Here is a 55,596-nt window from a genome sequence, read left to right on the forward strand (position 1 = left end):
CAAGACGACGCGCAGCAGGCGGCAGACCGGCCGCTCCGTGCTGGCGGCGTGGAAGGAGCGGAGCGGGTGGCTCCGGCGCCCCGGCGGTCCGGCGGGGATCAGCTGTGGGCGACCAGGAAGCTGACCGAGACGCGGTCGGCGCCGCCCTCGTCCTGGTTGCCGACGGCGAGCGAGCGGCTGTCGGTGGTGCCGGCGAACGAGGTCATGTCGGTGATGTTCGCCTGGCCGTCGAGGTCGGCGGTCGGGCAGCCCGAGCCCTCGGTGCCTTCGAAGAGCTGCAGGCCCAGACCGCCCGGGGCGTCCTGGAGCACCCCCTGTTCGGCGAGGCGGCCACCCGGGGCATGGCCACCGGGGACCGCCGGGCGCTGTTGTCGCGGCTCGCCGGCGCCCTCGGCGACACCGGCCTGCGCCGGCACGACGACATCGTGCGGGTCGCGGCCTGGCGCCTCGACGCCGCGGACCTCGGCGACCCCGCCCTGCTGCTCGGCGCGGCCCGGCGCAGCCTCGCACTGCACGACCTGCGCTCGGCGATCCGGTTCGCCTCGGCCGCGGCGGCGGTCGGCGGCGGCCCGACGGCCGAGTTCCTGCTGGGCTACGCCCAGTCCCGCATCGGGCGGCCGGTCGAGGCGGAGACGCATCTCGCCGCGGCGATGACCGGCACCGACCGGCCGGAGCTGCTCGCCCTGATCGCGATCGCCCGCAGCGACAACCTCTTCCACGGCCTGACCGACTGGGACGCCGCGGCCGGCGTCATCGCCGAGGCCGACCGGCGGCTGCCGGCCAGTGCCCACCGGGACCCCGCCGACGCCGACCGGCAGCTGCCGGCCAGTGCCCACCCGGTCGCACCCCGCGGCGCAGCAGGCGGCGAAGCGGCTGGCGACCCTGGCCGACGGGCCGATCCGCAACACCGACGCGATGGAGGAGGTGTTCCTCGCCGAGCTCGCCGCGGCCGAGGGGTACGCCGCGGAGCAGACGCTGGTCGCCGTCGCCGAGCGGGAGAGCGCCTCGGGCCGGCGGACCATCGCCGTGTACGCGACCCACGCGCTCGCCCGCATCGGCCGGCCGAGCGCGGGGGCGCCGTTCGCGGATCGCCTGCGGTCCCAGGTGCAGGGCCCGCTGCTGACCGCGAAGCTCGACTTCACGGCGGCCGCGGCCGCCTCCGACGCCGACGCCCTGTCGGCCGCCGCCGAGGCGTTCGCCGGGTGCGGGGCATGGTTGTACGCGGCCGAGGCGTGGAGCGAGGCCGCGCGTCGCCTGGCCCAGCAGGGCCGTCAGCGGCCGGCAGCCCGGGCCGCCCACGAGGCGCACGCGTGCCGGGAACGCTGCGAGGAGGCGCGGACCCCGCTGCTGGCCACCGCCGACCCGCAGCGGCAGATCCTGACCGCCCGGGAACGTGAGATCGCGGCGCTCGCGGCCGCCGGGATGAGCAGCCGGGACATCAGCGAGCGGATGGTCATGTCCGTGCGTACCGTCGACAACCACCTGCAGCGCGCGTACCGCAAACTGGGCATCACCGGCCGCGACCAGCTCGCCGGCCTGCTGTAGCGCTCAGCGGATCCGCTCCGCCGCCAGCCGCGCGACGTGCGGCGCCGCCCCGGCCGACCGCGACGTACCGCTCGTCGTGTCCGGCGCCGGCATCCGTCGAGCATCCACTGTGGACACCGCGGTCCGCACGGCGCAGATCGCGCCGACCGTCCTGCGGCTGCTGGGCCTGGAGCCCGGCGAGCTGCAGGCGGTCCGGGCCGAGCACACCGCGGTGCTGCCCGGCATCGACTGACGTCCCGCGACCCGGCCGGGGCTCCCCCGCGGCCCCGGCCGGGCCTCGACGGCCGGCAGCATACTCGGTATGTTACTCGACATGATACTGGGCGAGGTGGCGTTGTGAGCATCAAGCACGCCCTGCTGGCGCTGCTCAGCGAGGGCCCGAAGTACGGGCTGCAGCTGCGCGAGGAGTTCGAGGCGCGCACCGGCGAGGTGTGGCCGCTCAACATCGGGCAGGTCTACACGACCCTGCAACGGCTCGAGCGCGACGGCCTCATCGAGTCCGACGGCGACGACGACGCCGAACCCGGGCCGCAGAAGGGCTTCCGGATCACCGGCCCCGGCGCCGATGAGCTCACCGGCTGGCTGCGCACACCACCCGACCTCGCCGCGCCGCCGCGGGACGAGCTCGTCATCAAGATTCTCATCGCGGTACGGCTGCCCGAGGTCGACGTCCACGAGGTCATCCAGGCGCATCGGCGGTACCTCGTGGAGCTCATGCAGCAGTGGACGCGCCTCAAGGAGGAGGAGGCCGGCTTCGACCTCGGGCTCGCCCTGGTCGTGGACGCCGAGCTGTACCGCCTGGACGCCGTGGTGCAGTGGCTCGACAGCACCGACGGCCGGCTCAAGCGGGCCGCGCTCGACCCGCCGGCCCCGCCCCGCGGTGCCGTACCGCTGATCCGGCGCCGCGCGGCGGTGCGCCGATGAGCGGGGTACGGCAATGAGCTTCGCCCGGCCGGACCGGCCCCTCGACCTCGGCGGCGGCAACGGCGGCCTGCCGGCCCGCCGCGCCGTGGTCCGCTGGGCCTGGCGCCTGTTCCGCCGCGAGTGGCGCCAGCAGGTGATCGTGCTCGCCCTGCTGCTGCTCGCCGTCGCCGGCACCACCATCGGGCTCGCCGTGGCCGCCAACACCCCGTCCGAGGCGTCGGTGTTCGGCACGGCCGACCACATCGTCACCATCAACGGCACCGGCCCCCGGCTCGACGCCGACCTCGCCCAGCTGCGCGGCAACTACGGCACCGTCGAGGTCATCGAGCACGCCAAGAAGGTCCCGGTGCCGGGCAGCGCCAACGGCGTCGACCTGCGCGCCCAGGACCCCGCCGGGCCGTACGGCCGCTCGATGCTCCGCCTCGACGAGGGCCGCTGGCCGCAGGGCGCGGACGAGATCGCGGTCACCGACGGGGTGCGGGGGCGCGCCGGGCTGCACCTGGGCGGCGCCTGGACCGCCGCCGGCCGGTCGTGGACCGTCGTCGGCGTCGTGGAGAACCCGCTCAACCTCGCCGAGCCGTTCGCGCTCGTCGCGCCCGGCCGGCTCGGGGCCGCGGCCGACCACGTCGACGCGCTGCTGAAGGTGTCGCAGTCGCAGTACACCTCCAAACCCCGCCCCGACGGCGTCTCCACCCGGCTCCGCAACCAGGAGAGCGACCCCGCCACCACCCTCGTGCTCATCCTCGCCACGATCGGGCTGGTCTTCGTCGGCCTGCTCTCCGTCGCCGGGTTCCACGTCATGGCCCAGCGCCGGCTGCGCGCGCTCGGCATGCTCGGCGCGATCGGCGCCGGCCACCGGCACATCCGCCTGGTGCTGCTGGCCAACGGCCTGGTCATCGGCGGGACCGGCGCGCTGGCCGGGGCGGTCGCCGGCGTGGCCGGCTGGGCCGTGCTGAGCCCCGTCTTCGAGCCGCTCCTGGGCCGCCGCATCGACCGGTTCGACCTGCCCTGGACGCCGCTGCTGCTCGCCGTGGTGCTGGCCGCCGTGACCGCGGTCCTCGCCGCCTGGTGGCCGGCGCGGGCGGCCGCCCGCGTCCCCGTGGTCGCCGCCCTCTCCGCGCGGCCGGCCCGGCCCCGGCCCGCGCACCGGTTCGCGCTGGCCGGGGTCGTGCTCCTCGCCGCCGGGCTGACCGGGCTGTACCTGTCGCAGCAGTCGAAGGGGCCGTACATCCTCGGCGGCGTGCTGCTCACCGCGCTCGGGCTGCTGCTGCTCGCCCCGCTCGGGGTGGCCACCATCGGCGTCCTGGCCCGCCACGCGCCCCTCGCGCCGCGGCTGGCCATGCGCGACCTGGCCCGCTACCGCGCCCGCTCCGGCGCCGCACTCGCCGCCATCGCCCTCGCGATCGGCATCGCCGCCGTGGTCGCTCTGGGCTCCGCGGTGACCGTGGCCAAGACCGCGGTACCGACCGGTGGCACCATCCCGGCCGACCAGATGATCGTCTGGCTCTCCGAGTACCGGATGACCGGGCCGGTGCCCGTCCTCACCGCCGCGGAGCTGGAGGGCCTGCGCAAGCAGGCCGACGCGATCGCCGCCGAGCTGCACGCCACGGCGCTGCCGCTGATCGGCGGCGTCAACCCGAACGGGCCGCTCGACCGCGACAGCGGTGGGCGGCCGCCGGCCGTGCTGGGCATCCGCCGCGCCGCCGGCCTGGGCGAGCCCGGCGGGGTGACGTACCGCGACGTCGACATGGTCCCGATCTACGCCGCGACCCCGGAGCTGCTGACCCACTACGGCATCGACCCGGCGAGCGTCGGCGCCGACGCCGACGTGCTCACGCCGCGTGCGAACCTCGACGGGTACGACATCGTCCCCGGCGGCGTCCCGCGCTGGCACCCGGTCTTGCAGCACGTGGCCCTGCCCGACTACCAGTCGCTGCCGAACGTGCTGCTCACCCCGCACGGCATGGCCCAGCTCGCCCTGACCGAGGTCCCGTTGGGCTGGCTCGTCGACGCGCCCGGCAAGCTCACCGCGGCCCAGATCGACCGGGCCCAGCAGCTGGCGGCGGCCGCCGGCCTCTACGTCGAGTCCCGCCCGACCGGCGCGGACGAGACCCGCCTGGCCGCCTGGTTCACCGCCGGCGGCATCGCCGTCGCGCTCGGCGTGCTCGCCATGACGGTCGGGCTCATCCGCAGCGAGACGGCCCGCGACCTGCGTACCCTCACGGCGGCCGGCGCGCGCCGGCGCACCCGCCGGGCCCTGACCGCCGCGACCGCGGGCTCGCTCGCGCTGACCGGCGCGATCATCGGCACCGGCTGCACGTACCTGGCGGTGCTGGTCTGGTTCCACCGGGAGCTGCACTGGCTGGCCCACCCGCCGCTGGTCAACCTGGCGGCCATCCTGGTCGGCCTGCCGATCGTCGCCTACGTCGGCGGGTGGGTGCTGACCGGACGGGAGGCCCGGGCGATCGCCCGCCAGCCCCTCGAGTGAGGCGGACGCCCGGCCCCTACTCGGACCGCAGCGCCGTGGCGGTGCTGCTCCGGGCCGTCCAGCCGGCCGGGACCAGCGCGCCGGCCAGGGCGATCAGCACCCCGCCGAGCAGGAGGGGCACGACCACGGGCAGGTGGTACACCCCGATGTCGGCGGCCGGGATCGCCGTGGCGGCCGCCTCGCCCATCGCCGGTACCACGAGATGGTGCAGCGCGATGCCGATCGGCACGCCGAACCCGCCGGCGGCCAGCCCGTTGACGACGACCGCGGTGAGGACCATCGCGACGGTCTGCCGCGGCGACATGCCGAGCGACTTGAGGATGCCGATGTCCCGGACGCGCTCGCGGGTGTCGAGGACGACCACGTTCAGCACGCCGAGGCCGGCCACCGCGACCAGCAGCAGGGTCAGCGTGGCGGCCAGCGCGTCCATGGCCACGAGCAGGCTGCTGACCCGGGCGTGGTTGGGCTGGCTGACGATGCCGTACGGGCGCAGGGTGTCGTCGAGCGCCGCCATGTACGACCCCCGGTCGGCCCCGGGCGCCAGGTCGATGTCGAACTCGACCGACTGCGGCAGCACGTACGCCTCCAGCCCGTCCAGCGACGAGGCGTCGGTCAGGATCGCCGGCTGCATCGAGAAGGCCTCGCCGACCAGCCGGACGTCCGCCGAGCGGTCGCCGTTGGTCAGGGTGACGACGTCCCCGACGCGGGTCCCGGTGGCGCGCAGGAAGCTCGACGGGACGACCGCCTCGCCGGGGCGCTGGAACCAACGGCCGGACAGCATCCGGTAAGAGCCCCAGGACGATTCGCCGCGGTACTCGGTCACGCTCGTCGGCCCCGCCAGTCCGGCCACGCTGAGCTGCGTCTGCCCGGTACTGAAGAACCGGCCGGTGCCCGGCTGCGCCGCGATCGCCGCCGCGACCTGCTCGACGGTGGCGGGACGCGGCGCCGGCCCTTCCGCGCCGGGCACCGGCGGCGCCGGCGGGCCGAAGGCCTGCACCACGACCGCGCCCGGTGAGCGGCGGTCGACGTCGCGCTGGATCGCGCCGAGGGAGACGGCCAGGCCCACCCCGAGGGTGGCCCCGACGGTACCGAGCACGACGGCGGCCGCGATCGTCGCCGCCCGCCCGGGCCGGCCGAACGGGATGCCGAGGCCGAGCGTCACCGCGCGCGGCAGCGGCAGGCGGCCGAGCACCCGCCGGAACCGCCGGCCGCGGCCGTTCGGCGGGGTGCGCCCGGCGACGATCGCCTCGACGGTGCGCAGCCGGCCGGCGCGCCGCGCGGGCACCAGTGCGGTACCGGCGACCAGGGCCAGGGCGAGGCCGGGGACCACCACGTCGACCCACGGCGCCACGAGCGCGGGTCCGGCCCCGAGCGCGGTCCGCGCGTCGTGCAGCACCGGCAACGCCAGGAGGTTGCCGAGCACGACGCCGGCCGCGGTGCCGGCCGTCGCGGGGACGAGGGCCTGCCCGACGTACGCCCGCACGATCTGTCCCGGCGTGAACCCGATCGCCTTGAGCACGCCGATGCGCCGGGTCGCCGCGCCGACCGAACCGCTCACCACGACGGCGATGACGAGCACGGACAGGCCGAGCGAGAGCAGCCCGAACGCCGCGACGAACGGCGCGAACGTCGCCGACGTCCGGTCCGCCTGCAGCTTCACCTTCAGGTACGACGCCACGCCGGTCATCGCCCCCGCCGGCACCGCGGCCGCGATCGCCGACCGGTCGGCGGCCACCTGGCGGTCGGTCCCGGCCTCGGCGAAGCGGTACAGCATCTGGTAGTCCGGCCGCGTCCCCGGCGCCGTGAGCGCACGCAGCCCGTCCGGCGAAACCCACGCGTCCGAGCTCCGCCCCACCGAACGGGCCATCCCGACCACGGTCAGCGTCAGCGCGCCCGGCAGGCCCGGGAACCGCAGCCGCCCGCCGACCCCGAACGGCGCGTTGTCGGCGGCGAGCACCACCTCGCCGGCGCCGCTCGCCCAGCGCCCCGCGGTGACCTGCAGACGGTCGACCGGCCCGCCGGGGTCGGCCCGCCCGACGATCGTCATCGGCGGAAGATCCTCGCCTTCCGGGATGCCCTCGCCGTTGGTACCGGCGCGCGGCCGCAGCGACAGCAGCCGGTACGGCCCGGCCGCCTCGACGACGCCCGCCACCTTCGCCGTTGCCCGCACCCGCTCCTCGCCGACGCGGCCCGCGTCGAACCGCGCGACGAGGTGCGCGCCGCGGCCGGCCTGGAAGGCGCGGTCGAACGGCGCCCGCGCGGCCACGAGCAGCCCGGCGCCGAGCACGGACGCGGTCACGGCCAGCATGGTCGTCAGGCTCATCACCACGGCCGGCCCGCGCCGCCGCCGGACCCCGGCTCGTACGACCTGACTCAACGCCATTCCCGAACGCTAGGCGGCGCCCGGGGCCCCGCGCGCCCGCCGCAACGATGACTTCCCGTACCTCGCGCTGATGATTCCGCGCCGCTCGGATCAGACCCCGTCGAACGTGTTCAGCGTCTTCATGAGGCCGGCGACGGCGGACGCGCAGCCGGTCCGGGACGGGTGCGACGCGCGCAGGGCGGTGAGCACGGCGTCGATCTGGTCGTCGAGCTGATGCCACTTCGCCGAGTCGCGCGGCTTGAGACCCGCCTCGGCGTCGTCCCAGGCCACCTCGTGGCCGCGCGGCGCGGCCCCCTTCTCGGCGACACCGTGGCGGCTGACGAGCACCTGCTCGCGGGCGACAAGCACGACGATGGCCGCCAGGAACAGCGCGCTGGTGACGCTCGCGCCCAGCGCCAGGCCGCCGAGGTCCTTGTCCTGGGTGAGCAGGTCCCCGAGCGAGGCGCCGAGCGGCCGGGTCAGCACGTAGGCGATCCAGAACGTCAGCACCTGGCCGGCGCCGAGGCGCAACGCGATCCAGGTGGCCAGGATCAGACCGCCGAAGATGAACGTCCCGTTGCGGAAGCCGAGGTTGAGCGCCTCGGTGGCCAGGTCGCCGGCGGCGGTACCGAGCGCGAACGTGGTCAGGATCGCCGCCCAGTAGAAGCCCTCGCGGCGGGGCGTGTTGATGGAGGCGATCGCGAGCGTGCCCTCCTGCCGGTACCAGACCGCGAACACTACCGCGAGCGTCACCGAGAAAACGGCGGTGCTGAGGTAGAGCGACACGCCCAGCGTGTCGGTGAAGAAGTCGGTGAGCTGGGTACCGAGAATGCTCACCAGCACCACGCAGAGCCAATAGATCCAGGGCGTGGCGGTGATCGCGGGTACCTTCGTCGCCCACCTGGGCTCCTCAGAATGCGACGCCAAGGTAGGCGAAGGGTCCTGAAATTTGGCTGAAGAAACACGGGTGCACGCGGACGGAAAACGTAAAAGATTCACGGCCCGGCGGCTTCCCGGCCGGCGCCGGTGATTACGGGTGATCACGTAGGCGGTCCAGAACGCGACCACGGTGTTGAGCGTGCCGGTCCGGAACGCCGGCGCCGGCAGGGCGATCAGGACCGCGAAGGGCCCGGCGTGGCATCCGTGGTTAAGGCGACCTATCCGGTTGGCGACAGCCCGGCGCAAGTCAGCCTTTGTTCGATTCCAAGTCGGCGCGGGCCTAATGGTGCTCGCCGGGCCGCACGGTCCGGCCTCACCCGACAAAAGGAGTCATACCGATGTTGAAGAAGGCCACCACGCGCATCAAGCTCGACCGGATCGCCGCCTCCGGCGTGGAGCTCCGCGAGGACGACCTGCGGCAGATCAGCGGCGGGGTGAAGAGCGAGGTCTGCACGAAGGGCAGCGGCGGCTGGTCCTGCTCCGGCGACGGCATGGGCGACTGACCCGGCCATGACTGACCAGATCCTCGTCCTCACGGACGCCGAAGACGTGACCGCCGGGCGGGTGGCGGCTCTGCTCGCCTCCCGCGGCGCCGAGGTGCTGCTGCTCGATCCGGGGGTCGTACCGCACGATGCCCAGGTCGAGATGACCGCCGGCGGCACCGGCCGCGTTCGCCGGTGGCTGCGGATCGGCGGCCGGGACGTCGATCTGGACGGTCTGACGTGTGTGTGGCACCGGCGCCCGACGGCGCCGGTGCCACCCTCCACCGTCGCGGACCCCGAGGTGCGGGCCCACCTGGCCGGCGAGGTGAAGACCTACCTCGACGGCGTGTGGCGGGCGCTGAACTGCCGGCAGGTGCCCGCGCCCCGCGACGTGATCGACCGCGCCGACCGCAAGCCGTACCACCTCGCGGCCGCCGTCGAGCTCGGGTTCGCGGTGCCGCCGACGCTGATCACCGCCGACCCCGACCGGCTGCTCGAGTTCTACGACGAGCACGACGGGCAGATCATCACCAAGCCGCTGCAGCGCTCGCCGCGCGGGACGGCCGAGGCGCCCATGGGCCGCTACACGGAGCCCGTGAGCAACCGCGACCTCGGGTACGTCGCGGCGCTGCGGCAGTCGCCGATGATCGTCCAGGCGTACGTGCCGAAGGACGTCGAGCTGCGCGTGACAGTCGTCGGCGCGGCCGTCTTCGCCGTCGAGATCCATTCGCAGGCGACCCGGCACACACGGTACGACTGGCGCCGCTATGACCATCAGAACACCCCGATGGAGATCCATGCGCTGCCCGGCGACGTGGCCGGGCGCTGCCGGGCCCTGGTGGACCGGCTCGGGCTGAGCTTCGGCGCCATCGACCTGATCCTGACCCCGGAGGGGGACTACGTGTTTCTGGAGATCAACCCCAACGGGCAGTACGACTGGCTCGAGCTGGCCACCGGGCTGCCGATCACCGCGGCGGTCGCCGACCTGCTCCTGACCGGCCCGGCCCCCGCCGGGCGGACTAAGGGGCCGGCATGACGCTGCTGACGGAGGCGGTCGAGCTGCTGCGCGCGGCTTCCGCCGAGAAGGCCGGGCGGGCCGAGGTCCGGACCCGGGTCGACGGGCTGCGCGCCCGGCACCCCGGGGCGGGGCTGCGCCTGCTGTGGCAGCGCGAGGAGTACGACGGGTCGCTGCACTACGACCTGCTCGTCCGGTCACCGGCCGCGGACGCGGGCGTGGTGTCGCTGTCGTGGTGCCCGGACGACGCCCTGCCGTGGCCGCTGCGCGGTGTGCAGCGCAGCGCCGAGATGCTGCTGGTGCGGGTCGACGGGTTCGAGCTGGGCGTGGCCGACGCGATCGGCTTCCTCGACCTGCTGTGGCGGGAGGCGCCGCTGCGCGACCGGCTCGTCGACACCTGCCTGGTGCGGCTGGCCCTGGACGCCGACGGTGCGGAGCTCGACGACACGGCGCTGCAGGAGGCCGCGGATGCGTTCCGGCGCGCACGCGGCCTGCTGACCCTCGAGGACACCCGCGCCTGGATGGCCCGGGAGCGGCTCAGCGACGTGCAGTTCGAGGACCTCGTCGCGCACCAGGCGCTGGTGGCGCGGCTCCGCGAGCAGATCGCCGCGGGACGGGTCGACGCCGAGCTCGCCGCCGACCCGGGGCGGTACGAGCAGCTGCGGCTGGTGCGGGTGGAGGCCGCCGACGAGGCCGCCGCGGCCCGGCTGGCCGCGGCCCCGGACCTGCTCGCCGCGGCGGTGGCCGACTTCGCCGCCGGGGTCGGGCCGGCGCCGGTGCTCATGACGGTCACCCGGGCGGACCTGGAGTCGGTGGCCGCCGGCCGCTGTGTCGTCACCGCCGTGCTGGGGGTCCGGCCCGCCACCCGCGAGGCGGTGTCGCGCCGGCTGTTCAGCGAGTGGCTGGCCGAGCGGCGCGCCGCGGCGCGGATCGAGTGGAACTGGGGTCCGGCGTGAGCGGTCCGGAGCGGAGCGGAGGGGCCGCGAACAATAGGCGCAGTTCTGGCTCAGGCCGGCGCCGGAGCGAAGCGGAGGTGTCGGCATGAGCGACGGAATGTTCCTGGAGGCCGCGCTGCGCCGCCGCGCGGAGGCCGGCCGCGTCCCGCCGGAGCGGCTGCGACTCCTGCCCGGGCGGCTCTTCGCGGCGCTGTGGCTGGCGGCCGTGCTGCTGCTGGCCGGGCTCGGCGCGGCGCTGCTCGCCACGGCCGACGGGGCGGTGCCGCGGTGAGCCGCCGGCGCCCGCCCGAGCTGCGGCAGGTCAAGGCGGCCGACTGCGGGGCCGCGTGCCTCGCGATGGTGCTGACGTACCACGGGCGGCCCACGACGGTGCGCCGGATGACCGCCGACCTCGGCGTGTCCCGCGACGGGCTGAGCGCACTGGCCCTCGTCGAGGAGGCCGGCCGGCACGGCCTGCACGCGCGGGCGTTCTCGCTGCAACCGGAGGAGCTGGCGGCGGTACCGACACCAGCCGTTCTGTATTGGAACTTCAACCACTTCGTGCTGCTGGAGCGCTGGGGCCGGCGGCGGGTGCACCTGCTCGACCCCGTGTCGGGGCGGCGCCGGCTCACCCGCGAGGAGTTCGACCTCGGCTTCACCGGCGTCGTCATCGGCTTCGAGCCGGGCCCGGACTTCCGCCCCGCCGACGCCGAGCCGGACCGCCCGGCCTGGCGGGGGCAATGGCTCAGAACAACGCTGCGGCGGTACCGCGGGCTGCTGGGACAGATCCTGCTGGCCTCGGTACTGCTGCAGGTCCTCGGCCTGGCGGTGCCGGCCCTGTCCGCGGTCCTCGTCGACCGGCTGCTGCCCAGCGGCGCCGCCGGCCTGCTCGCCCCGATCGGCCTGGCCGTCGCGGTCGCCGTCGCGGCCCACGTCGTGCTCGGCTTCCTGCGTACCGCGCTGCTGCTGAGCCTGCGCTCCCGCGCCGACGACGACCTCACCGGCGGGGTGGTCCGGCACCTGTTCGCCCTGCCGTACCGCTTCTTCGCCGAGCGCGGCAGCGGCGACCTCGTGATGCGCACGCAGAGCGTCGCCGCGCTGCGGGACATCCTCTCCGGCCACGTGTTGTCGACGCTGCTCGACGCCCCGCTGGCGGTGGGGTACCTCGGCCTCGTGCTGTGGCGCGACCCGGCCTTCGGGGGCGTCCTCGCCGGGCTCGCCGGCGTCCAGCTGGCGCTGCTGCTGGCCACCCGCCGCCGCGTCGCCGAGCTCGCCGAGCGGGAGCTGCACGCCTCCGGCAAGGCGCAGGCGCAGCTCATCGAGGCGCTGAGCGGCATCGAGACGCTCAAGGCGGCAAGCGCCGAGGAGCGGGCCGTGCAGCGCTGGTCGTACCTGCTCGCGGGGCAGCTCAACGCCGGCACCCGGCACGGCCTGCTGCGCGGCGGCCTGGAGACCGCGCTCGGGGCGCTGCAGTACCTCGCGCCGGCCCTGCTGCTGCTCATCGGCGCCCGGCGCGTCCTCGACGGCGAGCTGAGCCTCGGCACGATGCTCGCCCTCGGCGCGCTGGCCACCGCGGCGCTGGCCCCGCTTTCGTCCATTGTGGACAACCTGCACCAGCTGCAGCAGACCGGCGCCCACCTGGCCCGCCTCGACGACATCCTGGACGAGGCGCCGGAGGAGGGCGGCCGCGTGGCGCCCGCCCACGACGGGCGCGTGTCGGTACGCGACCTGAGCTTCCGGTTCGACCCGCGCGCGCCGTGGGTGCTGCGCCGGCTGACGTTCACGATCGAGCCGGGCCAGAAGGTCGCGTTCGTCGGCCGCTCCGGCTCGGGCAAGAGCACCCTCGCCCGGGTACTGCTGGGCCTCTACCGGCCGACCGAGGGCCACGTGTACCACGGCGGGCTCGACGCGGCGACGCTCGACGTGCGCACCCTGCGCCGGCAGTTCGGCGTGGTGACCCAGGACCCGACGCTGTTCACCGGCAGCGTGCGGGAGAACATCAGCCTGACCGACCCGGAGGCGCCGCTGTCCCGCGTCGCCGCCGCGGCGGCCGCGGCCGGCATCCACGACGACATCATGGCGATGCCGATGGGGTACGACACCCCGCTCGTCGACGGCGGCGGCCTGTCCGGCGGCCAGCGGCAGCGGGTCGCCCTGGCGCGGGCCCTGCTGCCGCAGCCGCGGGTGCTGCTGCTGGACGAGGCGACGAGCAACCTCGACCCGACCACCGAGGCGTACATCGAGCGCGAGCTGGCCGAGCTGCCGCAGACCCGCATCGTCATCGCGCACCGCCTGAGCACGGTCCGCGACGCCGACGTCATCTACGTCCTGGACGGCGGCCGCATCGCGGAGCGGGGCCGCCACGACGAGCTGCTGGCCCTCGGCGGCCGGTACGCGGAGCTCGTCGCCCTCCAGTCGGTGGCCGGGTAGAACAAGATCTCAGACGCCGTACCCCTGCGTCACGATGCGCTCGGCCATGGGCAGGTAGTCCTCCTGGCGCTGGGGTGCGAACGTCCCGAGCCCGTCGACGTACCGGTTGAACATGCAGAACGCGGCCGCGATGAGCACGGTGTCGTGGATCTCCACGTCGGTCGCCCCCTCCGAGCGGGCGGCCTCGACCAGCTCCACGGTCACCTCCCGGCCGCTGCGCTGCACGGCCCCGGCGATGTGCAGCAGCGCCCGCAGCTTCGGCGAGACCGGCGCCGACTCGAGGTCGGCGCGCACCTTCTCGACGAGCCCCATGCCGGCATCGAGCTGAACGGCGGCGAAGGCCGAGTGCGACGAGCAGCAGAACGTACAGTCGTTGAGCCCGGAAACGTAGGCCGCGATGAGCTCCCGCTCCCCTGCCGGCAACGTGTGGGGCGCGCGCAGGAGCACTTCGGCGAGCGCGTTGAGCGGCTGCGCGGTCTCGGGCCGGTAGCGCATCGGCCCGGTGATCCCGGGGAACTCGTGCTCGTCCACGCCAAGCTCGATGTAGGCCATGCCGAACGGTGGCACACCGCCGCCGGCCGGTCTTCTTCCTACGTGCGCAGTTCGGACGGGTCGAGGCCGCGCGCGGCCAGCAGGGCCGTCACCGCGTCGTCCGGGTCGGCCAGCACCGCGGCCACGAGCGGGGCGGCGCCCAGGCGGCCCGGCTCCGGGGCGAGCGGCCCGCGCACCGCCCGGTCGATCGCGGCCATCGCCGCCGCGGTGAACGCCGGACCGTCCCGGCGGATCGGCGGCTGTTCGGCGGCGGGCGGCCCGCCGCCGTCGCCGAGGTTGACGGCGAGGTGTGCGAAGGGTTGTTCCAGGCCGGCGATCAGCCGGTGTCCCGGCCGGACCGCTTCCAGCAGTTCCGGGCGCGGGCGGGTCCTGCGCGCGAGGGGGCCGACGGCGTACGCGGTGTCGAACTGTTCGGCGAGGTCGGCCGCCGCGACCAGCAGGTGTACCGGGTTCGTCGTCGGGTGGCCGAGCCGGACCGCCTGCCGCCGGGCCTCGTGCAGGAGCGCATAGCCGACCCAGCCGACGGCGGGCCGCACGGCCGTCCGGTAGAGCGCGGCGAAGGGGCGCACCGGCCACGGCGTCACCGCGAGGCCGGCGCGCAGGGCCAGCATGTCGAAGGTCGGCGTCCACGGTACCGAGTTGAGGTCCAGCGCCCCGCTCGCCTCGAGCGTCTCGACCAGCGAGTCGACGGACACGCCGGCGGCGCGCAGCGCGTCCGGGACGGCGCCGTCGAACGGGGCGATCAGCGCGGCGAGCAGGTGCGCGCCCGAGGCGCCGAACACCCCGCGCTCGGCGCCCATGTCGATCGCGTCCTCGACGGCCGGCCGCGCCTGCGCGTCCCAGGGGCGGCGGTCGGTCCACGGACGGTCGACGGCCGCCAGCCAGGCCGCCTCCCGCAACGCGGCCAGCGCCTCGATCCGGCCCCAGCGGTCCTCGGGGATCGGCTTCTCCTGGGCGAGGTGCGAGCCCGGCGGCGACTCCGAAGAGTCCGGGGCGAGGTCGACGTGCACGTCGGTGCGGGCCTGCAGGCAGGCCCGGAAGACGTCCAGCGTGGTGACGACCGGGCCGCCGCGGGCGTGGACCGCGGCGCCGGCCGACACCAGCGCGTTCATCATCCCGGTGCCGGCCTGCGTCATCGGTCGTCAGGGTAACCGTCGTCGTCCAGTCCGCCCCGGCGGCGTCATCGGGACGACCGGGGCGGGCAGGGCCGCCGCCGCGAGTGCCGCCGCGGCTCGGTTCCAAGATCGAAGGTAGGAGCCGCCGGTTGCGGTGCGGGCCCGAACGGGCGCGGCGTCCGGGACCCGACGGCGTCAGCCGGTGCGGTACACCCGGAAATAGTCGAACCGCGCGGTCGCCTGCGGAACGTTGCCGCCGTGCGAGACCAGGCCGATGCGGGGCGCCAGGCCGGGCGGGAAGGTCCAGGTGCCGCCCCAGTTCCAGTGCACGCCGTCGCGGCTCCAGCCGGCCCGGAAGCGATGCTCGCCGCGCACGGTGGTGTGCGCCAGCCGCAGCCAGGTCGTCTCCGCGGGCGGCCCCTCGACCATGCCGCCGTAGGAGAGCCGGTCCGCGAAGGGCAGCTCCCGGCCGAACTCGAGCTGGCGGGTGTTCCAGATGGCGACGTGGCTCAGGCGGGCGAAGTCGTCGTCGCCGGCGTAGGCGACGAGACCGGCCTGCTCGTAGTTGCGGACGGTGTCGACGCCGAGGTCGATGGTCAGCTTCGTCTCGGCGATGTAGTCGCCGCTCGGCGCGGTGCGCAGCAGTACCCCCGCGGTGTTCGCGTCGCCGGTGAGGTCCGCGGCCTCCGTCGGCCACCGCAGCGCGCCGTCGGTGACGGTCGCCGCGGCGTCCGGGCGGACCCAGCTCCAGCCGTCGCCGAGGCCGCCGCCGTCGAACTCGTCGGAGGCGGCGCGGTCCGGGCGGCCCGGGTGCGGTACCGGCGCCGCCGGCCCGTGACCGGAGCGCTGATGGCGATCGGTGACCGGGCCGGCCTGGCGATCGTCCGAGGCGGTCGCGGTGGGCCAGCCGTCGGGCCACTCGAGGCGGTCGATGAGCATGGGGCGGCGGTTGATGCCGTAGGCCTCGTTGAGGTAGGGCGTATCGCGGTCGATCGCGTGGTACACCAGCCAGTCCTGGCCGGCGAGGTCGGTGACGACCGCGTTGTGCCCGGTGCCGATCCACCGGTTGCCGTTGGGCTGGATGACCGGGGTGCCGCCGGCCCGCGAGGCCAGCAGGGACACGCCCTCGCGGTCGGCGAACGGGCCGGTGGGGGTGCGGGCGCGGCCGGCGAACACGCTGTAGCCGGTCGTCGGCCCGGCGCAGCAGTTCGCGGCCGAGCCGAACAGGTAGTACCAGCCGTCGTGGGGCACGACGTACGCGCCCTCGTAGCGGTTGTCGATCGCGACCTGGGTGGCGGCGCCGGTGACGGTCAGGCCGTCGGCGCTGAGCGGGGCGGTGAAGATCCCGCCGAAGTACGAGCCGTAGTACAGCCACAGCCGGCCCTGCTCGTCGCGCAGCAGCGCCGGGTCGAACGTCCAGAGGAAGCCGCCGCCGGGGGCGGCCCGGGGCGCGACGACGGGCCGGCCGCTGTCGGTCCAGGGCCCGAGCGGCGTCGGCGCGGTCGCCACCCCGACGGCGGAGTCGTCGCCGGGGTTCAGGGTGGTGTCGGTGACCGTGTAGTACAGCACGTACCGGTCGCCGACGCGGCGGACGTCGGGCGCCCAGAGGCCGGCGGCCGGGGCGGCCCAGGCCGGGCGGCCGGTGAACGCGTCGCCGGCGTAGGACCAGTGGACCAGGTCGGTGGTGCGCAGGATCGGCACGAGGTGCGGCGCGGTCTCGCCGGCGCGCAGGGGGTCGCTGGTGCCGAAGGCGTACCAGGCGCCGTCGGCGCCCCGCACGACGGACGGGTCGGCGAAGGTGTCGGCGGCGGGGGCGGACACCGGGTTGGTGTAGGTGGCCGGGCGGGGGTCGGAGGCGGCGGCCGCGCCCGGGGCCGGCGCGACCAGGGTGGCGGCGGCCAAGAGCGCGATCAGGCCGAGCATGCGCGATCTCATGCTCTCTTTTACAACGTTGTATTCATCGTTGTAAAGATGTCTTCACGACGACGCGGCATCCGCCCGCCGCCGTACCACTTCTGAACCCGCACTGGAGAAGAAGACATCGAGAAGCGGCGATAGTTAGGCTGCCCGTCGTGGCGCCTGGCGGAACAGCGGTCGTGGTCGGGGCGAGCATCGGCGGGCTGCTCGCGGCCCGGGTGCTCAGCGAGCACTTCGAACGGGTGGTCGTGCTCGACCGCGACGTGCTCGGCGAGACACCGGCGCACCGGCGGTGCGTGCCGCAGGGCCATCAGCTGCACGTGCTGCTCGCGGCGGGCCGCACCGCGCTGGAGGAGCTGCTCCCCGGCCTGTCCGCGCAGCTGCGGGCGGCCGGGGCACCCCTGGTCGACCTGCACGGGCAGGTCCACTGGTACAACGACGGCCACCTGATGCGGCGGGCGCCCTCCGGCCTGATCGGGGTCGGGATCGGCCGGCCGCTGCTGGAGCACACCATCCGGAGCCGGGTCGCGGCGCTGCCGGGCGTCCGGCTCCGCCCCCGGACCGACGTGACCGGCCTGCTGTTCTCGGCCGACGGCACCGCCGTGACCGGGGTCCGCCTGGGCCCGGACGAGGTGCTGCCCGCGGACCTGGTCGTCGACGCCGGCGGGCGGGCCTCGCGCAGCGCGCAGTGGCTGGCGGAGGCCGGCTTCCCGGCCCCCGCGGAGGACGTGGTGCGCGTCGACGTCACGTACGTGACGCGGCTCTACCGGCACCGCCCGGAGCACCTCGACGGCATGCTCGGGGCGCTGACCAACGCCGTGCCCGGGGCGCCGCGGGCCGGCATCGCCGCGGCCCAGGAGAACGGCCTCGTGGCGATCGCGCTCAGCGGCATGCTCGGCGAGCGCCCGCCGACCGACGACGCCGGCATGGCCGCGTTCGCCGACAGCCTGGCCGCGCCGCACCTCGCCACGATCATCCGGTCCGCGCCGCCGGCCGGCGACCCGGTGACGATGCGGTACCCGGCCAGCGTCCGCCGCCGCTACGAGCGCCTGCGCCGGTTCCCGGCCGGCTACCTCGTCGTCGCCGACGCGCTGTGCAGCTTCAACCCGATCTACGGCCAGGGCATGACGGTCGCGGCGCTGCAGGCGGTCCGGCTGCGCCGGCTGCTCGCCGAGCGCACGGGCCGCACCGGGGATCTCGCGCCCCGGTTCTTCCGGCAGGCCGCCCGGATCATCGACGGGCCGTGGTCGATCGCGGTCGGCGCGGACCTGCGCTTCGCCGACGTGCCGGGCCGGCGCACGGCCAGAGTCCGGTTCGTCAACGCGTTCGTGCACCGGCTGCACCGGGCCGCGACCCGCGACGCCGGCCTCGGCGCCGCGTTCCTGCGCGTGGTGAACCTCGTGGAGCCGCCGACCTCGCTGCTCACCCCGGGCACCGTGCTACGGGTGCTGTTCGGCGCCGCGCCGTAGCCGGCGGCCCCGGACGATCAGCAGGATGCCGCCGACCAGGCTGGCCACCCCGGCCGGCCCGAGGATCATGAGCAGGATCCGGCCGTCGTGCACCTCCCGGGCCTGCGTGGCGAGCATCTCCGGCGTCGGCTCGTCCTGGTAGGGCATCGGCCCGGTGCCAAAGAAGCAGGCCCCGAACAACATCAGGACCGACAGTCCGACCAGGGTCCAGCCCAGCTCCTGCCGCCAGCCGGTCCAGCCGGCGCGGACCAACCATCGCGGCGCCACCGGATCATGGTGGTCACCCGGGCCGCGAGCGTCAAGGGGCCGGGCCGGGCCGGTCGACATCGACCGCCATCTCCGGCGCAATCGTGGGCCAGGTATTTCGGGGCCGTCAGCAGGGCTTGCCCGCGGGCCTCAGGGCCGCGGTTCCCTTCCGGAGGCCAGCTGGTCGCGGCGGCGGGTGAGGCTCGCCGTCTGCGCGGTGTTGCCGGCCAGCGCGATGGCCCGGTCGTACGCGGCCCGGGCCTCCCCGCCGCGGCCCAGCCGGCGCAGCAGGTCGGCGCGGGCGGCGTGGAAGGCGTGGTAGCCCTCCAGCGGCAGCCCGTCGATCTCCGCCAGGGCGACCTGCGGGCCGTCGAGCTCGGCGAGCGCGATCGCCCGGTTGAGCCGCACGATCGGCGAGGGGTCGAGGCGCACGAGCTGGTTGTAGAGCGCGAGGATCTGCGACCAGTCGGTGTCGCGGACGTCCGGCGCGTCGGTGTGTACGGCGTTGACGGCGGCGAGGATCTGGTAGCGCCCCGGCGCCCGGCCCGAGGCGAGGCGCGCGCGGACCAGGGCGTGGCCCTCGGCGATCAGCGCGCGGTCCCAGGCGCCGCGGTCCTGCTCGTCGAGGGTGACGAGCTCGCCGCTCGCCGACACCCGGGCGGCCCGGCGGGCCTCCGTGAGCAGCATCAGGGCCAGCAGCCCGGCGACCTCGCCGTCGTCCGGCAGCAGGCCGTGGACCAGCCGGGTCAGGCGGATCGCCTCCGCGGTCAGGTCGCCGCGCACGGCCGCCCGCTCCGGGTCCGAGGCCAGGTACCCCTCGTTGAAGATCAGGTACAGGACGGTGAGCACCCCGCCGACGCGGGCCGGGAGGTCCTCGCGATCCGGCACCCGGTACGGGATCCGGGCCGCCTTGATCTTCGTCTTGGCCCGGGTGAGCCGCTGGCCCATGGCGGTCTCCTGGACCAGGAACGCGCGGGCGATCTCGGCCACGGTGAGCCCGCCGACCATCCGCAGGGTCAGCGCGACCCGCGCCTCAACGGCGAGCGCCGGGTGGCAGCAGGTGAACACGAGCCGGAGCCGGTCGTCGTCGATGGCGCCGAGCGGCTCGGGGGCGTCGGACAGCATGAGCGCCTCCCGGTGCTTCTCCTCGCGCCTGACCTCGCGCCGGAGCCGGTCGATGGCCTTGCGGAGGGCGGTGGTGGTGAGCCATGCGCCGGGGTTCGGCGGCAGGCCGTCGACCGGCCAGCGCTCGACGGCGGTCGCGAACGCCTCGGCCGCCATCTCCTCGGCGATGTCGAGGTCCCCGATGCGCCGGGCGAGGGTCGCGACCACCCGGCTCCACTCCTCGCGGTGGACCCGGGCGATCGCCTCCTGGATCCCGCTCACAGGAACGGCCGGAGCTCGACTCTCCGGTTGCACGCCTTCGACGCTCCGGCGGCGATCCGCCGCGCCGCGTCGAGGCCGGGCGCCTCGACGACCCAGAGGCCGGCGACGAACTCCTTGGTCTCGACGTAGGGCCCGTCGGTGAAGAGCGCCTCCCCGGCCCGGCCGTCGACGACGGTGGCCGTCTCGGGCGCGCCGAGGCCGCCCGCGAAGACCCAGTGGCCGTCGGCCTGCAGACCCTTGTTGAAGGCGGTGATCGCCGTCATCTCCTCGGCGGTGGCGAGGTCGGACGAGTCGAAGAGCACGGACATCAGGTACTGCGCCATCGGAACATCATCTCCTGTCGTAGGTGGCTGACACCGCTGCTACGAACGAGGGGGTGGCGATCCGACAGGCGCCGCCGGACTTTTTTCGGAGGAGATCTAGCGGGTCCGGCCGGCCGGGACGGGCTCCTCGTCGGCGACGGCGGCGGCGGCGTCCTCGGCTGAGTCGTAGGCGATGAAGAACGCGGGGCGGCCCTGCATGGCGGCGAAGATGCGCCCGACGTACTCCCCCAGCAGCCCGAGGCAGAGCAGCTGCACGGCGCCGAGGAAGAGCAGGACCACCGAGAGCGAGGCCCAGCCGGGCACGGTGACGCCGATGAAGTACGCCACCAGCACCCACACGACGAGCGCGATGCAGACGCCGAAGCCGGCCAGGCCGAGCCAGGTGGCCAGCCGCAGCGGCGCGGCCGAGAAGCTCGTCACGCTGTCGGCGGCCAGCCGGACCATCTTGGTGAGCGGGTACTTCGTGACACCGGCGGCGCGGCGCTCGCGGCTGTACTCAACGGTGCCGCTCGGGAATCCGAGCCAGGGCACCAGCAGGCGGTACACCGGCTGCTGCTCCGGCAGGGCGCGCAGGGCGTCGACCGTGACCCGGCTCAGCAGCCGGAAGTCGCCCGCGTTGTGCGGCACCCGGTTGCCCGCGAAGCCCCGCATCATGCGGTAGTAGCCGACGGCCGTCCAGCGCTTGAACACCGTGTCGGTGCTGCGGTCGTTGCGCACGCCGTAGACGATGTCGAGGTTCTGCGACCGGGCCAGGTCGAGCATGTCCTTGATCAGCTCGGGCGGGTCCTGCAGATCCGCGTCGATGCTGGCGACGTACTGGCCGACCGCCCGGTGCATGCCGGCGGTCAGGGCCGCCTGGTGCCCGCCGTTGCGCCGCAGCCGGATGATCCGCAGCTGCGGCCAGTAGCGGCGCAGCCCGATCAGCACGGCCGCGGTGGCGTCGGTGCTGCCGTCGTCGACCGCGACGACCTCGTAGGAGACGTCCAGCCCGTCGAGCACCTTGCGCAACCGCTCGGCCATGATCGGGAGAACGGCCTCCTCGTTGTACATCGGCACGACGACTGACAGCGTCGTCGCCTGCTCTGCGGTCGTGCTCATGCCCAAAGCTCCCCGGTGTCCTCGGTGCGGAAGTCTACGGTTACCCACGCGTCAGCGAGCGGACGTCCCACAGCCAGACGTCCTCGACCTGCCGGCCGGTGCCGAGCAGCGGGTCCAGGGTCTCACGCAGCTGCGGCAGGGCCTCGGTGCGGTAGACCACGATCGCGTCGGCCTTCCAGGTGCGCAGCTGGGCCAGCATCTCGGCCTGCTGGGCCGGGGTCAGCGTGACGGCCTTGCCGGAGTGCGTGACGTCGAGCAGCACCGACGTGACCGGGCCGGGCGGCGGCTCGTTGGTGGCGACGTTGTCGGGGCCGATCGGGCCCATGAAGTACCCCTCCGGCATCCGGAAGTTCATGTCCGCGGCCATCTGCCAGGTGAGCGCGGTCATGTCGCCGGTGGCCCGCAGCGCCGGAACGGGGACGACCGTGTGGTTCTCGGCGACGTACTGCTTGTAGGCCCCCGACGTGAAGAACTTCGGCACCGGCGGGCGCCCGGTCGCGGGCAGCGGCAGCGGCAGCAGCGGCACCAGCGCAGCGGCCAGGGCGGCCACCCACACCAGGCGCAGCGGCACGCCGGAGCCCTTGACCCCGGCGTCGGCCGCGGCCTTGAGGATCCGGTCGGTGGCCACGGCGAGGATCACGGCGAGCGCGACCACGGTCAGGAAGGTGAAGCGGCCCACGTTCATCGAGTCGAGCACCGGGAACTTGACGAACAGCTTCCACGGCCCCGGCAGCCCGGTGCTCTTGAAGTGCCAGTTCACGTTCGGGCCGAGGCTGAAGGCCAGGCCGACGGCGCCGAGGATGGCCACCGTGCGCACGAGCCGGTCCCGCCAGAGCCACAGCGTGAGGCCGGCGGCGAGGATGAGCAGGGCCCAGCCGAAGTACCCGTTCTCCTCGGCGTAGTTCGTCGAGGTGAGGGTGCCGCTGAGGTTGCCCACCGAGGTCGTGGAGAACTCGAAGAACGTGTTCAGGTCGTTTGTGACGTACGCCAGGCCGCCGAGGCTGTCGTAGTGCCGCGGGCCCGCGAACTGCATCCACAGCGGGTAGGCCAGCAGCGGCAGCGACACCGCGACCGCGACGCCGAGCCCGGTCAGGAACGGCCGGACCATCGCGCGCAGATCGGGCAGCAGGGGGAACGCGTAGACGATCACGAACACGCCGAGCGCGATCGCGGTCATCAGCAGGATCTCCTCGCCGATGAGCGCCTGGTAGGCGATCATCAGGCCGAGGATCAGCCCGTCGCGCACCGGCCGCGCGGTGCGGAAGAGGCGCAGCGCGTAGCGCACGATCCACGGCACCAGGAACATCGACACGAGGTTCAGGTGCGCGTTGCCGTGCGAGATGATCGTCGGCGCGAAGGCCGCGAACGCGCCGCCCAGCACCGCAGCGGCCCGGTGCAGGCGCAGGTCGCGGTGCAGCACCCAGTACCACCCGAAGGCGGTCAGCGCGAAGCCGAGCGTGACCGCGGTCAGGAAGCTCGCGCTCGGCCCGAACAGCAGCGTGATCGGCAGCAGCGGCAGCGCCAGCCCCAGCACGCTCGCGTTGCCCATGAGGTTCACGCCGATCGAGGCGTTCTGCAGGTCGGTGAAGAACGGGTTGTGAAAGTGCGTGATGTTGTACGTGTCGACGGCCAGGAACCACTCGAACTGGTAGTGGTCGTTGTAACTGTGCGCCAGGATGCGGCTACCTGGTCCGAGCCAGACGTGCGAGAACAGGTAGATGCCGACGGCGACGAAACCGGCCAGGATCAGCAAATCGGCGCGCATGCTGCGGAAACGGGATGGCTCGCCGGAGGTGCGGTCCGGAGTCTCCGGTTCCTCGGCGGTCGCTCGCTCGCTGGCCGTTTGGTCGGCATCCACGACAGACATGGCCAGGAGACTAGAGCATTACCGCGGGTAACGAGGAACCCCGAACGGGCGGCGGGGCCGGACCGGGTCGTACCGTGCCGGTATGACCGCGCCCGCACCCCTGGATCTGGACGCCGTCCGCCGGCTCGCCGCCGAGGTGGACACCACCGCCATCTGCGACGCCGCGCGCGACGTGCGGGTCATGTCGCCGCGGCTGCGGTGCCGGTCGGCCAGCCCGGTCCTGTGCGGCCCGGCGGTGACGGTGCGGTGCCGGGGCGACTTCCTCGGGGTCGTCCAGGCGATCGAGCGGGCCGGGGCCGGCGACGTGCTCGTGGTCGACGGCGGCGGGCGGGAGACCGCGCTCGCCGGTGAGCTGTTCGCCCGGGCCGCGTTGCACAAGGGGCTGGCCGGGATCATCGTGGACGGCGGCTACCGGGACATGCGGTTCGTATCCGGCTGCCCGCTGCCCGTGTACAGCCGTCACGTCAGCCCCATGGCCGGCACGACGACCGCGCTCGCCGACGTCAACCGGACGGTCGCGTGCGGCGGGGTGCCGGTCCACGCGGGCGACATCGTCGTCGCCGACCACGACGGCATCGTCGTGCTCGACCCCGCGACGGCGCTCGCCCAGCTCACCGCGGCCGCCGCGGTCATGGCGGCGGAGGCGCGGGTCGTCGAGCGCCTGGACGCGGGCGCGGCCCTCGGCGACTGCCTGAACCTCGCCGAGCACACCGGGCGGCTCGCGCGCGGCGAGCCGTCCCGGCTGCGGTTCACGTCGTGAACAGTCGTGACCAACTGATTCGATTCGGCTAGCCGTCACGGCACCGGCGTCGGCAGCGGTATGAGCGGGGCGGGCATGGTGTCTCTCCCATCGGACGATTAGACGTCGTAACGCTCAGTAATCATTTGATCACCCAGCTACCACGTTGCAACCATCGGGCGCCCTCTTCCGTACAACCGGACGAGGAGGTGCCGCACGTGGTCCGATTCAGGAGACGCCCCGACGACCCGGGCAACGCCGCCCGCGACCAGGGCCCCCGGTCGACCGAGGGCCGCCACTACCCCAACCGCGAGACCGCCGCCGGGGTGTTCAGCCGCCCGCCGGCCCCGGTCCCGGTCCCGGTCCCGCCGAAGCCGCCCCCGCCGCCGGCGGAGCCCGCGGAGGCGCCGTCGCTGTCGGTGCGCCCGCTGCGCACCCCGGCCCCCGCGGTCACCACGATCCGGGTGGAGCCGCTGCCGGTCGACGGGATCGAGTACGAGACCGCCGCCCCCTGGTGCAGCGACCCCCAGGAGACCCGGCCCGCGCCGCGGCCGCCCACCCCGCGGCCGGCCCCGAAGCCGCTGTTCAGACCGCTGGCCCCGAAGCCCGAGCGGCGCACGATCAACTGGCTGGACGAGTAGCGCTCAGCTGGCCAGCGCGTCCGGTACCAGGCCGACGCCCGACGCGGTGGCCAGCGCCTCGTGTAGGTCGGCCACGAAGCGGTCGACGCGCTCGCGCGGCACGCCGGGCATGAGCACGGCGTGCGCGTTGCCGCGCTCGTCGGTGGCGAGGGGCCAGCGGTCCAGCAGCGGCTGCGGCGGGCGCGGGAACACCACGGTGAACGCCCGCGGCTGGGCGCGCCAGGCGGGCCAGCCGATGCCGCGCAGCTGCTGCTCGGTGTGCCGGGCCAGGGCCCGCGCGGCGTCGGCCCGGGCGCGCAGGCCGGTCGGGCCCCAGTGCCGCAGCAGGTACCACAGCCACAGCGGCGCGTGCCCCGAGCGCGAGCCGGTGATGGTGCTGTCCGGGGCGGCGGTGTACGTGATGTCGCCCCGGCCCGTGTGCCGGTCCGCGAGCGCCACCACCACCCCGCACGGGAACGGGGTGGCCAGGAACTTGTGCCCGCTGACGGCGACGCTGTGCGCGCCGTCGGCGAACGTGAACGCAGGCCGGCCGACCGGCTCGTCCAGGGCCAGCGGCACGCCGGCCAGGGCGGCGTCGGCGTGGATCCACCGCATGGCGTCCGCGACCCCGGCGGCGTCGAGCACCGCCCCGATGCGGGCGACGTCGTCGACGGCCTCGGTCATCGTCGTGCCGATCGAGGCGACCACGATCGCGCCGGTACCGCGCCGCCGCCGCCCGTCCCGGACCACCACCGCGTGGAGCAGGTCGTAGCGCATCTCGCCGCGCTCGTCGGCCGGGACGACCCGCAGGCGCAGCCGCAGCAGCTCCGCGGCCTTGGCCACGCTGTAGTGCGCCGCCGACGAGCAGTAGACGGTCGCCCCCGGCAGCATGAGCCGCGCCTGCCACAGCGCCCAGTGCGTGCTCTCGGTGCTGCCGGTGGTGACGTACCCGTGCCGGTTGTCCAGCGGCGCGTCGAACAGGTCCGCCAGGAACCCGACCACCTCGTGCTCGAGGTGCTTGGTGTGCATCCGGTAGGCCCCGCCGGGCGCGAACGGGTGCCCGACGTTGTTGAGCAGCAGGCGCTCGAACGGCGCCAGGGGGCTCATGTCCGGCAGGTCGGTGGCGCCGGGGAAGCCGAGGTCGTAATCGCGGTGCCGGAGCAGATCGGCGTGCAGGCGGTCGAGCCGGCCCGCCACCGTCGGGTCCCCCGGCGAGCCGGGGGTCATCGCGGCCGTGACCCGTGGTCGACGATCCGCCCGATCTCGCCCATCCACCGCCACACGTGGTAGATCGGATCGGACTCGGGCGTCTCGGCCAGCGCCGGGTTCCAGCGCCAGTGCATGCTCGGCGTGCCGTACTGCGTGTTGCCGTCACGCACCGAGCAGTCCACGGTGAGCGCGTTGAACTGCAGCTCCCCGCCGCGGTCGAGCACCAGCATCGTGCCGTCGATGAGCCGGGCGTAGCAGCGGCCGGGCAGGTCCGCCTCGCTGCGCGCGGTGCGCTGCGCGGTGGCCCAGTCGCCGTAGGGCGTGTCGAGCGTGACGACCCCGATGCCGGCGAAGACGGCCTGGGCCGACATCGAGTCGGTCTTGTTGCACATCTCGGTGCGCGGGTCGAAGCCGGGATTGTTCGCGTACCCCTCGCGCGCATGCTGGGCCAGACCGTAGAGCAGGTGCGGCAGCGATGCGGCCTCGTCGTCGCCGAGGAAGATCCGGGTCGCGGTGCGCAGCTGGTCGTACAGCCGGCCGGCCGGCTCGCAGTAGAACAGCGCCACCCCGTGCGGGGCGAGCGGATCGCGGCGGCGGCGCTCCCAGGCGTGCCGGGCGTGCAGGAACGAGAAGCGCCGCAGCCGCGCCACGACCGCGCCCCGGTAGGTGGGCGAAATATCCACACCCGCCGGTGCCGGCGCCGGCGCCGGCGCCGGTACCGGCTCGAGCCCGGCCGGCGCGCCCGCCATGTGCCGCGGGCCGGGAATGCGGACCTCGGGCTCGGACGCGTATCCGGGCGGCTCGGACCCGTACCCGGAAGGCTCGGACCCGTACCCGGAAGGCTCGGACCCGTACCCCGGCGCCTGCTGCACCTCGCTCGTGCGTTCCAGCGCCCACCAGGGCACCGACGACGAGAACGGGGGCGGCGAGGTCATGCGCGGGTCAGACATCGAGGTCCTGCAGCCGCTGGTCGAGCACCCGCAGCGGGTCGGGCCGGCCCTTACCGACCTCGGCCAGCACAGGCGCCTTCCCGGCCCGCAGCGCGAGGCCCCACGCGACGCCGGCGGCGATGGTCACCACGACCGCGGCCGGCAGGATCGCCTGCAGCGGGGAGTCGTCGGCGATCTGCAGCAGCGACGACAGGTGCGACACCATGACCCCGAGCACCACGAGGCCGCCGATGACGCCGAGCGAGGGCAGCACGGTGGTGACGAACAGGCCCTCGGTGCTGCCGCCGCCGCGGCGGTAGAAGCGGATCGCGCCGGCCGAGATGAGCACGAGCATGACCAGGATGCCGACCGCGCCGGCGGCGGAGAGCCAGGTGAAGATGACGCCGATCGGGTCGGCCCCGGCCACGGCGAAGACGCCGACGACGAGCAGCGCGGAGACGCTCTGCACGAGCGAGCCGCCGGTCGGCGCGCCCTGGGCCCGCCCGCTGGTGCCGGTGCGGGCCAGCCACGCCGGCAGCACGCCCTCGCGGGCCATGGCGAAGATGTACCGCGCGATCGTGTTGTGGAACGACAGCATCGCCACCGTCACGCTCGTGACGAGCAGGAGCGTCGCGAGCAGGCTCAGGCCGCTGCCGTACCACTCGTCGAAGAGCGCGAACGGCAGCCCGGCCTCCGGGTTCGCGGCGGTCGCGGCGATCTGCTTGTCCCCGACGGCCACCGCGAGCGCCCAGGCCGACAGCCCGTAGAACAGGGCCATGAACAGCACCGCGGCCAGCGTGGAGCGGCCGATGCTGCGGCTGGTGCGGACCTCCTCGGAGTACGCCGGCGCCGTGTCGAAACCGATGAACGCCGCGATGCCGAGCGCGAAGGCACCGCCGATGCCGGGGGCCCACAGGCCGCTGAGGCTGATCGGGGCGGTGGCGATCGCGCCGCCGAACGGGTGCGTGAAGCTCGCGATGTCGAACAGGGTGATGACCGCGAGCTCGATGCAGAGCACGGTGCCGACCACGAACGCCGACAGCGAGACGTGCAGCAGCCCGCACACCGCCACGACCAGCCAGATCACCGCGGCCCACAGCAGCCACGGGCCGCCGATCAGGCCCGCGATCGTGACCCCGATCAGGCCGTACAGACTCATCTGGATCGCCGAGTAGAAGACCAGCGCGAGCGCCCCGCCCACCAGGCCCGACATCGGCCCGAAGGCGTGGGCGAGCAGCGCGTACGCCGGGGCGGCGTGCGGCACCGCGCGGGACATGGCCACATACCCGACCGCGAGCAGCCCGAGCATGACGCCCAGCAGCGGGAAGGTCAGCGGGGTGGCAACGAGGCCGGTCGATGCGTAAGTGGCGACGATACCGCCGGCCAGCACGGCCATCGGCGAGCTCGCGCCGACCTGGAAAAGCCACACGCCGCCGCCGCTCATCTTCCGGCGGGTCAAACCTTGCGTCGTCACCGCGCACCACCGTCCACAGTGGAGAAGGGGTGGCTTTCGGGCACGGGTGTAGCGCAAGAACGCATCGCGGCGCGTACTCCAGTTTCTGGCTCGGGGCCGGAGATGATCCGATCACGACAGTCAATGTGATAAATGTCGCTGCGAAGTGTATCTACGCGGATCACCGTGCGCCTACCACACCACGCTGCGGGGTATTTCACAATCCGCGTCGCCATGATCACCTTGCGTTGGCCTTGTCGTTCGGCGACAAAGGATCCTTACTCGAGTCGGAAATCCGATCGGAAAACCGTTACGAAACGGGGCACTACCGGATCGACGATGGCGGGGTATTGCGGCTGCGGCTCCCCCGACCGGCAGGGCCCGCACCAACCTGCGCCACGTGCTGCACACCCTGCGCGCGGCGCTGCCCGAGGCCGGCGGGCACCTGCGCGCCGACGGGCCGGCCTGCGGGAACGGTTTCGGGGCGCGCTGCTGCGACCGGGCGAGGAGGGCTACGACGAGGCCCGCCGCGTGTGGAACGGCGCCTTCGACCGGCGGCCCGCCCTCGTCGCCCGGTGCGCGGGCGCCGACGACGTCCAGGCCGCCGTCCGCCACGCCCGCGAGCACGGCCGGCCGATCGCCGTGCGCGGCGGCGGGCACTCCGTCTCCGGGTACGGCACCGGCGACGACACCCTGGTCATCGACCTCTCGCCGCTCAAGTCGGCCGCCGTCGACCCGGCCGCGCGGACCGTCCGCGCCGCCGGCGGGCTCACGTGGGCCGAGCTCGACCTGGCCACCCAGCGCTTCGGGCTGGCGACCACCGGCGGCTCGGTCGGCTCCACCGGCATCGGCGGCGTGACGCTCGGCGGCGGGTTCGGGCACCTCATGCGCCGCCACGGGCTCATCGTCGACAACCTCCGCGCGGCCGAGCTGGTGACCGCGGACGGCGAGCGGCGGCGCGTGGACGCCGTGACCGATCCGGAGCTGCTGTGGGACTGCGCGGCGGGAAACTTCCGCGTGGTCACCGCGTTCGAGCTCGACCTGCACCCGGTCGGGCCCGTCGTGCTCGGCGGACCGATCTTCTGGCCCGCCGGCCAGGCCGCGGCGGTGCTGCGGTTCCTGCGCGACTGCGCGCCCCCGACGAGCCGGGCGTGGCGATCGTCGCCGCCGCGGCGCCCCCGCTGCCGTCGCTGCCCGCCGTCCCCGTGTTCGGCCTGATCCCCCGGGGACCTCGCCGCGGGCGAGCGCGCCCTCGCGCCGCTGCGGGCGTGCGGGCGGCCGATCGCCGATCTCGTGCGTCCGGCGCCGTACCGCGCGATTCAGTCCACATTGGACCTGAGCGCCGCCCCGGGCAACGCGCGGGAGTTCGCGGCGGCGTTCGCCGCGACGGTCAGAGATCCGGCTCCGGCTCCGCGATGAGCACGCGGTGGCCGCCGGCGGTCAGGCCGTGGCCGGGCGAGCGGTACGGCAGGTCGTGCGCGGCCCGCCGGTCGATGGCCGACTCCGACGGGTTCTCCAGCCGCAGCTCGACCCGCTGACGGAACGCGTCCAGCCGGGTCGCCGGGCCGAGGTCGGCCCAGCGCCCGGCCGACGCGGCGACGTGCACGCCGAGCCGCGGGCCCTCGTGCAGCACGGGGTCGAGGAGCCGCGCGGTCTCCGGCTCGAGCGCCGCGAGGTCCTCGACGACGAGCAGCACGTGAGCGCCCTGCACCCCGGGCGCGCCATGGCGGTCGGCGACGATGCCCGCGACCTCGGCCGCGACCCGGCGGACCGCGTCCGGGTCCGCGTGGCGCGCGGACGCGGCGACGTGCGGCCGCGCGGGCGCGTCGCCGTGCAGGATCGCGTAGACGCGGGCCTCCTGCGGCGGCAGGAGCCGTGCGAGGGCGTGCACCAGGGTCAGCAGCGCGGTGCGCCGGCCGCTGCCGGGCGCCCCGACGACGGCCAGGTGCCCGGCGTCGCCGCGCAGGTCGACCGCGAAGGGGCGGCGGGCGTGCTCCCGCGGCAGGTCCAGCACGCCGATCGGTACGAGCCGCCGGTCGCCGAGCAGGACCCGCAGCACGGTGCCGAGCGGGATGCGCTCCTCCAGCGGGGGCAGCCACAGTTGCCGGGTCGCCCCGCCCGCCGCGGCGAGCCGCTCCAGCAGGACCGACAGCACCGTGCCGGGCCTCGGATGGCGCCGCGCGCGGATGAACGCCTCCCACGAGGGCGGGCCGGCGTGGTACGCGAACCCGCAGTAGGCGGCCCGGAACCGCACCGGCGCCCCGGGCCCCTCGCGCAGCAGCCCGTGACCGGGCGCCGACGGCAGCTCGTAGGCGTCGGGGAGGCCTATCGCCTGCCGCGACTCCATCGCCGAGAAGGTGCGCAGCGCGACCCGGCACGACAGGTGCGCGTCGAGGCCGCGCAGCCGCCCCTCCTCCAGCCGCTGGCTCGCGAGCACCAGGTGCACGCCGAGGGAGCGGCCGATGCGGGCCGCCGTGGTGAACGTGTCGAGGAACTCCGGCATCGACGTCATGAGGTCGGAGAAGTCCTCGAAGACGGCGACGAGCCGGGGCAGGGCGTGGCCGTCCGCCCGGTACTGCCCGATGTTCGCGACCCCGGCGTCGCGGAACAGCTCCTGGCGGCGGCGCAGCTCGCCCTGGATGACGGCGGCCAGGCGCCGCAGGTCGCGGATCTCCCACAGGTTCAGCGCCAGCCCGGCCACGTGCGGCAGGTTCTCGAACCCGGCGAACGAGGCGCCGCCGCGGTGGTCGACGAGCAGCAGCGCGAGCTCGTCCGGCGGGTTGTGCACGGCGAGACCCAGCACGAGGGTGCGCAGCAGCTCCGACTTCCCGGAGCCGGTCGCCCCGACGACCAGCGCGTGCGGCCCGGCCCCGCCCTCGGCCCCCTCGCGCAGGTCCAGCGCCACCGGCGAGCCGTCGGCGGCGACGCCGACGGGCACCACCGGCCCGGCCGCGCCCTCGGCCCAGCGCTTGGCCGGGTCGAACGCCGCGGCGTCGCCGATCCCCCACAGCGGCGGGACCGTGACCCCGCCGTGGCCGTGCGGCGGCGGGGGCACCTCGTGCGCGACGATCCGCAGCGCGGCCGCGGCCGCCTCCCGCACGGCGTCGGGCTGGTACTCGTCGGCGAGCCACACGAGCCGCTGGGCCGCGTCGTAGTCCGCCCTCGGCGCGAGCGCCGCTTCCAGCAGGTCCCGCACCTCACCCAGGCGATCCTCCGGCACGCGCCCACGGTACCCGGGTGTCGTTTGCGGCGGTACGTCATGATCGGAGGCGTGATTCGCTTCGTCCTCAACGTCCTGTGGGTCATCTTCGGCGGCGGGTTCATCCTGTTCCTCGGGTACGCCCTGGCCGCGCTCATCTGCTTCGTCCTCGTCGTGACGATCCCGTTCGCGATCGCGTCGTGGCGCCTGGCGGTGTACTCGCTGTGGCCGTTCGGCCGCACCGTGCGCGCCAAGAACGGCGGCGCCGGCGTCGCCACCGGGCTCGCGAACGTGCTCTGGGTCGTGCTCGCGGGCTGGTGGCTCGCGCTCACCCACATCACGGCGGGCATCACCCTGTGCGTGAGCATCATCGGCATCCCGTTCGGCATCGCGCACTTCAAGCTGGTACCGATCGCGTTCTGGCCCCTCGGCCGCGAGGTCGTCGAGCTCGACTAAGGATCGTCGGCCACTGACACGGCGACGGCGGCCGGGCGCAGCAGGCTGTCGGGTCCGCCGTAGCCGGGCCGGATCACGCGGACCACCGTGCCCGCGCCCTCCGCCCCGCCGGCGACCGCCTCCGCCGCCTCGTGCCGGGCCGGGTCGAACACCTCGCCCGGCTCGCCGATCGGCTCGTAGCCCAGGCGGCCCAGCACCGCCCGGGCCTCGTCGCGGACGTGCTCGACGCCGGCCACGATCGCGGCCGGGTCGGCCCCGGCGTGCGTGAGCGCCAGGTCGAGATGGTCGAGCAGCGGCAGCCACGCGGCCGTGCACCGTTCCCGCTCGGCCGCGGTGCGCTCGGCGACGAGCCGGTCGCACCGCTTCCGCGCGTTGTCGGCGTCGGCCTCGGCCCGCCGCCACCGCCGCTCCCAGTCGACGCCGTCCATCACGAGAACTCGGCGTGTACGACGTCCTCGTCCGCGTACACGAACTGGCGCAGATCCTCGGTCAGGCCCCGGACCTCGTCGTCGCGCGGTTCCCGGGCCTGCCGCAGGAGCAGCTCCGCGCGCTCGCGCTCGTGCGCCGGCATCCGTGCGCCGCCCTCGTCGAGCCGCCGGCGCACCTGGTAGGCGGCCCCGTCGAGCTCGTTGCGGGCCTCGACGCTGCGGCGGGCGCGCTCGTCCTCGCCGCGGTACCGCTCGGCGTCGGCCACCATCCGCTCGACCTCGGCGGGCTCGAGGGTGCCGCTCTCGGTGATGGTGATCTGCTGCTCGCCGCCGGTGTCGGCGTCCTTCGCGGAGACGTCCAGGATGCCGTTGGCGTCGATGTCGTACGTCACCTCGATCTGCGGTCCGCCCCGCGGCGCGGGCCGGATGTCGGTGAGCCGCAGCCGGCCCAGCACCCGGTTGTCGGCGGCCCGCTCGCGCTCGCCCTGCAGGACCACGACCTCCACCGCGGGCTGGTTGTCCTCGGCGGTCGTGAACGTCTCCGTGCGGCGCGTCGGGATGGTCGTGTTGCGCTCGATGACGCGGGTCATGAGCCCGCCGAGCGTCTCGACGCCCAGCGAGAGCGGGGTCACGTCGAGCAGCACCACGTCGCGCACGTCGCCCTTGAGCACCCCGGCCTGGATCGCGGCGCCGAGCGCGACGACCTCGTCGGGGTTGACGCTCATGTTCGGGTCCTTGCCGCCGGTGAGCCGGCGCACGAGGGCCTGCACGGCCGGCATGCGGGTCGCGCCGCCGACGAGGATCACCTCGTCGAGGTCGCCCTCGCCGGTCTTGGCGTCGCTCATCGCCTGCCGCACCGGGGCGAGGGTGCGCTCCAGCAGGTCGTGGGTGAGCTCCTCGAACACGGCGCGGGTGATGGTCGTGGTGAGATGCTTGGGCCCGTTCGCGTCGGCGGTGACGAAGGGCAGGTTCACGCTCGTCTGCGGCACCGTGGACAGCTCGATCTTGGCCCGCTCGGCCGCCTCGATCAGCCGCTGCAGCGCCTGCGGGTCCTTGCGCAGGTCGATGCCCTCGTCGCGCCGGAACTCCTCGGCCAGGTGGTCGACGAGCCGGTGGTCGAAGTTGTCGCCGCCGAGGTGGGTGTCGCCGGCCGTCGCGCGCACCTCGACCACGCCGTCGCCGACGTCGAGGATGCTCACGTCGAACGTGCCGCCGCCGAGGTCGAAGACGAGCACGGTCTCGTGCCCCGACTTTTCCAGCCCGTAGGCGAGCGCGGCCGCGGTCGGCTCGTTGATGATGCGCAGCACCTCGAGCCCGGCGATGCGCCCGGCGTCCTTGGTGGCCTGGCGCTGGGCGTCGTTGAAGTAGGCCGGGACCGTGACGACGGCCTCGGTGACCTTCTCCCCCAGGTACTTCGCGGCGTCGTCGGCGAGCTTGCGCAGGACCTGCGCCGAGACCTCCTCGGGCGAGATCGGCCGCCCGCGCACGTCGGAGCGGACCGCGCCCTCGGGCCCGGCCACGACCTGGTACGTGACGGTCGCGGCCTCCTCGGCGATCTCGTCGTGGCGCCGCCCGATGAACCGTTTCGCGGACGTGATGGTGCCGTCGGGGTTGAGCGCCGCCTGGCGCCGCGCGAGGTGCCCGACGAGCCGCTCGCCGCCGGGCGTGTACGCGACGACGGACGGCGTCGTCCGGCTCCCCTCGGCGTTGGGGATCACGGTCGGCGCCCCACCCTCGAACGCGGCGATCACCGAGTTGGTCGTGCCGAGGTCGATGCCTACTGCCCTGGCCATGGAATCGATCCTTCCGACGGGGGTGACGTCCTGCCGGATCCAGCTTTCGTCGCGGGTACCGCCCGGGCGTCCTGCCGGGCGGATGACCCCGGGAGGATCAGCCGCAGGTCACCAGGCCGGCGCGGATCTTGCTGCGCACCACGCGGGTCGCCGACTCGCTCACGCGCCTGGCGAAGGCCGGGTCCGCCTTGGCCGCGGCGACCAGCGCGTCCGTCATCGGCTGCGCGTCGGACAGCCGCACGCTCAGCGGCATGTCGCCGCCCGCCTGCACGAACTTGACGGCCCGCTGCCCCACCGGCACCGACGAGACCGCCACCGCGGCGCCGAGGTCGTCCGACATCACGAGGCCGTCGAAGCCGAGCTTGCCGCGCAGCAGGTCGGTGATGATCGCCGACGAGAATGCGGCGACGTTGCGGGAGTCGAGCTTCGGGTACGTCGCGGACGAGATCATCACCGCCGCCGAGCCGGCCTTGATGCCGCTGGCGAAGGGCTTGAGCGACCCGTCGTCCGCGGTCGTGAGGTCGTCGCGCGCGCCGGTCGTGGTGTCGGTGTTCACGCGCACGCGGCCGAGCCCGGGGAAGTGCTTGAGCGTGGTGAGCACGCCCGCGCCCTGCACCGCGGTCACGACCGTGGCCACGTCCTCGGCGACCGGGTCGGGCGTGGAGCCGTACTGCCGCTCGAAACCCCCGATCGGCGGGTTGTTCTTGCCGACATCGGCGGGGACGACGTCGGCGACGGGCGCGAGGTCGATGGTGACCCCGATGCCCTTGAGCCGCGCGGCCCACTCGGCGGTGCGGCTGTTCAGCGTCGACGGGTCGAGCCTGCCCTGGTTCACCGCGGTCGGGATGGCCGGGAAGTCGTCGCCCTTGAGGGTCTGGACCTGGCCGCCCTCCTGGTCGATGCCGATCTGCAGCCGCACGCCGCCGTTCGCCTGGGCCGCGTCCTGCAGCTGCGCGATCTGCTGGCGCAGCTGGGCGGCCGAGGCCGAGGAGCGCCCGGCGAGAAAGACCCCGCCCAGCTTGTACTTCTGGATCGTCGTCGTCGCCCCCAGGGGTGAGCTCAGCGGCGTACCGATCATGAGCAGTTGGGAAGCCTGCAGTTCGAGGGGCAGCTTGGCGACCACCGACTCGGCGCAGCCCACGGCGGCGGAGGAGCCGGCGCCGCCCGGGGCCGCCGGCGCGGCCGAGGTCGAGCCGGAGGGCGGCGCGGCGGAGGGCGAGGAGTCGTCGCCACCCGACACCGAGTAGGCGACCCCGGCCCCGGCGAGCAGCACCACGATCGCCGCGACGACCGCCCACAGCGGAAACGGCCCGATCCTCCCGCGCTCGGCGACCCGGCGCGCTCCTCTCGGCATCCGTCGAGGATACGCAGGCCGCTCAGCGGTACGCGGTCAGGAAGCGGTCACGGAACTGGTCCATCCGCCACACCGGGGCGCCGTCGGCGGGCCGCAGGCCATCCTGCCAGCCCCACCCCGAGATCTTGGCGAGCACGTTCGGGTCGCGGGCGACGATGGTGATGGGCACGTCGTGGCTCGCGGTGTCCCCGACGATGACCGGCGAGGGCTGGTGGTCGCCGAGGAACACGACCACGAGGTTGTCGTCGCCGTACTGCTCCACGTAGGAGATCAGTGAGCTCAGCGAGTACACGATCGAGTTGCGGTACGCCGTGCGGATCTTCTCCGACGTGCGGATGACGGAGTCCGGCGGGTCGCCCTCGGTGCTCATCGTCTTGTACACCGTGCCGTCGCCGACCTCGTCCCAGCCGACGAGCTGCGGGATCGGCGTCCAGGGCGCGTGGCTGGAGACCAGCGGGATCTCGGTGAAGGTCGGCGCGTGCCCGGGCTGGCGCTCCAGCCGCTGGTAGGCCGCGAGCGTGAACTGGTCCGGCACCGGCACGTAGCTGAACTTCGGGCCCTTGTAGCCGATGTTCCGCGAGTCGTACAGGTCGTGGTACTGGAAGAACTTCCCCTCGGGCCAGTCGCGGTCGTTGGCCGGCATGATCCCGGCGACGTGCCACCCGCCCCGGCGGAACGCCGCGTTGAGCGTGAACCGGTCGCCGGACAGCAGCGACGAGCTGCGCTGGTTGTTGTCGACCCACAGGCCGGACAGCAGCGTCTCGTGCGCCATCCAGCTGCCGCCGCCGGTGATCGGGGAGGTCAGGAACGCCGAGCGGGCCTGGAAGCCGGCCGCCGCCAGCCGCCGCGTGCCGTCGTCGAGCACCGCGTTGACCTGGGGCGCGTACTGCGGGTTCTGCACCGCGTCGCGCCCGTAGCTCTCCACGAACGTGAGCAGCACGTCCTTGCCGCGCAGGGCGGTGAGCAGCTGCGAGCCGGGCGCGTCGCGGAACGCGTCGATCTGCGCCTGCTGGCCGAACTTCTCGCCGTCGCCGATGTCGCGGCGCACCAGCGAGACCTGGGTCCCCAGCGCGCCGACGGCCCCGTCGGAGGCGACCGGCACGCCGTTGGCGACCTGCACGTTCAGCACCGCGCACAGCGCCCAGACCCCGGCGAGGACGGCGGTACCGCGGGTCGTGGCCACCTGGTGCCGCAGCGCGAGCCGGGACAGGCGCCGCAGCGTGAGCGTCATCACCACCGGCACGCTGAGCACGATCAGGGCGAGGATCACCGTGATCACGACCGCGGCGGCCTCGCCGAGCGACGACTTGACCAGCCCGTACGCCGGGTCGAGCAGCACCCAGTCGAGGATCGGGTCGAACGGGCGCGACAGCGACGTGTAGAAGCCGAGGTTGAACAGCCGGATGATGAACAGCACGCCGAGCAGGACCCCGGCCACGCTGAGCACGACGGTGCGGGCCCGGCCGCGGACGGCGAGGAACAGCGCGACGAGCAACAGCCCCTCGATCGGCACGCGCAGGAAGGCGCCGTAGCTGTACTGCGTGAGCCGATCGGGCGTGACCAGCGTGAACAGCACCACCCCGGCCCCGAGCAGCGTGCCCGCCCACACGAGCGCGGCGCGCGGCCAGGACCGCCGCACGGGCGCGGCGGGCTCGTCCGGCGCGGGGACCTCCACGGGCGGCGAGAGCACGGCCATCAGGAGGACACCGCCACCGTGAGCGACTGCCGGCGCCAGCGCCACAGCACTTCGGAGCCGAACGACTCGACGAGGAACAGCAGCGAGATCGCCACAATCGTGGTGGTGACCGGCAGCGGCAGCAGCCCGGACGCGGCGACGGCGAGGGTCACGCCCTGCATCGCGGCGACGACCTTGCGCCAGTACCGCGGCGGCACCGGCCCGCGCAGCCACGGCACGAGCCAGGTCGCGAACCCGATCAGGTACCGCATCGCCCCGATCGCGAGGACCCAGGGCCCGACCGACTCGGCCACGAACGCGCTGAGCACGAGGATCAGCCAGGCGTCGGTCTCCATGTCGAAGCGCGCCCCGAGCGGCGTGCACCCGCCGGTGCGCCGGGCGATGTTGCCGTCCACGGCGTCCAGGGCGAGCGCGACCGCGCTGAGCGCGCACAGCACCCCGATCGGCACCGGCCGGCTGAAGGAGTCGGCGGTGAGCGCCGCGACCCCGCCGGCGAGCCCGGCCCGGGTCAGCGTCACCCAGTTGGCGGCGCCGAAGGCCTCGGCGCCGGAGCGCTGCAGGCCGTACTCGAGCGCCACCGAGGTGACGAACCCGCTGGCGAGACCGATCACCCACCCGGCCGTGCCCAGCCCGACCGTCCCCGAGAGGACGCCGAGCACGGCAACGTGGAAGATCAGTCCAATGACCGGACCGGTTCGAACCTGCGGCATCGTCACTCCGTGTACGAGGCTGTGCTTACTGACCATGGACCCGTCAGTGCATACGCGCGTTCGGGCGTAACGGTTCGATCGGAACGATCTCAGGGAGTGTCGGCGTGCCACAGGCGAACGCGTTCTGGACCACCGGGACGGGCGGGGAGATACGTCCGGTGGAGGTCCCCGCCCCGGGTGACGACGAGGTGCTGGTCCGGACGCTGTACTCGGGTGTGAGCCGCGGCACTGAGACGCTCGTGTTCGCCGGGAAGGTGCCGCCGGACCAGTTCGCCGTCATGCGCGCACCCTTCCAGGAGGGCGACTTCCCGTACCCGGTGAAGTACGGCTACCTCAACGTCGGCGTGGTCGAGGCGGGCCCTTCGGACCTGCGCGGCCGTACGGTGTTCTGCCTGTACCCGCACCAGAGCGCGTACGTGGTGCCGCGCGCGTCGGTGGTGCCGCTGCCCGACGGGGTACCGCCGCGCCGGGCCGTGCTCGCCGGCACCGTCGAGACCGCCGTCAACGCGCTCTGGGACGCGGCCCCGCTGATCGGCGACCGGGTGAGCGTGGTCGGCGCGGGCATGGTCGGCTGCAGCGTCGCCGCGCTGCTGGCCCGCCTGCCGGGGGCCGAGGTCGAGCTGGTCGACACCGACCCGTCGCGCCGGACCGTCGCCGACGCGCTCGGCGTCGCGTTCGCGCTCCCCGCGGAGGCGTCCGGGGGCCGCGACCTGGTCGTGCACGCCAGCGCGACGCAGCCGGGCCTGCAGCGCGCGCTCGAACTGCTCGCGCCGGAGGGGACGGTGCTGGAGCTGAGCTGGTACGGCGACCGCCCGGTCACCCTCGCGCTCGGCGGCGCCTTCCACTCCGGCCGGCTCACGATCCGCAGCAGCCAGGTCGGCACCGTCTCGCCGGCCCGGGCCGCGACCCGCACCTACGCCGACCGGATGGCCCTGGCGCTGCGCCTGCTGCGCGACCCGGCCTTCGACGCCCTCATCACCGGCGAGTCCCCGTTCGCGGACCTGCCGGCGGTGCTGGCCGGGCTCGCCGACGGCACCCACCCGGCCCTCTGCCACGTGATCACCTACTGAACAGGAGCATGCCGCGTGTACAGCCTCACCGTCCGTGACCACATGATGATCGCCCACAGCTTCCAGGGCGAGGTCTTCGGCCCCGCCCAGCGTCTGCACGGCGCGACCTACGTGGTCGACGTGACGTTCTCCCGCCGGGAGCTCGACGCCGACAACCTGGTGGTCGACATCGGCCTGGCCGCGCAGGAGCTCAAGGATGTCCTGGGCGCGCTGAACTACCGCAATCTCGACGAAGAGCCCGAGTTCAGCGGCGTGAACACGTCGACGGAGATGCTCGCCGCGGTGGTGGCCGACCGGCTGGCCGCGCGGGTTGCCGCCGGGGCGCTGGGCGGCGGCGGGACCGGGCTGGAGCGGCTGGCGGTCACCCTGCGCGAGTCACACGTGGCGTGGGCCACGTACGAGCGCGATCTGTGACCGTTTTCGCGGTGCTGCCGGGCGACATCGACGACCCGCGCTCCCCGAGCGGCGGCAACCGGTACGACCGCGAAATCTGCGACCGGCTGGCCGCCGTCGAACGCCCCGCGCCCGGCGCCTGGCCGCACCCGGACGCCGGGGACCTCGCGCGGCTCGACGCCCTCCTCGCGGGGCTTCCCCACGGCGCCGCGGTGCTGGTCGACGGCCTGGTCGCCTCGTGCGCGCCCGCCGTGCTGGAGGCGCACGCGGCCCGGCTGCGGCTGGTCGTGCTCGTGCACATGCCGTTCGGCGACGACGACCCGGCGGCCCGGCCGGACGAGGCGCGGGCGCTGCGGGCCGCGAGTGCGGTGATCGCCACCAGCGGCTGGACGAGGCGGCGGCTCATCGAGTTGTACGCGCTGAGCCGCCTCCACGTCGCGACGCCGGGCGTGCATCAGGCGCCGGTCGCCGCCGGGTCGGGCGGCGCCGGGGCGCTGCTCTGCGTCGCCGTGATCGGCCGCCACAAGGGCCACGACGTGCTGGTCGAGGCCCTCGCCCGGGTCGCCGACCGGGACTGGACCTGCGTGTGCGCCGGCTCCGTGGACCGCGACCCCGCCTTCGCGCGCGGGCTCGCGGCCCGCATCGACGCCCTCGGCCTGGGCGACCGCATCAGCCTCGTGGGGCCGCGCCCGGTCGATCCCCTGTACGCCGCCGCGGACCTGCTGGTCCACCCGTCGCGGGGCGAGACCTACGGCATGGTCGCCGCCGAGGCGCTCGCCCGCGGCGTCCCGGTCCTGGCCACGACGGCCAAGGGGCTGCCGGACGCGATCGGGGCCGCCGCGCCGCCCGGCTGGCTGGTCCCGCCCGGCGACGCGGACGCCCTGGCCGGCGCGCTGCGGCGCTGGTTCGGCGACGCGGCGCTGCGCGACCGGCTCCGGGCCGCCGCGCTCGCCCGCCGGGCGACGCTCACGGGCTGGGACGACACCGCACGCGCGGTCGAGGCCGTTTTCCGACACACGATCGCGGACTGAACCCGATCGCGTCCGGCGGCGTATGTAAATAGAGATCGTCCGGAAAGGAGTCCCATGCCGAGCAGCGCCGCCGCCGTCGCCGTACCCACGGGCCGCCGGGCGATCAACTGGGGTCTCGTGCGCACCGTCGGCGGGCTGGCCGTGCTCGCGCTGCTCGTGTGGCGCGTCGGCAGCGGGCCGTTCGTCGCCGGGCTGCGGATGATCGACGTGTGGTCGGTCGCGGCCGCGGTCGGCGTCGGGGCGGCCACCATCGTGGCGTGCGCCTGGCGGTGGCGGCTCGTCGCCCTCGGCCTGGGCATGCACCTGCCCCTGCGCACCGCGGTCGCCGAGCTGTACCGCGCGGTGCTCATCAACTCCACGCTGCCGGGCGGGGTGCTCGGCGACGTCGACCGGGCCGTCGGCCACGGGCGCGCGGACGGCGACGTCGGCCGCGGCATCCGCGCCGTCGTGTGGGAGCGCACGGCCGGCCAGGCCGTCCAGCTGACCCTCGCCGTGGCACTGCTCTGGGCGCTGCCGTCGCCGGTGCGCCCGTTCGTGCCCCGCATCGCCGCCGTCGTGGCCGGCGTCACGCTGCTCGCGGCCGTGCTCGCGCTCGTCGCCGGGCGGCGCGGGCCGCAGTGGTGGCGCCGGGCGGTGCACACCGCGCGCGCCGACGTCCGCGAGGTACTGCTGGCCCGGCGGATCTGGCCCGGCGTCGTCCTCTGCTCCGCCGTCGCCGTCGCCGGTCACCTGGTCACGTTCCTCGTCGCCGCGCGCACCGCCGGCCTGCACGCGCCGGCCGCGCAACTGCTGCCGCTGACGCTACTGGCCCTGCTCGCGATGGGCGTGCCCGCGAACATCGGCGGATTCGGGCCGCGGGAGGGCGTCGCCGCCTGGGCTTTTGCCGCCGCCGGCCTCACCGCCGCGCAAGGCGTGGCGACAGCGACGGCGTACGGGGTACTGGTGTTGGTGTCGAGCCTTCCCGGCGTAGCGGTCCTGCTGTTCCGCCGACGCACCGTGGCGAGCTAAGGAGAGGGATGTTCGAAACACTTCCGGGAGCAACCATGCGCACGCAGGTGACCGTGCCGCTGCGGCTCCTCGACGGGTACTCCACCACCGCCCGCCTGTTCACGTTCAACGGCCTGGTCGACGGGCGCGAGCACGTCGCCTTCGGCCTCGGCGACTGGGCCGGCGCGGCCCGCCGCAGCGCCGACGGGGGCGCCGCGCCGCTGGTCCGCCTGCACAGCGAGTGCCTGACCGGGGACATCTTCGGCAGTGAGCGCTGCGACTGCGGGCCGCAGCTGCGCGAGGCGATCGAGCGGATCACCGAGGCCGGGGGCTTCCTGCTGTACCTGCGCCAGGAGGGCCGGGGCATCGGGCTGTACTCGAAGCTCGACGCGTACGCGCTGCAGGACACCGGCCTGGACACCTTCGAGGCCAACATCGCGCTCGGGCACGCCGAGGACGAGCGGGACTACTCCGCGGCGGCCCAGATGCTCGACGCGCTCGGCGCGCAGCGCATCCGGCTGCTGACCAACAACCCCGACAAGGCCGACCAGCTCGACGGGCTCGGGGTGACGGTGGCGAGCGTGGTGCCGACCGGCGTCTTCCTCAGCCCGGCGAACGCGGGGTACCTCGCGGCCAAGGCGAGCCGTGCCGCCGCCAGGTGAGGCCACGCTCGCCTGGGAAGATGCGGCCGTGCAGATCTCCGAGGCCCGGCCCTACGTCGTGTTGAGCTGCGCGATGTCGCTCGACGGGTACCTCGACGACGCCAGCGACGAGCGCCTCGTGCTCTCCAACCGCGAGGACCTCGACCGTGTGGACGGGATGCGGGCCGGCTGCGACGCGATCCTGGTCGGGGCCAACACCATCCGCCGCGACAACCCGCGGCTCATGGTGCGCGCCCCGGAGCACCGGGAGCGGCGGGCCGAGCGCGGGCTGCCGCCGCCGGCCAAGGTCGCCATCCTCGGCCACGGCGACATCGACCCGCAGTCGCGGTTCTTCACCCACGGCGACGCCCAGAAGATCGTGTACTGCGCCACGAAGACCGCCCGCCGCAACCACGTCCGGCTCGGCGGCCGGGCCGAGGTCGTCGACGGCGGCGACCCCGTCGGCGCCGGGTTCGTGCTGGCCGACCTGGCCGGCCGTGGGGTGCGGCGGCTGCTCGTCGAGGGCGGCGGCACGGTCCACACCATGTTCCTCACCGCCGGGCTCGTCGACGAGCTCCAGCTCGTGATCGCGCCGTTCTTCGTCGGCGACGGGCGGGCCCCGCGCTTCGTCGGCGACGGGCACTTCCCGTGGCACCCCGGCCACCGCGCCACGATGGTGGATGTACGGCAGATGGACGACGTGGTACTCCTGCGCTACGCCCTTTCCGACCGATTCGAGGCCTCATGACCCCGCCGAACGGCACCGGCACCGCCGCTCCCATCCGGATGTCCGACCCCCGGGCCGCCGTGTCGGAGCGGGTGCAGCGGCACCGCCGCCCGCGGGGCGGGAACGGGCCCCAGCGCGCCACGTTCGCCCTCGTCGCTGTCGCGCTCGTCAACGCGGCCGCCGTCGAGTCACTGTTCTTCAGCGCCTCCGACGCGCCCAGCACCATGCTGGCCGTCGGGCGGTTCCTGGGCCTGCACGCCGCGGTGCTGCTCGCGCTGCAGCTGGTGCTCGTGGCCCGCGTGCCGTGGCTGGACCGGCGGCTGGGCCTGGGCCAGCTCACCGCCTGGCACCGCTGGGTCGGCATCGGCCTCGCGTGGACGATCGTCGTGCACTCGACGCTCGCGTCGTGGGCGTACGCCCGGATCAATCACTGGTCCTTCGGCACGCTCACGGACAAGTGGCTCGGCTCGCTCGGCACGCTCGCCGGCATCGTCTCGGGCACGCTGCTGTTCGTCGTCGTGCTCGCCTCGACCCGGGCGGCGCGCCGGCGGTTGCCGTACGAGCTGTGGCACCTCGTGCACATCGGCACCTACGCGGTGGTCGGGTTCGCCATCGTGCACCAGACGATCGAGAACCCGATCTCCCAGCCGGCCACCTGGGCCAAGGTGTACTGGTGGGCGCTGTGGACGGTCTCGATCGGGCTGTTCGTGCTCGGCCGGATGGGCCTGCCGCTGTACCGCAACCTCCGCCACGGGCTGCGCGTGTCGGCCGTCGTGCCCGAGTCCGACGACGTGACCTCGGTGTACGTGACCGGCCGCGGCCTGGACAGGATGCCGGCCGAGGCGGGCCAGTTCATGCTGTGGCGCTTCCTCACGCCGGGGCGCTGGTGGCAGGTCAACCCGTTCTCGCTGTCGCAGGCGCCGGACGGCAAGGGCCTGCGGCTGACGGCCAAGGCGGTCGGGCGCGGCACGGCGGGCCTGCGCACCCTGCGCGTCGGCACCCGGGTCTTCGTCGAGGGCCCCTACGGCGCCTTCACGGCCCAGCACCGCACGAAGTCGGCGACGCTGCTGATCGCCGGCGGCGTCGGCATCACGCCGATCCGGTCGCTCCTGGAGGTTCTCGAGGGCTCGATCATCGTCATGTACCGCGTCCGCTCCGAGTCCGAGGCCACGCTCCTGAACGAGCTGCGCGACCTGTCGTACGCCAAGCGCGCCCAGCTCATGCTGGTCGTGGGCCGCACCAAGGACACGAGCCCGGCGCCGCTGAGCGCCGAGCACCTGACGAAGCTGGTGCCCGACATCCGCCAGCGCGACGTGTACGTCTGCGGGCCGACCGCCATGACGAACGCGGTGCTGGCGTCGCTGCGCAAGCTGGGCGTGCCGCGCATCCAGCAGCACGCCGAGGTCTTCGCCCTGGCTGACTAGCCCCTACCTACTTCTTGTTCTTCTTGCGCGGCTTCACGGTGATGTGGATCGGGGTGCCGGTGAAGTCGAACTCCTCGCGGAGCTTGCGCTCGACGAAGCGGACGTAGCCGGGGTCCAGCACGCCGGTCGTGAACAGCACGAACTTGGGCGGCGAGACGCCGGCCTGGGTCGCGAAGAGCACGCGCGGGGCGCGCCCGCCGCGGATCGGGTGCGGCGTCGCCTGGACGAGCGCGGTCAGCCACTGGTTGAGCTGGCCGGTCGGCACGCGGCGCTCCCAGTTGTCCAGGGCGGTGTTCAGGGCCGGGGCGAGCTTGTCCACGGCCCGGCCGGTCAGGGCCGACACGTTGACCCGCACCGCCCACGGCACCCGGCGCAGCTCGCGGTCGATCTCCTTGCCGAGCTGGTACCGGCGGTCCTCGTCGACGAGGTCCCACTTGTTGAACGCGATGACGAGCGCCCGGCCGGACTCGATCACCATCGTGATGATGCGCTGGTCCTGCTCCGAGATGACCTCGCTCGCGTCGAGCAGGACGATCGCGACCTCGGCCGCCTCGATGGCCGCGTTGGTGCGCAGGGAGGCGTAGTACTCGGTGCCGGAGGCGTGCGCGACCCGCTTGCGCAGGCCGGCGGTGTCGACCAGGTGCCAGGTCTCGCCGCCGAAGTCGACGAGGCTGTCCACGGGGTCGACGGTCGTGCCGGCGACGGAGTCGACGACCGCGCGCTCCTCCTTGGCCAGCTTGTTGAGCAGGCTGGACTTGCCCACGTTGGGGCGCCCGACGAGCGCGATGCGGCGCGGGCCGGCCTCGCGCGGCTCGACCGGGCGGGCCTCGGGCAGGTTCTCCAGGATCTTGTCGAGCAGGTCACCGGCGCCGCGGCCGTGCAGGGCCGAGACCGGGAACGGCTCGCCCAGGCCCAGGCCCCACAGGCTGGCGGTCTCGCCCTCGATCCGGTCGTTGTCGACCTTGTTCGCGACCAGGATGACCTTGCGGCCGCTGCGGCGCAGCATGCGCACGGCGGCCTCGTCGTCCGAGGTCGGCGGGATCGTGGCGTCGACGACGAAGAGCACGACGTCGGCGGTCTGCGCGGCGATCTCGGCCTGGGTGGCGATGGCCCGGGCCCGCTCGCGGGCGTCGGGCAGCCAGCCGCCGGTGTCGACGACGGTGAAGTGCCGGCCGGTCCACTCGGCGTCGTAGGCGACCCGGTCGCGGGTCACCCCGGCCACGTCTTCCACGACCGCCTGGCGGCGCCCGAGAATGCGGTTGACCAGCGTGGACTTGCCGACGTTGGGGCGGCCGACGACCGCGACGATGGGGAGGCTCAGCTCAAGGTCCGGCTCGTCGCCCTCGGGGTCGAACGTGTCGCGCCCGGAGACGTCCGCGGACATCGCGTTCACGCCGTTACCTTGTCGAGCATGCGTTGCAGCCGCTCGACCACCTCGTCGATGCCGAGCGCGGTGGTGTCGAGCACGACGGCGTCGTCGGCCTGGCGCAGCGGGTCGGCGGCGCGGGTCGAGTCGAGGCGGTCGCGCCGGGCGAGGTCGGCCGCGGTGGCGACGCGGTCGGACGCGTTCTCGCTGCTGCGGCGGCGGGCGCGCTCCTCGGCGTCGGCGGTGAGGTAGACCTTCAGGTCCGCGTCGGGCGCCACGACGGTGCCGATGTCGCGCCCTTCGACCACGATCCGGTCGGCCTCGGCGATGATCGAGCGCTGGCTCGCCACGAGCAGGGCGCGCACGGCCGGGACCGCCGAGACGGCCGACACCGCGCGGGTGACCTCCGGCCCGCGGATCTCCCGGTCGACGCCGACGCCGTCGACGCTGATGTGCGGGGCCGCCGGGTCGGTGCCGATGGTCAGCTCGACGCCGTCGGCGACCGCGGCGATCTTGTCGGCGTCGCCCAGGTCGACGTTGTCGCGCAGCACCGCGTAGGTGACGGCGCGGTACATCGCCCCGGTGTCCAGGTAGCGCGCGCCGAGCGCCTGCGCGACCCGGCGGGAGATGGTTGACTTGCCTGAGCCGGACGGCCCGTCGACGGCAACCACCAGTTGCCGGCCCTCGTCGTGCACGCCCGTCTCCTCTGACTCGGTGAAGCCCTTCAAAACAGTACTTGACCCGCCGATGACGTCCGCCCACGGGAGGCCGCCGTCACACCGGGTTCTCCGCGACCTTTCCCTAACAACCGGCCGATTCGACCTCTTCCGGCATTTCAGGAATGTCGGAATCGGTGGGACAGAAGGGCGATGGCAGGCACGGCGCACCCATCGTGCGGTCGGCCTCGGGCAGGCGGTCGAGCACCGCGTCGGCGATGTCCATCAGCGCGTCCACCTGTTCGGGGCGCAGCGCGTCGAAGAACCAGTGCCGCACGTGGGCCACGTGGCGGGGCGCCGCGGCCGTGACCGCCTCCCAGCCGGCCTCGGTCAGCACCACGAACGCGCCGCGGGGATCGTCGGCGCAGGGCTCCCGGGCGACCAGCCCGCGGGCCGTCATCCTGGTGATCTGGTGCGTGAGGCGGGTCTTCTCCCAGTCGGCCGCGACGCGCAGCTGGAACACGCGCAGCCGCCCGCCCGGGGCCTCGGAGAGGCTCACCAGCACCGCGTACTCCGCGATGGTGAGCCCGGTCTCACGCAGCAGCTGCCGGGCGGTGCGGCGCTGAACCTCGGCGTTGAGCGCGAGGTAAGCGCGCCACGCCCGCTGCTCCCGCTCGTCGAGCCAGTCAACCGTCACGCCGGAAGTCTACGGGAGTGGGTGACACGTCACCGTTGTTCTGAGCTATGGTCTCGGTGACACGTCACCCTTCCCCGGGTGGCGGCACTCAGGAAGAGGACTCCACGCAATGACCAAGGTCGGAATCATCCTCGGCAGCACCCGCCCGGGCCGGAACGGCGAGGCCGTGGCCAAGTGGGTGTACGACATCGCGAGCCGGCGCTCGGACGCGGAGTTCGAGCTGGTCGACCTGCTCGACTACAACCTGCCGCACCTGGACGAGGCCATGCCGCCGTCCATGGGGCAGTACGCCAACGAGCACACCAAGCAGTGGGCGGCCAAGATCGCCGAGTTCGACGCGTACATCTTCGTCACGCCCGAGTACAACCACTCGACCAGCGGCGCGCTGAAGAACGCGATCGACTTCCTCTACGCCGAGTGGAACAACAAGGCGGCCGGCTTCGTCAGCTACGGCTCCGTGGGCGGCACGCGCGCCGTCGAGCACCTGCGTCTCATCGCCGCCGAGCTGCAGATCGCCGACGTGCGGGCTCAGGTGGCGCTGTCGCTGTTCACCGACTTCGAGAACTTCAGCGTCTTCAAGCCGGGCCCGCAGCACGAGAACTCGCTCACCACGGTCCTGGACCAGACGGTCACCTGGGGCAAGGCGCTCGCGACCGTACGCAAGGCCGCCTAGTTCCCCGGTGAGATCAGCGCGACGGGCCCGATCCCGGGATCGGGCCCGTCGCCTTCTGGAACCGGGCCGCCAGCGCGGTGCCGGCCGCGCGCAGCTCGGGCGGCCCCACGAGCTCGAACTCGGCGTCGAACATGCCGAACCACGCGGCCAGGCCGGTCCACGACCAGGAGCCGGCGGTGACCCGGCAGCGGTCCGGCCCGGCGTCCTCGACCAGACCCTGCCCGCGGATCCACTCGTTCGCGGCCGCGGCGTTCACGTGCAGGATCGCGGTGCCCTTGCACGGCAGCAGGTCCTGGCGCTCGAAGCGCTCCGCGACGAACTCCGCCACGTCGGCCGCCGGCAGCTCCCGCGGCGCGAACCGGGGCCCGTTCGGCGTGCGCGGCGTCATGCGGTCGACGCGGTACGTCCGCCAGTCCGCCCGGTCCAGATCCCAGCCGATGAGGTACCACCGCCCGCCCCACGTCACCAGGTGGTGGGGCTCCGCGCGGCGCGGCGGGCGCTGCACGCCGGCGCCCTCCACGAGCTCGCGCCGCCCGGCGTAGTCGAAGCGCAGCACCTCGCGCGCGCGGACCGCGGTGCCGATCGTGAGCAGGTGCTCGGCGTCGATGTCCCCCTCGCGCCACGAGCTCTTCACCACCCGCGTCACGCGTAGCGCGTCGACCCGGTGCCGCAGCCGCGCGGGCATGACCTGGCGGACCGTGGCCAGGGCCCGCAGCGCCGCCTCCTCCACGCCCTGCACCGACATCGTCGCCGTCTGCAGTGCCACCGCGACCGCGACGGCCTGGTCGTCGTCGAACAGCAGCGGCGGCAGCTCGGAGCCGGCGTCGAGCCGGTAGCCGCCGTCGGGCCCGCGGGTCGCCTGCACCGGGTACCCCAGGTCGCGCAGCCGGTCGACGTCGCGGCGTACCGTGCGCGCGCTGACCTCGAGCCGGTCGGCGAGCGTGCGGCCGGGCCAGTCGCGGCGGGCCTGGAGCAGGGACAGCAGAGCGAGCAGCCGGGCCGAGGTCTCGAGCATGGGTTCAGTATCGCCGGAGTACAGGACAGGAGCTGTCCGCTTCCGCTGCGAGGCTTCTCGCATGATTCGAACGCGAGGATTGACCAAGGACTTCGTGACCGGACGCAAGACGAGGATCCACGCGGTGCGCGGGATCAGCCTGGACGTCGAGCCGGGCGAGCTCGTCGCGGTGCTCGGCCCGAACGGGGCCGGCAAGACGACCACGATGCGCATGCTCACCACGCTCATCGAGCCGACGGCGGGCACGGCGGTGGTCGCCGGGCACGACGTGACCCGCGAGCCGGACCGGGTGCGGCGGCGCATCGGGTACGTCGGGCAGGGCAACGGCGCCGCGCACACCCAGCGGGTCGGCGACGAGCTGCGGGTGCAGGGCCGCATCTACGGGCTGGACCGGCGCGAGGCCCGGCGGCGGGCGGACGAGCTGCTGACCGCGCTCGACCTCGCCGAGCTGGGCGAGCGCAAGGTCACCGATCTCTCCGGCGGGCAGCGGCGCCGCCTCGACGTGGCCATCGGCCTGGTCCACGCGCGCTGTCCCGGAACTCGCTGCTGATCGGGCGGGCGCTCAAGGAGATGGTGCCGCTGGCCGGGCAGGCGGCCGTGATCGTCGCGGTCATGCTGCCGTTCGGCTTCCACCTGTACCCGGCCCGCGCGCTGCTCGGGCTGGCCCTGCTCGCGCTCTTCGGCGTCGGGCTCGGCTCGCTGAGCTATGCGCTGGCGGTAGCGGTGGCGGTCCGCCGTACCGACTGGATGTTCTGGGCGGTGCACCAGACGCTGCTGTTCCCGCTCATGATCCTGTCGGGCATGCTGCTGCCCCAGGAGTCCGGGCCCGGCTCGATGCGCACGGCGGCGAGCTTCAACCCGCTCGCGCACATGGTCAGCGCCGTGCGCCTGCTCTTCGCCGGGCGCATCGCCGAGACGACCGTGGCCTGGGGCTTCATCGCCGCCGCGGCCACGGCCGCCGTCGGGCTGGTCGTCGGCATCCGGGCGATGCGCCGCTCGACCTGAGGCCTACTCCCCCACGGCCTTGAACAACGCCCCGATCTCGGCCTGCGACAGGTGCCGCGTGCGGCCCGGTCGCAGGTCGCCGAGGCGGATCGGGCCGATCTCGGTGCGGATGAGCCGCTGCACCGGGAAGCCGACGGCGTCGAACACGCGGCGCACGATGTGATTGCGGCCCTCGTGGAGGACCACCTCGACGAGGGCCACCTTGCCGTAGGCGTCGACGACCCGGAACGAGTCGACCTTCACCGGGCCGTCCTCGAGGGTGATCCCGGACTTGAGCTCGCGCCCCATCGCGCGCGGGACGGGGCCGGGGATCTCGACCTGGTAGGTCTTGGCGACCTCGTACGACGGGTGCATCAGCTTGTGCGCGAGCCCGCCGTCGTTGGTGAGCAGGATCAGGCCCTCGCTGTCCTGGTCGAGCCGGCCCACGTGGAAGACCCGCGACTCGATGTTCGGCACGAGGTCCGAGATCGCGTTGCGGCCCTTGTCGTCGTCCATCGTGGAGACCACGCCGCGCGGCTTGTTCAGCGCGATGTACACCAGCCGGGTGTCGGTCACCAGGCGCTGCCCGTCGACGTGGATGGCGTCGCGGTTCGGGTCGGCCTTGTCGCCGAGGGTCGCCTCGCGGCCGTTGACCGTGACACGGCCCGCGTCGATCATGCGCTCGCAGGCACGCCGCGAGCCGAGCCCGGCCGCGGCCAGGATCTTCTGGAGCCGCTCCTCGTGCCGCGGCGGCTCCGCGTCGGGCGGGGCGTCGAACGCCGAGCCCTCGAACTCGGGTCCGGCGAACCCGGGAGCGGGCACGGAGTCGGAGTCAACGGACGGGTCAACGCTGGGCATCGGCGATCTCATCTATGTCGTCGGGAAGGAACGGGGCGAGCGGCGGCAACTGGTCGACGCTCTGCAGGCCGAGCTTCTCCAGGAACAGCGTGGTCGTCCGGTAGAGGAACGCGCCGCTCTCGGGCTCACTGCCGATCTCTTCGATCAGGCCCCGCGTCACCAGCGTACGGACCACCCCGTCACAGTTCACACCCCGGATGGCGGAAATGCGCGATCTGGTCACCGGCTGCTTGTACGCGATCACGGCGAGTGTCTCCAGCGCGGCCTGGGTCAGCCGGGTCTGCTGCCCGTCGAGCACGAACTTCTCCACGTACGCCGCATACTCCGGCCGGGTGTAGAGCCGCCAGCCCCCGGCCACCTGGCGCAGATCAAAGCCGAAACCCAGCCGGGTGTACTCCGCTGAGGCCGCCTCGAGCGCCACCAGCACCCGGTCGACGGGCTGATCGAGCACCTGGGCGAGGGTGACCGCACTGGTCGGCTCGTCGACGACGAGCAGAATGGCCTCGACCGCGGCCCGCAGTTCGGCGTCGCCCATCTCGGCCTTGACCGGCTCTTCGACGGCCGCGGCCGGCTTGGGCGCCTCGGGCCCGGGCAGCGTCGCGGCGACCGGCTCGGGTTGCACTTCGGCCTCGGTCTGCGCTACCGGTTCGACTTCGGCCTCGGGCTGCGGCTCCGGTTCGATTCCCGCCTCGGGCTCAGCCTCAGGCTCGGGCTCGGCTTCCGGCTCGGCTTCCGCTTCCGGCTCGGACTGCGGTTCCGGCTCGGGCTCGGGCTCAGGCTCCGCTTCCAGCTCGGCTTCCGCTTCCGGCTCGGACTCCGGCTCCGGCTCGGGCTCAGGCTCCGCTTCCAGCTCGGCTTCCGCTTCCGGCTCGGACTCCGGCTCCGGCTCGGACTCCGGCTCCGGCTCCGGCTCGGCCTCAGGCTCTGCTTCCAGCTCGGCTTCCGCTTCCGGCTCGGACTCCGGCTCCGGCTCCGGCTCCGGCTCCGGCTCCGGCTCAGCTTCCGGCTCCGCCTCGGCCTGGGGTTCGGGCTGCGGTTCCGGCTCGGACTCAGCTTCCGGCTCCGGCTGCGGTTCAGCCTCCACCTCAGCCTCGGGCTGCTCCTCTTCCGTGTCGGACTGCCACTGGAGGTCGGGGAACGACTGGGCGGCCGGCGGCTCCTGCTTCGGACGCGCCCACGGTGGCACCCAGCTCGCGGCCTGATCGGCCAGCGAACCCGTCGGCTTGTCGTCCTCGTTCACTCGTCCACCTCGTTGTCCACGTCCGCCGCGGCCTCAGCGTCTTCCGGCACCGGCGACTCCGAAGCATCCAACGAACCAGCGGATTCCGCCAATTCGGGGTCCTTGGGCGCGGGTGCGGGCGAGCCCTCGTACTCCTCGACCTCCAGCTCCACGGGCACGTCCTCGGCGGCGGTCCAGCGCACGACCAGCTCGCCGAGGGCCTCGGCCTGTTCGAAGTCGATCAGGTTCTCGCGGTACAACTCCAAAAGGGCCAGGAACCGGGCCACCACCTCGAGGGTCGACTCGCAGCCGGCGCAGAGATCGGAGAAGTTCGCCACGCGGCGCTGCAGGAGCCAGTCCCGCATGATGTTGGCGTGCTCGCGGACGCTGACGCGCACCTGGTGGATGTGGGCGACCGAGACCACCGGCGGCACCTTCGGCGTGAACGCCCGCACCGCGATCTTGAGCAGCCGCTTCGGGCCGATGCCGAGGACCAGGTCGGGGAGGGCGTCGGCGTACCGGGGCTCGAGGGAGACGGCGCGCGGGTACCGGCGCGATCCCACGGCCTCGAGCCCGGCGATGTGGGCGGCCGCCTCCTTGAAGGCCTTGTACTGCAGCAGCCGAGCGAACAGCAGGTCCCGCGCCTCGAGCAGCGCGAGGTCCTCCTCGTTCTCGACCGTGGCCGAGGGCAGCAGGCGGGCCGCCTTCAGGTCGAGCAGCGTGGCCGCGATCACGAGGAACTCGGACGCCTCGTCGAGGTCCCAGTTGTCGCCCATCGCGCGGATGTACACGATGAAGTCGTCCGTCACCGTGTGCAGCGCGACCTCGGTGACGTCGAGCTTGTGCTTGCCGATGAGCTGCAGCAGCAGGTCGAACGGGCCCTCGAAGTTGGACAGCTTGACCTGGAACCCCGAGGTCGCCGCGGCCGGCGCGGCGGGCTCTGCGATCACGGCGGGAGCGTCCGCGGCGTCCACCGCCGCGGACGACTCGACAACCGGCTCAGTCACGCGAAGAACCTAGCGCACGAACTGCGGAAAGCCCCTACTACAGCCGCCGCTCGGCCTGCTGCGCGATGACCTCGCGCGCCAGCTGACGGTAGTTGCGCGCCCCCGACGACGACGGGTCGAGCGTGGTGATGGGGGCACCGGCGACCGTCGACTCCGGGAACTTCACGGTCTTGGTGATGACCGTCTGGTACACCTTGTCGCCGAACGCCTCCACGACGCGCTGGAGCACCTGGCGGCAGTGGGTGGTGCGGCTGTCGTACATGGTCGCGAGGATGCCCTCGAGCTCCAGGTCGAAGTTGAGCCGCTCGCGCACCTTGTCGATCGTGTCCAGCAGCAGCGCCACGCCGCGCAGCGAGAAGAACTCGCACTCCAGCGGGATCATGACGCCGTGCGCCACGGTGAGCGCGTTGATCGCCAGCAGGCCGAGGGACGGCTGGCAGTCGATCAGGATGTAGTCGTACTCCTTGAGCACCGGCCGCAGCACGCGCGCCAGGGCCATCTCGCGCGCGACCTCGGTGACGAGCTGGATCTCGGCCGCCGAGAGGTCGATGTTCGCGGGCAGCAGGTGCAGCCCGGCGATGTCCGTTTTGATCCGGATGTCCTCGACCGTCACGTCGGAGTCCATCAGGATGTTGTAGATCGTGAGATCGAGGTTGTGGGGGTTGACGCCGAGGCCGACCGAGAGCGCGCCCTGCGGGTCGAAGTCGACGAGCAGCACCCGCCGCCCGTACTCCGCGAGCGCCGCGCCGAGGTTGATGGTCGACGTGGTCTTGCCGACGCCGCCCTTCTGGTTCGCCATGGCGATGATCCGCGCCGGGCCGTGCCGGTCCATCGGCATCGGCTCGGGGATCGGCTTGCGCATCGTGTACGCGGTCGGGTCGGCCGGCCCGAGCTCCGCACCGAGGTCAAGCGAGGCCTGCTCGGCGCGCATCGTGGTGGTCCACGACTCCGCCTGGTCGCCCATGCCTGTCATCGCTGGTCTTCGCCCCTCCCGGCGGCGCTGTCTCCACCCGGGGACCGAATCGGCGTCGGCCTTCAGGGGGAGCGAGTCAGCCGTTGCCCGACTCTACCGTCCCTGCAGGGTACATATCGCGCCGCGCGCCCGGCGTGTCGCGAAGCTCATCGTTGGGTACCTTCATTGCCGTGTTGGGACCAGGGGACGTGCTCGGCGACCGGTACCGCCTCGACGAGTTCGTCGCCAGCGGCGGCATGGGGCAGGTGTTCCGCGCCACCGACAAGACGCTGGGCCGCACCGTGGCCGTGAAAGTGCTGCTACCGGGCCACGTCAGCAACGAGGAGTTCGGCCGCCGCTTCCGCTCCGAGGCCCGGATCATGGCCTCGTTCGGCCACCCCGGCGTCGTCGGCGTGTACGACTACGGCGAGACCCCCGAGGGCACGCTGTTCCTGGTGATGGCGTTCGTGGACGGCCGCCCGCTGGGCGAGCGCATCAACGCCGAGGGCACCCTGTCGGTCGGCGAGACGCTCGGCATCGTGGCCCAGGCGGCCGACGCGCTGCACGCGGCCCACGAGGTGGGGATCATCCACCGCGACGTCAAGCCCAACAACCTCCTGGTCGGCGCGAACGGCGCGGTGACGCTCGTCGACTTCGGCGTGGCCCGCTCCGCCGCCGTCACCTCGGTGACGAAGGTGAGCGCCGTGATCGGCACCGCGCTGTACATGTCCCCCGAACAGGCGTCGGGCAAACCGATCTCGCCGTCGGCGGACATCTATGCGCTGGGCGTGGTCGCGTACCACTGCCTGACCGGCGCCCCGCCGTTCACCGGCAACTCCCCGCTCGAGATCGCCATCAAGCACCTGCAGGACGAGCCGCCCCCGCTGCCCGAAACCCTGCCGGCGGCGACGCGAGCGCTCATCGAGCGCGCGATGTCGAAGGACCCGCAGGACCGCTACCCGACCGCCGCCGCCATGGCGTCCGCGGCCCGGGCCGCCCGCGACGCGACGTCGGAAGACCCGGCCCTGGTACCCGCGATGCGCACCTCGGCCCCCACGACGATCATCACCACCCCGGGCGGCGCCCCCGCCGACGACGGCCCGGGACGGCGCCCGGTCTGGGTCCCGATCGCCGCCACGGCGGCCGTGATCGCGCTGGTGGCGGGCGTGGTCCTGGCCGTGGTCGCCCTGACGCGCAACGTGCTGGACCCGAGCTACCCGGACGCCCACACCTCCTCGTCGCCGACGGCAACGGTCTCGACGACGGGCAAGGCCCCGGGCGTCCCGAACGCGTCGCACGCCCCGACGCCGGGCGCCTCGGCGGGTGGCAACAGCGCTACGAACACCGCGCCGCCCAGCTCGCCGGCTCCTGGCACTCAGCCGGCTTCCTCTGCGCCGCCGGTTACGCGTACCACTACGCCTCCGGCGCCGACCACGGATGCGCCTACACCGCCTCCGGCGTCGGTGGAGGCTACCGCCGTCGTCGGCGGCTGAGGCGTTCCCGGCCGAAATGTCCGACACTTCGTGATCGGACATTTCGGATTTATACCCCGACGGGTCTTTTACTGGGACGGGGGCTGACAAACGACGCTCGGCCGATGGTGCGCGGGGCCTTCGGCCCCGCAATGTGTAAGCGTGGTCCCTTTTCGTTGTTGCCTACGGTTATGCCTCTTGGCCGTTGTTTGCTGCCGGGTTCGTGCGGGTCGTCATTCGGTGGTTCCTGTCTCGCGCTATTTGAAACGGGATCCTGTTTGCTTCCGTTCTTTGGGATAATCGATATGTGTTGGGGCAGCGGGGGTTGTTCAGCCGGGCCGAAATAGCTGCGATGTATGACGCTACTCGGCGGCGTAATTATTCGCCTGCCGGTGAGAAGTTTTGGAAGGAGCACCAGCGGCATCGGGACCGGGGGCTCGAGTAGCGGCACCGGAAGAAGCTCTGCGACAGGTACGGCAGTGTCGAGGCTGCTGACGCGTATTTCGAAGAGCGGGCCTGCGCGGCGCTCGCAGAACCGGCCGAATGCCCCGTCGAGCAAACAGAATGCCCAGCGCCGTCGGATGGGGAATCGGCGGAGCCGGCCACCGCGGATGCCGACGCGGATTGCGCGTCATCGCACACCACCACGATTGTGCCGCGCCGGCCAGGGCCCGTGCCGGCCGGTGAAATGCCCATTCGCCGATACTCCGCAACGACAAGCCACCGGCGACGGCTCCCCGAATCC

Annotated in this window: 53 protein-coding genes; 25 read left to right on the top strand and 28 right to left on the bottom strand. The window is 73.8% G+C overall.

What is annotated here, in order from left to right:
• Positions 1-98: 98 nt before the first annotated feature.
• The gene (locus AB0B76_RS45955; RefSeq protein WP_360388380.1) at positions 99-515 is read right to left on the bottom strand and encodes a hypothetical protein; all 417 of its coding nucleotides are present in this window, start codon (positions 513-515) and stop codon (positions 99-101) included.
• A gap of 313 nt (positions 516-828) precedes the next feature.
• Between AB0B76_RS45955 and AB0B76_RS45960 the strand changes: the two genes are divergently transcribed.
• The 4 genes from AB0B76_RS45960 (at position 829) to AB0B76_RS45975 (ending at position 4,957) form a co-directional block, all read left to right on the top strand.
• The gene (locus tag AB0B76_RS45960) at positions 829-1,545 is read left to right on the top strand and encodes a helix-turn-helix transcriptional regulator (RefSeq protein ID WP_360388383.1); all 717 of its coding nucleotides are present in this window, start codon (positions 829-831) and stop codon (positions 1,543-1,545) included.
• A 109-nt stretch (positions 1,546-1,654) separates the two neighbouring features.
• On the top strand, positions 1,655-1,777 hold the full coding sequence (locus AB0B76_RS45965; RefSeq protein WP_360388386.1) for a hypothetical protein: 123 nt from the start codon (positions 1,655-1,657) through the stop codon (positions 1,775-1,777).
• Between the two features lie 104 nt (positions 1,778-1,881).
• Complete coding sequence (locus AB0B76_RS45970; protein ID WP_360388388.1) at positions 1,882-2,469, top strand: PadR family transcriptional regulator; 588 nt, start codon at positions 1,882-1,884, stop codon at positions 2,467-2,469.
• 13 nt (positions 2,470-2,482) lie between these two features.
• On the top strand, positions 2,483-4,957 hold the full coding sequence (locus AB0B76_RS45975) for an FtsX-like permease family protein (protein WP_360388391.1): 2,475 nt from the start codon (positions 2,483-2,485) through the stop codon (positions 4,955-4,957).
• Positions 4,958-4,973: 16 nt separating this feature from the next.
• Here AB0B76_RS45975 and AB0B76_RS45980 read toward each other — a convergent pair whose 3' ends face one another.
• Positions 4,974-7,340 carry an FtsX-like permease family protein gene (locus AB0B76_RS45980; RefSeq protein ID WP_360388394.1) on the bottom strand — a complete coding sequence of 789 codons (2,367 nt, stop codon included), beginning with the start codon at positions 7,338-7,340 and terminating at the stop codon, positions 4,974-4,976.
• 90 nt (positions 7,341-7,430) lie between these two features.
• Positions 7,431-8,246 (bottom strand): hypothetical protein, encoded by an 816-nt coding sequence (locus tag AB0B76_RS45985; RefSeq protein ID WP_360388396.1) that lies wholly within the window; start codon positions 8,244-8,246, stop codon positions 7,431-7,433.
• Positions 8,247-8,596: 350 nt separating this feature from the next.
• Between AB0B76_RS45985 and AB0B76_RS45990 the strand changes: the two genes are divergently transcribed.
• The 5 genes from AB0B76_RS45990 (at position 8,597) to AB0B76_RS46010 (ending at position 13,120) form a co-directional block, all read left to right on the top strand.
• Positions 8,597-8,761 (top strand): hypothetical protein, encoded by a 165-nt coding sequence (locus tag AB0B76_RS45990; protein WP_360388398.1) that lies wholly within the window; start codon positions 8,597-8,599, stop codon positions 8,759-8,761.
• A 7-nt stretch (positions 8,762-8,768) separates the two neighbouring features.
• Positions 8,769-9,776: an MvdC/MvdD family ATP grasp protein gene (locus tag AB0B76_RS45995; protein WP_360388399.1), complete on the top strand. Its 1,008-nt coding sequence runs from the start codon at positions 8,769-8,771 to the stop codon at positions 9,774-9,776.
• The gene (locus AB0B76_RS46000) at positions 9,773-10,711 is read left to right on the top strand and encodes a TIGR04500 family putative peptide maturation system protein (RefSeq protein ID WP_360388402.1); all 939 of its coding nucleotides are present in this window, start codon (positions 9,773-9,775) and stop codon (positions 10,709-10,711) included. Before AB0B76_RS45995 ends, AB0B76_RS46000 begins: the two co-directional genes overlap by 4 nt.
• Before the next feature lie 85 nt (positions 10,712-10,796).
• On the top strand, positions 10,797-10,982 hold the full coding sequence (locus AB0B76_RS46005; protein WP_360388405.1) for a hypothetical protein: 186 nt from the start codon (positions 10,797-10,799) through the stop codon (positions 10,980-10,982).
• The gene (locus AB0B76_RS46010; protein WP_360388407.1) at positions 10,979-13,120 is read left to right on the top strand and encodes a peptidase domain-containing ABC transporter; all 2,142 of its coding nucleotides are present in this window, start codon (positions 10,979-10,981) and stop codon (positions 13,118-13,120) included. The genes AB0B76_RS46005 and AB0B76_RS46010 overlap by 4 nt, the downstream gene beginning before the upstream one ends.
• Before the next feature lie 9 nt (positions 13,121-13,129).
• Here AB0B76_RS46010 and AB0B76_RS46015 read toward each other — a convergent pair whose 3' ends face one another.
• From AB0B76_RS46015 to AB0B76_RS46025, 3 genes are all read right to left on the bottom strand, one after another.
• Positions 13,130-13,672, bottom strand: a complete 543-nt coding sequence (locus AB0B76_RS46015; protein WP_360388409.1) for a carboxymuconolactone decarboxylase family protein — start codon at positions 13,670-13,672, stop codon at positions 13,130-13,132.
• Positions 13,673-13,710: 38 nt separating this feature from the next.
• The gene (locus AB0B76_RS46020) at positions 13,711-14,808 is read right to left on the bottom strand and encodes a Clp protease N-terminal domain-containing protein (RefSeq protein ID WP_360388411.1); all 1,098 of its coding nucleotides are present in this window, start codon (positions 14,806-14,808) and stop codon (positions 13,711-13,713) included.
• Between the two features lie 174 nt (positions 14,809-14,982).
• Positions 14,983-16,722 carry a family 43 glycosylhydrolase gene (locus tag AB0B76_RS46025; protein WP_360388413.1) on the bottom strand — a complete coding sequence of 580 codons (1,740 nt, stop codon included), beginning with the start codon at positions 16,720-16,722 and terminating at the stop codon, positions 14,983-14,985.
• Between the two features lie 137 nt (positions 16,723-16,859).
• On the opposite strand from AB0B76_RS46025, the gene AB0B76_RS46030 reads away from it, so the two are divergent.
• The gene (locus tag AB0B76_RS46030; protein ID WP_360388416.1) at positions 16,860-18,173 is read left to right on the top strand and encodes a squalene monooxygenase; all 1,314 of its coding nucleotides are present in this window, start codon (positions 16,860-16,862) and stop codon (positions 18,171-18,173) included.
• Here the strand turns inward: AB0B76_RS46030 and AB0B76_RS46035 are convergent.
• From AB0B76_RS46035 to AB0B76_RS46055, 5 genes are all read right to left on the bottom strand, one after another.
• Positions 18,144-18,440 (bottom strand): hypothetical protein, encoded by a 297-nt coding sequence (locus AB0B76_RS46035; RefSeq protein WP_360388419.1) that lies wholly within the window; start codon positions 18,438-18,440, stop codon positions 18,144-18,146. The genes AB0B76_RS46030 and AB0B76_RS46035 overlap by 30 nt on opposite strands.
• Positions 18,441-18,569: 129 nt before the next feature.
• Positions 18,570-19,805 carry a DUF6596 domain-containing protein gene (locus AB0B76_RS46040; protein WP_360388421.1) on the bottom strand — a complete coding sequence of 412 codons (1,236 nt, stop codon included), beginning with the start codon at positions 19,803-19,805 and terminating at the stop codon, positions 18,570-18,572.
• Positions 19,802-20,128: a YciI family protein gene (locus tag AB0B76_RS46045; RefSeq protein WP_360388424.1), complete on the bottom strand. Its 327-nt coding sequence runs from the start codon at positions 20,126-20,128 to the stop codon at positions 19,802-19,804. Before AB0B76_RS46045 ends, AB0B76_RS46040 begins: the two co-directional genes overlap by 4 nt.
• A 96-nt stretch (positions 20,129-20,224) precedes the next feature.
• A complete protein-coding gene (locus AB0B76_RS46050; protein ID WP_360388427.1) occupies positions 20,225-21,226 on the bottom strand; it encodes a glycosyltransferase family 2 protein in 1,002 nt (333 codons plus the stop codon).
• Between the two features lie 40 nt (positions 21,227-21,266).
• On the bottom strand, positions 21,267-23,093 hold the full coding sequence (locus AB0B76_RS46055; protein ID WP_360388430.1) for a glycosyl transferase: 1,827 nt from the start codon (positions 23,091-23,093) through the stop codon (positions 21,267-21,269).
• A gap of 82 nt (positions 23,094-23,175) precedes the next feature.
• Between AB0B76_RS46055 and AB0B76_RS46060 the strand changes: the two genes are divergently transcribed.
• Both AB0B76_RS46060 and AB0B76_RS46065 read left to right on the top strand, forming a co-directional pair.
• Positions 23,176-23,853: an RraA family protein gene (locus tag AB0B76_RS46060; protein WP_360388432.1), complete on the top strand. Its 678-nt coding sequence runs from the start codon at positions 23,176-23,178 to the stop codon at positions 23,851-23,853.
• Between the two features lie 197 nt (positions 23,854-24,050).
• Positions 24,051-24,473 carry a hypothetical protein gene (locus AB0B76_RS46065; RefSeq protein ID WP_360388435.1) on the top strand — a complete coding sequence of 141 codons (423 nt, stop codon included), beginning with the start codon at positions 24,051-24,053 and terminating at the stop codon, positions 24,471-24,473.
• 3 nt (positions 24,474-24,476) lie between these two features.
• Here AB0B76_RS46065 and AB0B76_RS46070 read toward each other — a convergent pair whose 3' ends face one another.
• From AB0B76_RS46070 to AB0B76_RS46080, 3 genes are read right to left on the bottom strand one after another with little or no spacing between them, the layout of a single operon-like run.
• Positions 24,477-25,679, bottom strand: a complete 1,203-nt coding sequence (locus tag AB0B76_RS46070; RefSeq protein ID WP_360388438.1) for a pyridoxal-dependent decarboxylase — start codon at positions 25,677-25,679, stop codon at positions 24,477-24,479.
• On the bottom strand, positions 25,676-26,611 hold the full coding sequence (locus AB0B76_RS46075; RefSeq protein ID WP_360388441.1) for a hypothetical protein: 936 nt from the start codon (positions 26,609-26,611) through the stop codon (positions 25,676-25,678). Before AB0B76_RS46075 ends, AB0B76_RS46070 begins: the two co-directional genes overlap by 4 nt.
• Positions 26,604-28,064: an APC family permease gene (locus tag AB0B76_RS46080; RefSeq protein WP_360388444.1), complete on the bottom strand. Its 1,461-nt coding sequence runs from the start codon at positions 28,062-28,064 to the stop codon at positions 26,604-26,606. The genes AB0B76_RS46075 and AB0B76_RS46080 overlap by 8 nt, the downstream gene beginning before the upstream one ends.
• Positions 28,065-28,574: 510 nt before the next feature.
• On the opposite strand from AB0B76_RS46080, the gene AB0B76_RS46085 reads away from it, so the two are divergent.
• Positions 28,575-29,261 carry an FAD-dependent oxidoreductase gene (locus tag AB0B76_RS46085; protein ID WP_360388447.1) on the top strand — a complete coding sequence of 229 codons (687 nt, stop codon included), beginning with the start codon at positions 28,575-28,577 and terminating at the stop codon, positions 29,259-29,261.
• Positions 29,262-29,433: 172 nt separating this feature from the next.
• On the opposite strand, the gene AB0B76_RS46090 is transcribed toward AB0B76_RS46085, so the two are convergent.
• A complete protein-coding gene (locus tag AB0B76_RS46090; RefSeq protein WP_360388450.1) occupies positions 29,434-31,263 on the bottom strand; it encodes an FtsK/SpoIIIE domain-containing protein in 1,830 nt (609 codons plus the stop codon).
• 51 nt (positions 31,264-31,314) lie between these two features.
• Here AB0B76_RS46090 and AB0B76_RS46095 point away from each other — a divergent pair, with 51 nt between their 5' ends.
• Positions 31,315-31,698: a YccF domain-containing protein gene (locus AB0B76_RS46095; RefSeq protein WP_360388453.1), complete on the top strand. Its 384-nt coding sequence runs from the start codon at positions 31,315-31,317 to the stop codon at positions 31,696-31,698.
• Here AB0B76_RS46095 and grpE read toward each other — a convergent pair.
• The 5 genes from grpE to AB0B76_RS46120 all read right to left on the bottom strand — a co-directional run bounded on the left by grpE (position 31,695) and on the right by AB0B76_RS46120 (position 37,679).
• On the bottom strand, positions 31,695-32,126 hold the full coding sequence (gene grpE, locus AB0B76_RS46100) for a nucleotide exchange factor GrpE (protein WP_360388606.1): 432 nt from the start codon (positions 32,124-32,126) through the stop codon (positions 31,695-31,697). The genes AB0B76_RS46095 and grpE overlap by 4 nt on opposite strands.
• Positions 32,126-33,919: a molecular chaperone DnaK gene (gene dnaK / locus AB0B76_RS46105; RefSeq protein WP_360388456.1), complete on the bottom strand. Its 1,794-nt coding sequence runs from the start codon at positions 33,917-33,919 to the stop codon at positions 32,126-32,128. The genes grpE and dnaK overlap by 1 nt, the downstream gene beginning before the upstream one ends.
• Positions 33,920-34,016: 97 nt before the next feature.
• On the bottom strand, positions 34,017-35,273 hold the full coding sequence (locus AB0B76_RS46110) for a glycoside hydrolase family 3 N-terminal domain-containing protein (protein WP_360388459.1): 1,257 nt from the start codon (positions 35,271-35,273) through the stop codon (positions 34,017-34,019).
• 22 nt (positions 35,274-35,295) lie between these two features.
• On the bottom strand, positions 35,296-36,969 hold the full coding sequence (locus AB0B76_RS46115; RefSeq protein WP_360388462.1) for a sulfatase: 1,674 nt from the start codon (positions 36,967-36,969) through the stop codon (positions 35,296-35,298).
• A complete protein-coding gene (locus AB0B76_RS46120; protein WP_360388464.1) occupies positions 36,969-37,679 on the bottom strand; it encodes a CDP-alcohol phosphatidyltransferase family protein in 711 nt (236 codons plus the stop codon). The genes AB0B76_RS46115 and AB0B76_RS46120 overlap by 1 nt, the downstream gene beginning before the upstream one ends.
• A 104-nt stretch (positions 37,680-37,783) precedes the next feature.
• Here AB0B76_RS46120 and AB0B76_RS46125 point away from each other — a divergent pair, with 104 nt between their 5' ends.
• The 7 genes from AB0B76_RS46125 to AB0B76_RS46155 are packed head-to-tail and all read left to right on the top strand — an operon-like array spanning position 37,784 to position 43,952.
• The gene (locus AB0B76_RS46125; protein ID WP_360388467.1) at positions 37,784-38,749 is read left to right on the top strand and encodes a dehydrogenase; all 966 of its coding nucleotides are present in this window, start codon (positions 37,784-37,786) and stop codon (positions 38,747-38,749) included.
• Positions 38,750-38,764: 15 nt separating this feature from the next.
• On the top strand, positions 38,765-39,163 hold the full coding sequence (locus AB0B76_RS46130; protein WP_360388470.1) for a 6-carboxytetrahydropterin synthase: 399 nt from the start codon (positions 38,765-38,767) through the stop codon (positions 39,161-39,163).
• The gene (locus AB0B76_RS46135; RefSeq protein ID WP_360388473.1) at positions 39,160-40,173 is read left to right on the top strand and encodes a glycosyltransferase family 4 protein; all 1,014 of its coding nucleotides are present in this window, start codon (positions 39,160-39,162) and stop codon (positions 40,171-40,173) included. Before AB0B76_RS46130 ends, AB0B76_RS46135 begins: the two co-directional genes overlap by 4 nt.
• Before the next feature lie 54 nt (positions 40,174-40,227).
• Positions 40,228-41,181, top strand: a complete 954-nt coding sequence (locus AB0B76_RS46140) for a lysylphosphatidylglycerol synthase transmembrane domain-containing protein (RefSeq protein WP_360388475.1) — start codon at positions 40,228-40,230, stop codon at positions 41,179-41,181.
• Between the two features lie 8 nt (positions 41,182-41,189).
• Positions 41,190-41,822 carry a GTP cyclohydrolase II gene (ribA, locus tag AB0B76_RS46145; protein ID WP_360388478.1) on the top strand — a complete coding sequence of 211 codons (633 nt, stop codon included), beginning with the start codon at positions 41,190-41,192 and terminating at the stop codon, positions 41,820-41,822.
• A gap of 34 nt (positions 41,823-41,856) precedes the next feature.
• Positions 41,857-42,549, top strand: coding sequence for a dihydrofolate reductase family protein (locus tag AB0B76_RS46150; protein ID WP_360388609.1), 693 nt, complete (start codon positions 41,857-41,859; stop codon positions 42,547-42,549).
• A complete protein-coding gene (locus AB0B76_RS46155; RefSeq protein WP_360388481.1) occupies positions 42,546-43,952 on the top strand; it encodes a ferredoxin reductase family protein in 1,407 nt (468 codons plus the stop codon). Before AB0B76_RS46150 ends, AB0B76_RS46155 begins: the two co-directional genes overlap by 4 nt.
• Before the next feature lie 7 nt (positions 43,953-43,959).
• Here the strand turns inward: AB0B76_RS46155 and der are convergent, their stop codons facing one another.
• The 3 genes from der to AB0B76_RS46170 all read right to left on the bottom strand — a co-directional run bounded on the left by der (position 43,960) and on the right by AB0B76_RS46170 (position 46,671).
• The gene (gene der / locus AB0B76_RS46160) at positions 43,960-45,336 is read right to left on the bottom strand and encodes a ribosome biogenesis GTPase Der (RefSeq protein ID WP_360388612.1); all 1,377 of its coding nucleotides are present in this window, start codon (positions 45,334-45,336) and stop codon (positions 43,960-43,962) included.
• A gap of 5 nt (positions 45,337-45,341) precedes the next feature.
• On the bottom strand, positions 45,342-46,013 hold the full coding sequence (gene cmk, locus AB0B76_RS46165) for a (d)CMP kinase (RefSeq protein ID WP_360388484.1): 672 nt from the start codon (positions 46,011-46,013) through the stop codon (positions 45,342-45,344).
• 106 nt (positions 46,014-46,119) lie between these two features.
• Entirely contained in the window at positions 46,120-46,671 is a 552-nt protein-coding gene (locus tag AB0B76_RS46170) for a MarR family winged helix-turn-helix transcriptional regulator (protein ID WP_360388486.1), read from the bottom strand.
• 109 nt (positions 46,672-46,780) lie between these two features.
• Here AB0B76_RS46170 and AB0B76_RS46175 point away from each other — a divergent pair, with 109 nt between their 5' ends.
• Positions 46,781-47,344, top strand: a complete 564-nt coding sequence (locus tag AB0B76_RS46175) for an NAD(P)H-dependent oxidoreductase (protein WP_360388489.1) — start codon at positions 46,781-46,783, stop codon at positions 47,342-47,344.
• A 13-nt stretch (positions 47,345-47,357) separates the two neighbouring features.
• On the opposite strand, the gene AB0B76_RS46180 is transcribed toward AB0B76_RS46175, so the two are convergent.
• Positions 47,358-48,359, bottom strand: coding sequence for a WYL domain-containing protein (locus AB0B76_RS46180; RefSeq protein ID WP_360388491.1), 1,002 nt, complete (start codon positions 48,357-48,359; stop codon positions 47,358-47,360).
• A gap of 61 nt (positions 48,360-48,420) precedes the next feature.
• Between AB0B76_RS46180 and AB0B76_RS46185 the strand changes: the two genes are divergently transcribed.
• Complete coding sequence (locus AB0B76_RS46185; protein WP_360388494.1) at positions 48,421-48,909, top strand: ATP-binding cassette domain-containing protein; 489 nt, start codon at positions 48,421-48,423, stop codon at positions 48,907-48,909.
• Positions 48,910-48,929: 20 nt separating this feature from the next.
• Entirely contained in the window at positions 48,930-49,364 is a 435-nt protein-coding gene (locus AB0B76_RS46190; RefSeq protein ID WP_360388497.1) for an ABC transporter permease, read from the top strand.
• 3 nt (positions 49,365-49,367) lie between these two features.
• Here the strand turns inward: AB0B76_RS46190 and AB0B76_RS46195 are convergent, their stop codons facing one another.
• The 4 genes from AB0B76_RS46195 to AB0B76_RS46210 all read right to left on the bottom strand — a co-directional run bounded on the left by AB0B76_RS46195 (position 49,368) and on the right by AB0B76_RS46210 (position 53,400).
• Positions 49,368-50,201 carry a pseudouridine synthase gene (locus AB0B76_RS46195; RefSeq protein WP_360388500.1) on the bottom strand — a complete coding sequence of 278 codons (834 nt, stop codon included), beginning with the start codon at positions 50,199-50,201 and terminating at the stop codon, positions 49,368-49,370.
• Positions 50,188-51,441: an SMC-Scp complex subunit ScpB gene (scpB, locus tag AB0B76_RS46200; protein ID WP_360388503.1), complete on the bottom strand. Its 1,254-nt coding sequence runs from the start codon at positions 51,439-51,441 to the stop codon at positions 50,188-50,190. Before scpB ends, AB0B76_RS46195 begins: the two co-directional genes overlap by 14 nt.
• A complete protein-coding gene (locus AB0B76_RS46205; RefSeq protein WP_360388615.1) occupies positions 51,438-52,370 on the bottom strand; it encodes a segregation/condensation protein A in 933 nt (310 codons plus the stop codon). The genes scpB and AB0B76_RS46205 overlap by 4 nt, the downstream gene beginning before the upstream one ends.
• Before the next feature lie 94 nt (positions 52,371-52,464).
• Positions 52,465-53,400, bottom strand: coding sequence for a ParA family protein (locus AB0B76_RS46210; protein ID WP_033359452.1), 936 nt, complete (start codon positions 53,398-53,400; stop codon positions 52,465-52,467).
• A 170-nt stretch (positions 53,401-53,570) separates the two neighbouring features.
• Here AB0B76_RS46210 and AB0B76_RS46215 point away from each other — a divergent pair, with 170 nt between their 5' ends.
• Entirely contained in the window at positions 53,571-54,872 is a 1,302-nt protein-coding gene (locus AB0B76_RS46215; RefSeq protein ID WP_360388506.1) for a protein kinase, read from the top strand.
• The last annotated feature ends 724 nt before the right edge of the window (positions 54,873-55,596 follow it).

This window comes from Dactylosporangium sp. NPDC049140, assembly GCF_040648435.1.

What these genes read in the sequence shown, in the direction of transcription:
- AB0B76_RS45975 (WP_360388391.1), top strand. Translation starts at nt 2,483, where the DNA reads ATGAGCTTCGCCCGGCCGGACCGGCCCCTCGACCTCGGCGGCGGCAAC.
- AB0B76_RS45980 (WP_360388394.1), bottom strand. Translation starts at nt 7,340, where the DNA reads ATGGCGTTGAGTCAGGTCGTACGAGCCGGGGTCCGGCGGCGGCGCGGG.
- AB0B76_RS45990 (WP_360388398.1), top strand. Translation starts at nt 8,597, where the DNA reads ATGTTGAAGAAGGCCACCACGCGCATCAAGCTCGACCGGATCGCCGCC.
- AB0B76_RS45995 (WP_360388399.1), top strand. Translation starts at nt 8,769, where the DNA reads ATGACTGACCAGATCCTCGTCCTCACGGACGCCGAAGACGTGACCGCC.
- AB0B76_RS46000 (WP_360388402.1), top strand. Translation starts at nt 9,773, where the DNA reads ATGACGCTGCTGACGGAGGCGGTCGAGCTGCTGCGCGCGGCTTCCGCC.
- AB0B76_RS46005 (WP_360388405.1), top strand. Translation starts at nt 10,797, where the DNA reads ATGAGCGACGGAATGTTCCTGGAGGCCGCGCTGCGCCGCCGCGCGGAG.
- AB0B76_RS46015 (WP_360388409.1), bottom strand. Translation starts at nt 13,672, where the DNA reads ATGGCCTACATCGAGCTTGGCGTGGACGAGCACGAGTTCCCCGGGATC.
- AB0B76_RS46020 (WP_360388411.1), bottom strand. Translation starts at nt 14,808, where the DNA reads ATGACGCAGGCCGGCACCGGGATGATGAACGCGCTGGTGTCGGCCGGC.
- AB0B76_RS46025 (WP_360388413.1), bottom strand. Translation starts at nt 16,722, where the DNA reads ATGAGATCGCGCATGCTCGGCCTGATCGCGCTCTTGGCCGCCGCCACC.
- AB0B76_RS46045 (WP_360388424.1), bottom strand. Translation starts at nt 20,128, where the DNA reads ATGGCGCAGTACCTGATGTCCGTGCTCTTCGACTCGTCCGACCTCGCC.
- AB0B76_RS46050 (WP_360388427.1), bottom strand. Translation starts at nt 21,226, where the DNA reads ATGAGCACGACCGCAGAGCAGGCGACGACGCTGTCAGTCGTCGTGCCG.
- AB0B76_RS46055 (WP_360388430.1), bottom strand. Translation starts at nt 23,093, where the DNA reads ATGTCTGTCGTGGATGCCGACCAAACGGCCAGCGAGCGAGCGACCGCC.
- AB0B76_RS46060 (WP_360388432.1), top strand. Translation starts at nt 23,176, where the DNA reads ATGACCGCGCCCGCACCCCTGGATCTGGACGCCGTCCGCCGGCTCGCC.
- AB0B76_RS46070 (WP_360388438.1), bottom strand. Translation starts at nt 25,679, where the DNA reads ATGACCCCCGGCTCGCCGGGGGACCCGACGGTGGCGGGCCGGCTCGAC.
- AB0B76_RS46075 (WP_360388441.1), bottom strand. Translation starts at nt 26,611, where the DNA reads ATGTCTGACCCGCGCATGACCTCGCCGCCCCCGTTCTCGTCGTCGGTG.
- grpE (WP_360388606.1), bottom strand. Translation starts at nt 32,126, where the DNA reads ATGGACGGCGTCGACTGGGAGCGGCGGTGGCGGCGGGCCGAGGCCGAC.
- dnaK (WP_360388456.1), bottom strand. Translation starts at nt 33,919, where the DNA reads ATGGCCAGGGCAGTAGGCATCGACCTCGGCACGACCAACTCGGTGATC.
- AB0B76_RS46110 (WP_360388459.1), bottom strand. Translation starts at nt 35,273, where the DNA reads ATGCCGAGAGGAGCGCGCCGGGTCGCCGAGCGCGGGAGGATCGGGCCG.
- AB0B76_RS46115 (WP_360388462.1), bottom strand. Translation starts at nt 36,969, where the DNA reads ATGGCCGTGCTCTCGCCGCCCGTGGAGGTCCCCGCGCCGGACGAGCCC.
- AB0B76_RS46120 (WP_360388464.1), bottom strand. Translation starts at nt 37,679, where the DNA reads ATGCCGCAGGTTCGAACCGGTCCGGTCATTGGACTGATCTTCCACGTT.
- AB0B76_RS46140 (WP_360388475.1), top strand. Translation starts at nt 40,228, where the DNA reads ATGCCGAGCAGCGCCGCCGCCGTCGCCGTACCCACGGGCCGCCGGGCG.
- ribA (WP_360388478.1), top strand. Translation starts at nt 41,190, where the DNA reads ATGTTCGAAACACTTCCGGGAGCAACCATGCGCACGCAGGTGACCGTG.
- AB0B76_RS46155 (WP_360388481.1), top strand. Translation starts at nt 42,546, where the DNA reads ATGACCCCGCCGAACGGCACCGGCACCGCCGCTCCCATCCGGATGTCC.
- der (WP_360388612.1), bottom strand. Translation starts at nt 45,336, where the DNA reads ATGTCCGCGGACGTCTCCGGGCGCGACACGTTCGACCCCGAGGGCGAC.
- AB0B76_RS46175 (WP_360388489.1), top strand. Translation starts at nt 46,781, where the DNA reads ATGACCAAGGTCGGAATCATCCTCGGCAGCACCCGCCCGGGCCGGAAC.
- AB0B76_RS46180 (WP_360388491.1), bottom strand. Translation starts at nt 48,359, where the DNA reads ATGCTCGAGACCTCGGCCCGGCTGCTCGCTCTGCTGTCCCTGCTCCAG.
- AB0B76_RS46185 (WP_360388494.1), top strand. Translation starts at nt 48,421, where the DNA reads ATGATTCGAACGCGAGGATTGACCAAGGACTTCGTGACCGGACGCAAG.
- AB0B76_RS46190 (WP_360388497.1), top strand. Translation starts at nt 48,930, where the DNA reads ATGGTGCCGCTGGCCGGGCAGGCGGCCGTGATCGTCGCGGTCATGCTG.
- AB0B76_RS46195 (WP_360388500.1), bottom strand. Translation starts at nt 50,201, where the DNA reads ATGCCCAGCGTTGACCCGTCCGTTGACTCCGACTCCGTGCCCGCTCCC.
- AB0B76_RS46210 (WP_033359452.1), bottom strand. Translation starts at nt 53,400, where the DNA reads ATGACAGGCATGGGCGACCAGGCGGAGTCGTGGACCACCACGATGCGC.